Below are 57,671 nucleotides of genomic sequence, written 5' to 3'. Positions count from 1 at the left end.
AGCTAAAGGAGTTTATTTTGTTGAAATCGGATATCAGGATAAAACTTTCTCCAAACATAAGATCATAAAGGCTGGTAAATAAGCCTGCTCTGAAAAGAAAAAGCTGCTCACTTTTTGAATCAGCATTTTTATGCAATTTATTTTGTTTACTATTGATAAATGATTAGAATTGATAGAAAAGAGAAAAAAAATTATTAAATTATCATATTGACATTTCAACATATAAGAAAAAGTATTATCTTTGCACTCTTAAATATTTAACTGGGACGAGTTCCCATAAAATTCAAACATTATGTCAGTAAAAATCAGATTACAAAGACACGGTAAAAAAGGGAAACCTTTCTTCCACATCGTGGTTGCAGATTCTAGATCAAGAAGAGATGGTAGATTCATCGAAAAACTAGGAACTTACAACCCAATTACTAACCCTGCAACTATCGATTTGAACGTTGATTCTGCTGTAAAGTGGTTAAACAACGGTGCTCAACCAACTGATACTGCTAGAGCGATCCTTTCTTACAAAGGTGCACTTTACAAAAAACACTTACAAGGTGGTGTTGCTAAAGGAGCGTTTGATGAGGCTGAAGCTGAAAAAAGATTCAATGCTTGGTTAGAAGCTAAAGATGCAAAAGTACAAGGTAAAGTAGAAGGTTTAACTAAAGCTCAGGCTGATGCTAAAAAAGCTGCTTTAGAAGCTGAAATCAAAGTAAACGAAGCTAGATTAGCTGCTGCTGCACAAGCTGAAGCTGATGCTAAGGCTGCTGAAGAAGCTGCTAACGCACCTGCTGAGGAAGTTGTTGCTGAAGAAGCTACAGAAGGAGAAGCTCCTGCTGCTGAGACTGAAGAAAACACTGAAGCTTAAGAAAAACCCTGTATGCGTAAAGAAGATTGCTATTTATTAGGAAAAATCACACGCAGACATGGCCTTGCGGGAAATGTTATCCTGAAACTGGATACCGATCAACCCGAACTTTACAATAAACTGGAATCAATATTCGTTGAAATCAACGGATTATTGGTTCCTTTTTTTATTGAAAGATCATCATGGAGCAAATCTGATGCTCTGAATATTGCATTTAAAAACTCTTCTGAAGCACTGGTAGACCAATCATTGGGTAAAAATGTATACCTGCCGCTTGCTACCTTACCGAAACTTTCCGGAAAGCAGTTTTATTATCACGAAGTAATCGGGTTCAATATCCTTGATGAAAATGATAAGGATTGCGGAGTGATCAGATCTATCAACGATCAGACCGCTCAGAATTATTTTGTAACCAACTTAGACGGAAAAGAAGTGGTAATTCCTATCATCAAAGACTGGATTTTTGAGGTCAACAGAGAAGAAAGATTCATTAAAATGCAGCTGCCGGAAGGCCTTATCGATGTCTTTTTAGTTCCTTCTAAAAAAGACGAGTAAACGTATTACTGATCTCATCTCTTACCTTTTTACATTTCTTATTATTCATGATTAATTGCGGGCAGCAAATAGTCCTGGACAATCATATCAGCCTGTGAATGAGCGTACGGCTTATTATATGCTTTAGCTGTAATCACAATCACCAAAGGAAGTTCTGTAAATACAATAATTTTATTTCCGCCATTTCCGCTGGACTGGAAAACTTCAAATTTTTTATCTCCGACTCTATACACTTTTCGCCAGAATAAATATCCATATCCGTCAAAATCTTTGTTATCTGAAAAATAATTGGTAAATGACTTTCTGATCCAGTTTTGATCAATGATCCTTTTCCCGTTCCAGGTTCCGTTACTCTTGTACAGTTGCCCGAATTTTGCAAAATCAAGTGCTCTCATCCGTAAACCGCCGGCCATTGAAACTTTATGCTGTGGAGTGTATTGCCATTGATAATGACTGATTCCTAAGGGCTTAAAAAGCTTTTGACTGGCATAATTTTCCAGGCCTTTGGGAATCGATTTATCCAGAATATCTCCGGTCAGAACGACCCCTGCCGTAAAATATGCCCAGGTTTTTCCTGGTGTATTTTCTGTCATGGGTAAATCCAGTACAAATTTTATCCAGTTATCAGTAGGATACATATTTTCTTCATTTCCTGGAGAGTCGTAATTATCATCGTTCCCGTCAAACCCTGAACTCATGGTCAATAAGTTTTTTATGGTAACATTATCTTTATTTAATGAAGGATTTTTGAATGCTTTTAAATCATAGAATTCACTGATTTTCTGATCTTCATTTTTGAGGTAACCGTCTTGTATAGCCATTCCTGTAAGGGCTGAAGCAAATGATTTTTCGACAGAACGCGTATCCTGCAGGCTGTCTCTTCCGGATTGGCTGAAATATTCCTCCAATAGAAGTTTATTATTCTTAATGACTACAATACCGGTAATATCCCTGAATCTGTTTTCTGCAATTTTCCTATTTAATATTTTAATTTTTTCAGCATTTATTTTTTCATCCGAAACTTTCCATCCGCTGTTAGGTTGAATGGGCTGAACATTAACCTGCTGCTCGGAAACATTTTTTTCAGGAATGATCAAATTAATTTCACCTTTTGCAATAATGTTTCCGGTTTTTAAATCGGTTGTCTTCAGATAAGGGCGGATTTCAATCTTCATGATATGATTTCCGGGTTCCAAAGCATCAATTCCGTTATTACCCAGATAAAATCTCATCCACAGATATCTTCCCCATGAATCTTCATTTTTAGTACTGATCAAGGGAATTCTGAAAGTGGTTTTTAATTTTTTGCTTTCCGGAGAACCTGCTCCCGGATTCAGGTTTTCCTGATAGATTAATTTCCCGTCAACATAAAACGAAAACTGGTAATTTCCCTTTTTAACCAGTTCGTCAGCAGATAAAGCCGGATTAAGCTGATGAAGATAATTAACCAATGAATTATCCATGAAAACCCTGATATCAAAATCTTTATCTTCCTCCAAAGTCATCGTTGAGAGAAAATCATTTTCCTTTAAACTTTCCAGTGGGATTGACCGGTTGAGGAAAACAACAGTCTTCAGGTGATTTTTCTGAACCGGAAGTTCGATCTTATCCGGATCGGTGATATTTTGAGCTTGTCCGGAAGCAAAACCGGATATCGTAAGAAGAATAAATAAAAACAGGATTCTCATATCATTTTTTATCTGAACAAAAATAGAAAACGGTTTTCAGATAAAATAGAACAGAATTAACATCTGCTATCATTGCAATATCTTTTTATATTTCAAAGGAGTAAGTCCTGTATTATCTTTAAAACAACGGATAAAATGACTCTGGTCGGCAAAACCACATTCAAAGGCAATATCGGATAAGGATTCTGCTTTATGGAGAAGGGTTAAAGACTTTTTGATTTTCAGCTTTCTGATATATTCTCCCAGATTACAATGAAAATATTTCTGAAAATCCCTGCTGAGATGCATCGGATGAATATCTAAAGTTTTGGAAAGATCTGTTAAATTGAGTTTTTCAGTGAAGCTTTCATGTAATAGCTCATCAATACGACTGACCCAGGCGGGTTTCTTTTCAGCCTTATGTGTGTGCTGGCCGGATAAGTGGCTGAAAATATCCAATAAAAGCTGCTGAACAGATATCTCCAGGGTTTGTTCATTAATTTTTGTTTCTTTGAAAATCTGGTAAACCAATAGCTGTAATGTCGGATCTTTAAGGTTGAAACTTCCTTCAATACGATCTTTTGAAATCTGGTATTGCTCAAACCAGTCCTTTGAAACTTCAATATGAAATCCTCTGGTGAAACCATCAGGTTTAATATTGTAATGCGGATCTTCCCAGTGATGATAGAGTAAAGTTCCGGCAGAGCATTCGTAGGTTTCTTTTTTATTGGCTTCGATAACGTTTCCCTGTAAAAGAAAAGTGAAATAGGCATTTTCGTGATAATGCCAGTCTACATAAGAATGCGTGTATTCCGTATCCGTAATGGTAAGCCCGTCTAAATTGAGGGTCTTATTGGTCTGTCCGAAAAATTCACCATTACTGAGGGTATTCATGAGCGTTTTTGTTTTAAATTTTCAATCTGTTCGTACATTTTGTTGAAAAACATTTTTCTGTCCCGGTTTCCTGATTCGTTCAGTGACTTTGAGTTTTTGATCTGATGTTCAAAATAACTCAGTGAATCCTGACAGGTCGGCTCATCATTGGTCATCATATATCCGAACATGCTGAACGGAACAAAAAATGAACATTGCTGTTCGTTCTTAAACAAAATACTGTTGTTTAAAATTACTAAATCATTCACATAAATCTGAAAATTAGATTTCTGAAGAGTTTTATTTTCAAGATCTTCAAGAAGCTTTTTTAAATCATCCAGGATCAGATCTGCATCATTCCGTTTCAACAGCCCGATTTCAGAATAAAAGGAAACCTGTCGGAGAGCACTCATTATAGTAGTGTCATTCCAGATTTCCGTAACGTTTTGTTTATCATATAAATCTTTCAGCAGATCGTTTTTAGAAGAATGATATTCCATTTTAAACTCATGAAAAGGACTTAGAAACTTGTCCTGGTTCAATAAATTCATCCAGACATAAAACTTGAAACGCGATAAAATAGTATTTGATATCGTATAAAAAAACGGAATATCTTTCGCAGAATAAAATACCTGAGAATCGGTGATGTTGTGAAAAACATTCAGGATCTTAAGCGAGTTCTCAAAATAGTTTAATAAATCTTCGGTGGTTTTTACAGGTTGAGTTCTTTTGACAACCAGTTGGTTTTCCGTTCCTAAAAACTGATCAAGGGAAATCTGGTAATACTTTGCCAGTTCCAGAGCTTCCTCAAAACTGAATTTCGCCTTTAAAGATGTACGTCTGTGGGCTGCATCGTAGCTGATATTAAGAATGTTGGCAATCTCATCGTTCAAAGACCGGTCACCGATTTTTCTGCGTATTTCCTTGAGTAAAGCTTCCTGATGCATGGTTTTGCGATTTTCACAAATGTAATATTTTTTTTAATTCCTTTTCACATTGAGATTGGTGATTTCTGCAGATAATTTTGACTAAGAATTTTAAAATAATCAGTCATGAAAACAATGTTTTTTTTAATAGTAAGTCTTTTTACGGCGAATATATTATATGCTCAGGACAGTCTGAGAGTTTCGGATATGAAAACAAAATTAGTAGCATTCACTCCTTTAAAAAACAATATTAAAGAAGTTGATGGAATCGCCATCGGATTGGGAGATACTTTCGATACGGATAAAAACCATGCGCAAAAAATAAACGGAATTAATCTTGAGCCCAATCCGCTCGGGATTCTCATATGGATGTTTTTCGATCCCTCAAAGAAATCGGGTACAGAAAAAGAACCTCATCTAATTGTAAACGGCCTGTCTCTTTCCAGTGGCGGACACGGCACGGGTATCAGCCAGAACGGGATTAATGCTTCACTGTACAATTACGGACATACGATGAAAGGAATTTCGGTCGCAGGATTAACAACCTATATTAACAAAGGAAACGGAATAATGGTTTCAGGATTGGGAGTGTACGCAAAAGAATTAAATGGCCTGAGCATATCTGCTTTTAATGATGCTGATCAGTTGAAAGGCCTGCAGGTGGGTATTTACAATAAAACCGGGACTATGAAAGGTGTTCAGATCGGTTTATTAAACAGATCCGATAAAATGAAAGGTTTTCAAATCGGTTTCTGGAACAGGAATGGCAAGAGAAGCCTGCCTTTTATTAATTTTTAAACTTCCGGAATGAAAACCGGTCTCATTTGCCTGCTGATGTTTGTTAATATCACGGCACAGCAAAATATGGAAATTGCCGGAAAAGAAAAACGATCACTTATTGAAGCCGGGAGTTTTATCAATTTTTCATCATACAAGACCAGACAAAATCCCGGAATATATTTAGGCTACTGGCATCGTTATCCGATTGATGAAAATAAAGCTCATCTGGAATTAGGGCTAAATTTTTACTACAGCAACAGCATGTACGATTTTGAATATGGTAAAAACGGACAGTTTTACGATATTCACAACAAAGAATTTCTTCTGAACGCCGGAATAAGAATGGTAAAAGAATACTCTTTCCGGAATAACAGCCTGGAATGGGTCAGTGAACTGAGCCTGCATAATCTGTTTTTCAATGGTAAAGATATCCCGGATGATGAGCCAGAAAATACAGATGAAAACACCGTTTACATTCATACGGATACACAAAGTGTCAGCTCACTAAGAATAGGGCAGGGCATACGGTTCTGGAGAAATAATTTAGGCTGGGGAATCCAGGCTTCTTATATGCCTTTTACCCTTTGGTATAATCATACGGTTCCGGAAAAATTTAATTCTTTTTCGGTAGAAACCAGTATTAATTTTAGATTCTGAGTTAAATAATTGAGTAATGATTTTTTAAAGGCAGCGTAATCATCAAATTGCGCTGTTTTTTTGTAACTTTGCAAACATTAATTTTTATACGAAAATTTATAATCAACAAATGAAAAAGCAGACGATTAAAGAAATCCTACAGGATTACAAAAAGGTATTACATCATGACATTACGGTTTACGGTTGGGTAAGAACTTTCCGTGCAAATCGCTTTATAGCCCTTAATGATGGTTCTACAATTAATAATTTGCAGGTAGTTGTTGATTTCGAAAATTTTGATGAAGAGATCATTAATAAAATCAGTACCGCTTCTTCTCTTAAAGTAGTAGGAGAGGTGGTGGAAAGCCAGGGAGCAGGCCAGGCGGTGGAAATTATTGCTAAAAAAATTATTATTCTTGGTGATAACTTTACGGAAGAAAGAGATAAAACAATTCTTCAGCCTAAAAAGCATTCACTGGAAGTTTTAAGAGACCAGGCTCACTTAAGATTCAGAACGAATTTATTCGGTGCGGTTTTCAGAGTGCGCCATGCAGTAAGTTTTGCGATCCACTCATTCTTCAACCAAAACCAGTTCTTTTATATCAACACCCCGATTGTTACGGGTGCTGATGCGGAAGGAGCAGGTGAAATGTTCGGGGTAACCAACTTTGACCTGAACAATATTCCAAGAACGGAAGAGGGAGATATCGATTTTGCACAGGATTTCTTTGGAAAAAAGACCAACTTAACGGTTTCAGGACAGCTTGAAGGAGAAACAGCTGCAATGGGATTAGGAAGAATTTATACATTCGGCCCTACTTTCCGTGCAGAAAACTCCAATACGACCCGTCACCTTGCGGAATTCTGGATGATTGAGCCGGAAGTGGCTTTCAACAACCTTGAAGACAACATCGACCTTGCTGAAAACTTTCTGAAGTATGTCATTCAGTATGTGCTGGATCACTGTAAAGATGATCTTGAATTCCTTGATAAAAGATTTGAGGAAGAGCAGAAATCCAAACCGGAAAAAGAAAGAGCAAAAGAAGGCCTTATTGAAAAGCTTCAGAATGTGATTGCCAAACGTTTTATGCGTGTAAGTTATACGGAAGCTATTGAGATCTTACTCAACTCTAAAGAAAATAAAAAAGGGAAATTCCAGTATCCTGTTGAAAAATGGGGAACCGATCTTCAGTCTGAGCACGAAAGATTCCTGGTGGAAAAACACTTTGAAAGCCCGGTAGTTTTATTTGATTACCCAAAAGAGATCAAAGCATTCTATATGAAACTTAACGATGATAATAAAACCGTTGCCGCGATGGATGTTCTGTTCCCGGGTATCGGAGAAATCATCGGCGGTTCTGAAAGAGAAGCAAGGCTGGATGTATTGAAGCAGAAAATGGCAGATATGCATGTAGACGAGCACGAGCTTTGGTGGTATATGGATACAAGAAAATTCGGTTCGGTACCTCACGCAGGATTTGGATTAGGTTTGGAAAGACTTGTACTTTTCGTAACGGGAATGACTAACATCAGGGACGTGATTCCTTTTCCAAGAACCCCTAAGAATGCTGAATTCTAGATATAAAAAAGCCTTAAAAGTAATTTTTAAGGCTTTTTTTATTTTTCAATAGCTTATTATGTTAGTAAGTTACAGCAAAAATCATGCTAAATATAGTTTTATCGAATAAATTTTATTAAATTCGTAGAATATGTTTATGTTAAAACACAAAGAGGACTATGCTTAAACAACATTTACAACTCAAGTTAGGACAGAAATTAGCCCCTCAGCAAATTCAGTTGATGAAGTTGATCCAGCTTCATACATTAGAGTTTGAAGAGGAGTTGGAGAGAGAGTTAGAAGAAAACCCGGCACTGGAAATTGTAAAGGAAGAATCTAAAGAAGATGAATATTCTTCCCTGGAAGATAATTATGAAAGTGAAGGTACGGAAAGCATTGAAACTGATTTTGATGTGAATGAGTATATTTACGACGATGAGCCGAGCTATAAAACGGCATCAAGTAATTATTCAGCCGATGATGAAGAATTTGATAATGAAAGCCTTTTAACGGAGGGCCAGTCTTTATATGATTATCTGCTGGAGCAGATTCATCTTGCCAATATTGCTGAAGAAGATGTAAAGATCGCTGAATATATTATCGGGAATTTAGATACGGACGGATATTTAAGAAGGGAAATAAAATCGATCGTTGATGATCTTGCTTTTTCACAGGGGATTTATACCACAAAAGAAAAGGTAGATGATATCCTGGAAAACTATGTTCAGAAGCTGGATCCGCCCGGAGTGGGAGCGAGAGGCCTGCAGGAGTGTCTTTTATTACAGATTGAGAAAAAAGTAAGTTCGGATAAAGCCGTTTCTTTGGCCGCCAATATTTTAAGGCATCAGTTTGATGCTCTTACGAATAAGCATTATAATAAAATCATTCAGAAATATGATATTGATGAAGAAGATTTAAAAGATGCATTGGAAGAGATTTCAAAACTTTCTCCTAAAGTAGGAGGTAATTTCGACACCCAGACGATCACGATCAACCAGGAGATTATCCCGGATTTTGTGATCCAGGTGAAAGACGGGATAGTAATTCCTATGCTGAACAGTAAGAATGCCCCGACTTTAAGGGTTTCCGAAGAATATAAAGACATTCTGACCACTTATTCACATGATAAAAATTCATCTGAGCACAAGCAGGCAGCTTTGTTTATCAAACAAAAACTGGATGCGGCAAAATGGTATATTGATGCCATTAACCAACGTCAGAATACTTTATTACAGACCATTACGGCAATCGTTAAATTCCAGAAAGATTATTTCATTACCGGTGATGAGAAATCACTGAAACCGATGATCCTGAAAGACGTTGCGGACATTACAGGTTTTGATATTTCTACGATTTCAAGGGTGGTTAAAAGTAAATATGCAGATACTCCAAACGGGATTGTCTATCTTAAAGATTTATTTTCCGACAGCTTAACGAATGACGATGGTGAAGAGGTTTCAACGAAAGAAATTAAAACCCATCTTCAGGAAGTGATCAGCAAGGAGAATAAAAGGAAGCCGCTTACCGATGATGCATTGGTAGTGATCCTGAAAGAACAGGGCTACAATATTGCGAGGAGGACCATTGCAAAATACAGGGAACAGCTCAATATTCCTGTCGCAAGATTAAGAAAAGAACTTTAAAATAAAAAAAGCATTTCAACCTGAAATGCTTTTTGTTTTTATCGGCTTATCTGATATTATCCAGTCCCAATTCTTTCATGGAAATTTCACGCATTTCCACCTTTCTGATTTTTCCGGAAATGGTCATGGGAAATTCATCAACAAATTTCCAGTATTTCGGGATTTTATAATGGGCAATTCTCCCTTTACAGTAATTGAGAAGCTCCTCTTCCGTTATCTCAAAGCCTTTTCTTATTTTCACCCAGGCCATGACTTCTTCACCGAATTTTTCACTTGGTACACCGATGATCTGTACATCAAGAATATTGGGATAAGTATACAGGAAGTCTTCAATCTCTTTAGGTGAAATATTTTCTCCGCCACGGATGATCAGATCCTTGATCCTGCCGGAAATGGTAATATAGCCTTCATCATCCATCACAGCCATATCTCCGGTATGCATCCATCTTGCATCATCCAGCACTTTTCTGGTGTTTTCAGGATCGTTCCAGTATTTCAGCATGACGGAATAGCCTCTGGTACAAAGCTCCCCGTGCTCGCCGCGGTTTACTACCTTTCCGTTTTCCCCGATGATTTTTATTTCCAGATGATCCTGAACAGTTCCAACGGTACTTACCTGTTTTTCAAGAGAAGTCCCGATTAGAGTCTGAGTGGAAACCGGAGAAGTTTCCGTCATTCCGTAGCAGATACTCATTTCTTTAATATTCATCAGGCTCTCCACCTTTTTCATGATCTCCGGCGGGCATACAGAACCGGCCATCACACCGGTTCTCAGACTTGAAAAATCATAGGTGTTAAAATCTTTTACAGCTAATTCAGCAATAAACATGGTAGGAACGCCATACAAGGACGTACATTTTTCATCTGAAACAACTTTCAATGTAATATCCGGATCAAAACTGTCATTCGGGATCACAATGCAGGCACCGTGGGCTGTACAGCATATATTTCCGATCACCATTCCGAAGCAGTGATAAAACGGAACAGGAATGCAGACACGGTCTTTCTCAGTATAATGCAAACGTATTCCGATAAAATAGCCGTTATTCAGAATATTGTGGTGGGAAAGTGTAACGCCTTTTGGAAATCCGGTAGTTCCTGAAGTGTATTGGATGTTTACAGGGTCATCAAAATCAACTTTATCTTCAATGCTGTGCAGTAAGTCGTCAGGAATATTTTCACCGTTTTTCAGAAACTGATCCCAGTTGTCATCAAAGAAAATTTCTTCTTCAAGATCCGGGCAGACTTCTTTGGCATATTCTACCATTTCTTTATAATTACTGTTCTTAAAATATAAAGAGGAAAAGATATACCTGATACCTGATTGATTGAGAACATAGGTAAGTTCGTGGGTTTTGTAAGCCGGATTAATATTCACCAGGATAGTTCCGATCCTTGCCGTGGCATATTGCAGCAATACCCATTCATATCTGTTGGAAGACCAGATACCGATTCTGTCACCCGATTTCGCCCCTAAACGGATAAGGGCCCTGGCAACTGCTGTCGTCTGATTGTAAAATTCTCTGTAAGTGGCACGGTAATTCTGATGTACGGAAATCAGTGCTTCCTGATCGGGATATTTTTTGGCGGTTTCTTTTAAATTATTTCCTATTGTTTGTCCTAAGAGAGGAATATCCGAAGCTCCGGATACGTAAGATAAAGCCATGATTAAAGATTTGGTTAATTAAAATTAACAAATAAATCTCTAAAATAAAGGCAGTGGAACGTTAATTTTCCTGAGATTCTATGTCCTTCAGCTGCTTTAGGTTTTTATCTAATCTTTTCATGATAATCCCGTAAACCAATCTGTAATATATCCAGACTAAGAAAACACTCATGGATGTACTTACCACAATACCGATAATAAAACCGATAAGTGCGGAGCCTGTAACCTCAATATTCTGGGTGTTCAGAATATAAAATATAAAGACGGTGAAAATTGAAGTAAAAGCGATTAATAAAGCTATATTGATTAAGATAAAGGCATTCACCGTTTTTTTGAACTGAATGATTCTTATGATAAACTGTTTTAAATTCTCTTCAATTTTTATTTGCTTGTAATTCTGATAAAATTTATAAACAAAATAAGCGGTAACCGATAAGCTTAAAACTTTTAATGCCAGATAGATATTATCGAAAGAATTTTCAAGTTCAGGCGTTCTTCTTGCGCCCATTCTTTCCAGAATATTAAGAAAACTGTTGGATTCTTTACCCTGGATAATATAAAATAACCCTAGAATGGTAAAAAACAAAAATTCTGCGACGCTGATCCAGTAAATGTATTTCACATAATTACGTGATTTCTTATTCAGCATCTGAAGGATCTCGCTGTTGTCGTATTTTTGCTGAACAGGTTGTTCCTGCCATGTTTTCTTAAAGTTGTCTAAATCAAATTCAGGCATATTTTTCCATCTGTTCTTTAAGGGTTTTCTTTAATCTGTTCATCTTCACACGTGCATTTACTTCGGTGATCCCGAGGTTTTCTGCGATATCCTTATAAGGCAAATCATCCAGGTACATCATGACAATAGCTCTTTCTACATTCGGTAAAGTTTTGATTACGGTGTACAAAAGAGAAATCTGTTGCTGTTTATCATCATCTTCCTCCAGAAAATCCCTGTGATTAATATCCAGTTCGTTGGTAGGAAGGCTTTTGCTTTTTTTTCTGAAAAGGGTAATGGCTGTATTAAGGGCTACACGGTACATCCATGTAGAAATTTTTGAGTTTCCTTTAAAAGAATCGTAGCTTCTCCAAAGCTGTAAAACGATTTCCTGAAAAAGATCCTCTTCATCTTCCAGAGAATTGGTATATAAACGCGAAACCTTGATAATCAATCCCTGATTATCTTTAATGAGCTGCGCAAATTCTTTTTCTTTAGAAGCCAAAATAGATTTATAATGGCACGAAGATAATAATAATACGCTAATTGATGAATAGTTATGAATTATAAATTATAAGTTATGAATTTTAATCCCTGATTTTCTTTTCTTTTTCAAGATTGAACAGGCTGTAACTCATCATTTATAACTCATAACTAATTTGTATCTTTGCGCCCACGAGAAAATCGGCTTGTTGATCTCTGTTTCGGCAGAGGTAGGAAAGTCCGGACACCATAGAGCAGCAAAGCGGATAACATCCGTCACCCGTGAGGGTAGGACAAGTGCAACAGAAAGCAGGTACGGTTCGGCTGTAGTGAAACCAGGTAAACTCTTTGCGGTGCAATGGTAAGTATATCGGTTCTTTTCAGCAATGAAAATAGGAGCTGCTCGCTCTGAAAGCCGAGGGGTAATCAGCTAAAGTTTTGCAGTAATGTAAAACACAGATAAATAACAGGCACTTCTTTCAGGAGTACAAAATCCGGCTTATAGATTTTCTCGTGATTTTCTTGTGGCGAGTGCCGGTGAAAACTCTTTTATTCATTTTCCAGTGTTTTTTTAGCTTGCAGTAAACCTTGCTGATCTTTTTCAGAAAGCAGGGGATATTTCAGATTCATTTTTTCTAAAGTATCAATGATGATCTGTATGGCTGCTACTCTTGCAAACCATTTATCGTCTGCCGGCAGTACATACCAGGGTGCGTGCTCTTTTGAAGTTTCGTTGACAGCATCTTCGTAAGCCTGCATATACTGATCAAAAAGCGCTCTTTCAGGAAGGTCTCCTGTGGAAAACTTCCAGTTCTTATCCTGTTCATTAATCCGGTCGAGAAGTCTTTGTTTCTGTTCTTTTTTAGAAACATTTAAAAATATTTTTACAACGGTAGTCCCGTTTTGAGAAAGATGTTTTTCAAAATTACGGATGCTTTCATACCTGTTTTCCCAAAATGTACTATTGAAATCTTTTACGGAGTTCCATGTTTTTTCGCTCAGATTGTACTCCGGATGTACTTTACAAACCAGTACACTTTCATAGTGTGAACGGTTGAAGATACCGATCATGCCTTTTTGCGGCAGTGCCAGATAATGTCTCCATAAAAAATCGTGGGAATATTCTTTAGAGCTTGGCGTTTTAAAACTTGTCACATTACATCCCTGCGGATTTACTCCTCCGAAAACATGTTCAATTAAGCTGTCTTTTCCCGCGGCATCCATGGCCTGAAGAACAACGAGAAGAGACTGGCTTCCGTCTGCATATAGTTTTTCCTGAAGCTCACGAAGTTTCTCTTTCTCTGCAATTAATAGCTGGGTTCCTTCTTCTTTGGTAAGCTTACCATTGTATTCCGTTGAAGTTTTTTTTATTGAAAATTTTCCTTTTACCAGGAAATCATCTGAGAAATTGGTGTCCATAGATTTATTTGTAATTAAGATGATTAATTGTATTTCTGAATTAAACAGTAAGTCTCTGATATTTCACATAAATATAATAAAAAAACCGCCTCATTGAGACGGTTTCTTTATTTTTTTGAGTAAAGATTACTTCACAGCAGCTACTTTTTTAGCTTGTTTTGCAGCTTTCTTAGCAGCTTTTACTTCAGCTTTAGTTTCTACTTTTGGAGCAGCAGCTACTTCAGGAGCATTAGCGTCTACGTTACCTTTGATATAGATTACGCTTCTGCTGTTTGCAGGGTCGTTAGAGAATACTTCAATCATTTTGTTGAATCCTCCGTTAAGAGCTGTGTTGTATCCAACTTTGATTTTAGCAGATTTCCCAGGCATGATTGGGTCTGTGCTGAATTCAGGAGTTGTACATCCACAAGATGGTTTTACGTTTGAAATTACCAAAGGCTTATCACCAGTGTTAGTTACTGTAAAAAATCTGGTACCGTCTGAGCTGGGCTTAATCGTACCATAATCGAAAGTCGTCTTATCAAAAGTGATAGTTTGTGCAGATGCTAAAGCAAATGTCCCGAATAATGCAATTCCTGCAATTAATTTTTTCATATTCTTGAATGTTAATATGTTTGTTAGATAAATTTTGAGAAACAAAGTTAAAAATTATTTTAATTCATACTTAAAATTTTTTTTCTTTAGACTATTTTTGCAAATTGTAAGCCAAGAAATAGAATTTATGCAGATTTCAGAAAAATATAATCCACAGGAAACAGAACAAAAATGGTATAGCTACTGGTTGGAAAACAAGTATTTCCATTCGGAGCCTAATGACAAGCCTCCCTATACTGTGGTAATTCCGCCGCCAAATGTAACGGGGATTTTACACATGGGACATATGTTGAACAATACCCTTCAGGATGTTCTGGTCCGCCGTGCAAGAATGCAGGGCTTTAATGCCTGCTGGATCCCGGGAACAGACCACGCTTCAATTGCTACCGAAGCGAAAGTTGTTGCCAAACTGAAATCTGAAGGAATCAATAAATCAGATATTACCCGTGAGGAATTTTTAAAACATGCATGGGAATGGACAGACAAATATGGCGGAACGATCCTTGAGCAGCTAAAAAAACTGGGTTGCTCCTGCGATTGGGACAGAACCCGTTTTACGATGGAAGAAAAGCTTTCCCAACAGGTGATCAAAAGTTTTGTTGACCTTTATAATAAAGGCTTAATCTACAGAGGTTACAGAATGGTCAACTGGGATCCGGAAGCGAAAACCAATATTTCTGATGAAGAAGTAATATTTAAAGAGCAAAACGGAAAATTATATTTCCTTAAGTATAAAATTGAAGGTTCGGAAGAATTTCTTTCCGTAGCAACAACGCGTCCTGAAACTATTTTTGGAGATACTGCCGTTTGTATCAACCCGAATGATGAACGATATGCACATTTGAAAGGTAAAAATGTAATTGTACCTATTGTAGACAGAGTGATTCCTGTTATTGAAGATGAGTATGGGGATATTGAATTCGGGACGGGTGCGTTGAAAATTACGCCTGCCCATGACGTTAATGACTATGAAATCGGGCAGAAGCATCATTTGAAAATGATCGATGCATTAGATGATGACGGAAATCTCAACGAGCACGGATTACATTATGCAGGAAAAAACAGATTTGAAGTAAGAAAACAAATCGCAAAAGAACTGGAAGAAAAAGATCTTTTGCTGAAAGCAGAAGATTACGTGAATAAAGTAGGAACTTCTGAAAGAACAGGGGCTGTAATCGAGCCTAAAGTTTCGGTTCAGTGGTTCCTTAAAATGTCTGAAATTGCTAAACCTGCTTTAGATGTAGTAATGGATGATGAGGTAAAATTCTATCCTGAAAAGTTTAAGAATACCTATAAATACTGGATAGAAAACATCCGCGACTGGAACATCTCACGTCAGTTATGGTGGGGACAGCAAATTCCTGCGTTTTATTATGGTGACGGAGAAAATGATTTTGTCGTTGCAGAAACGAAAGAAGAAGCTTTAGTTTTAGCCAAACAGAAAACCAACAATGATCAACTCACAGCTGACAGTTTAAGACAAGATCAGGATGCTCTTGATACCTGGTTTTCATCATGGCTATGGCCGATGTCGGTATTCGACGGGTTGCTTGATCCTGAGAATAAAGATATTCAGTATTATTATCCTACTTCAGACCTGGTTACCGGTCCGGACATTATTTTCTTCTGGGTAGCCAGAATGATTATGGCAGGATTGGAATACAGAAAAGAAGTTCCGTTCAAAAACGTTTATTTTACAGGAATTGTAAGAGATAAGCAGAGAAGAAAGATGTCAAAATCTTTAGGAAATTCACCGGATCCGTTGGAGCTGATGGATAAATATGGAGCAGACGGAGTTCGGGTAGGTATTCTATTAAGCTCAGCGGCAGGGAATGACCTTTTATTTGATGAAGATTTAATGCTTCAGGGAAGAAACTTCATGACGAAGATCTGGAGCGCTTTCCGTTTGATCCAGGGATGGAATCACGAAGATAAATCTGCCAATGCTGCCGATCAGCAAGCTATTGAATGGTTTGAAAATAAACTGAACAAAACGATTCTGGAAATCGACCAGCAGTTTGAGAAATTCAGAATCTCAGATGCATTGCATTTGATTTATAAACTGATCTGGGATGACTTCTGTGGCTGGTATCTTGAAGCAATCAAACCGAATTACGGCGAAGGTATTTCTAAGGAAGTGTATGGCAGAACAATTGTTTTCTTTGAAGAGCTGATGAAACTTTTACATCCGTTTATGCCTTTCCAGTCGGAAGAAGTATGGCATCTGATCTCGGAAAGAAGTACAGATGAAGCATTGGTGATTGCCCAGCAAAAGAAAGCGGAAGCGTTTAACGAGATCATCATTAAAAACTTTGAAACGGCGGAAGAGGTTATTTCCGGAATTAGAAACTATCGTCAGACCAAAGGGATTTCGCCAAGAGAAATTGTGGAGGTATATACCAATGCCACTCAGTTTGAGAATGAAGAGGTCATTAAAAAATTAGCAAACGTTTCTGATATCCATTTTGGAGAAAAAACGGATAAGCCAAGCTTTACTTTCCTGGTTGGAGCTACTGAAGTTTCAATTCCGTTAAGTGAAAACCTGGATTTAGGGGAAGAAAAAGAAAAAACGGAAGAAGAACTGAAATACTTGAAAGGATTCTTAATCTCTGTTGAAAAGAAACTTTCCAATGAAAAGTTTGTAGCCAACGCCAAACCTGAAGTGGTAGAGGTTGAGCGCAAAAAGCAAAAAGATGCGCAGGATAAGATTGCCATTTTAGAAGACAAGCTGAAGAGTTTGTAAATCTGAGATAAATAAATTTGTCGGGGTATCAGGCTGAGCATATGCTCAGCCTGATACCAATAAATGAATATAATAACGAAATGACACACCTAGAAAATATAAAAAAACTATTCTCGAAAGACTTTGTTGAAAGCCCTTTGCTGGAGAGTTTTGAAGTTGGAAAAATTTATCTTTCCAGCGGAAAACTGGTTGCGTGCGATCCTTTGATCACAAATGACATGCAGCCTTTTTCTACCACATTTCCGAAAGGGGATTTTTCTGTTTTACTGCACAAAGAAAGAGAAAGTAATTGTGTAGCCTATGCGGAAATCATTTTTGGGAGTGCTGAGGTATCAAAATGGGAACTGGCTACTACACCCGGACAAACTATAAAAGACCTGGCGGAAGGAGAAGTTTTCGGTTATCCCGTAGAAAGCGGAATGGGATGTTTTATGGATGTTGATACACAGGAGCAGCTTAATGAGCTCGAGAAAAGATTATACCACAGTAAAGGGGTAGATTTTTTGGGAATTTATGAAGAATTTTTCCATGAATATTTCTTTGATGAAAATGGGGCCATAGATCAGTATGCATTTCTAAAACCTGCAGAACAGCATCCGGGAACCATCTTTGCATTTGAAACAGGATACGGTGAAGGTTTTTATGCAAGTTATATAGGATATGATAAGAATAATGCGCCTGTAAAAATAGTGACTGAATTTATTGAAATAAGTTAATTATTTTTTAATATTGTCTTTTCTCTTTTGCTATTTTTGTATAATTAATATAAAACACAATGAACTTTTCCTCAGAACAACCCAAAATTATTGTTGTAGGTAGCTCTTCAATCGATTTGGTCCTGGAAACCGAAAAACTTCCCGTGCCGAATGAAACCGTTATGGCTGTAAATTCTGACAGCTATTTTGGTGGAAAAGGAGCCAATCAGGCTGTAGGAACGGCCAGGTTGGGAGCTAGTGTGTATTTCATAGGCTGTGTAGGAATGGATCCGTTGGGGCAGCAGATCATGAGAAATCTGGTAAGTGAAAACGTTAACGTAGGATTTGTTGTTGAAACTGATCTGGAATCTACAGGAACGGCTTACGTGACTACTTCTGACGGAAATGCTGCAATTGTAGTAATTCCGGCAGCGAATAAGCTTTTAGGGATTCATCATATTGAAGATGCAGACCGGTATTTTCATACTTCAGACCTTGTTCTTGTACAGCTTGAAGTATCAATGGCGGTGGTAGATTATACCGTCAAGAAGGCTAAAAAATATGGAAAAAAAGTAGGGCTTTACGCTTCTCCGGCAGCAAGGGTAAGTGAAGAGATTTTAGAAAATGTAGATTTTGTAGTCGTTAAAAGCAGTGAATTATACATTGTTTTTGGCGAAGAGCAAAGGGAAGAAGTCCTGAGAAAATATTTCAACAAAGTTTTCGTAAGAGATGATACCAATTCCACCATTTATTTTGATGGAACTGAAATGAAATATTTCAGGAATGACAGCGATAACAAAACCGTTCATAAAATGGGAATGGGAGATGCATTTACATCAGGATTTGCAATTGCCTTATGTCACAAAAATTCTATCGAAGATTGTGTGAAGTTCGGGAATGAGGTTTCTCTGAAGGTTTCCAAAAAGCAGGGTTCGCAGACCGGATTACCGAAAGTTGAAGATTTCTTTTCCTAAAGCTATTTACTACATATCGAAAGTTGAAGAGTCAGCATTCTAATCATAGATAAAATTTCCACTTTTATAGTGGATTTTTTCTTTTATCATATGGAAAAACTTATTCTTACCACGAAAGATCATGTTTCTGTGACTGCACATCTTTTCTTACCCGAAAACAATCATCACAGGCTTTTGCTGATTAATTCCGCGACAGGGGTAAAACAGCAGGTTTATTTTTCTTTTGCCAGATACTTTTCTGAAAAAGGATTTACGGTGATCACTTATGATTACCGCGGAATCGGACTCTCAAAGCCGGACAATATGAAAGGTTTCAATGCTTCCATGAGGATCTGGGGTTCCGAAGATTACAAAGCCCTTACAAGCTATATAAGAACCCGTTTTTCGGGCTATGAAAAGTTTTGCCTGGGACATTCTGTAGGGGCGTTGATTCTTGGAATGAATGAAGATTCGGAGATCTTTAAGGAATTTATTTTTGTAGGAACCCAGAATGCATTTGTAGGAAACCTGAAATTTAAAACCAAAATAGAAGCTTATCTCGGTTTCGGGATTGCCCAGCCGCTCACCACGCAACTGCTGGGTTATTTTCCTGCCCATTGGTTCGGATTGGGAGAAAGTCTTCCAAAAAATTGTGCTTATGACTGGAGAACCTTAATTTTGAACAGGAAATCTACCAACGGTTTGTTGGAGAAAATAAATGATTATTCTAAAAGATTAAAACAGAAGGTTTTTGTGATCCGTGCGGAAGATGATGTCTGGTTAACGGAAAAAGGGGTTAAAAGTCTCCTCAATGATACCTATCCCAATCTTAAACCTACCTACAGGCTCGTAAAAACTTTCGAATCTGAAAAAGGAGAAATAGGGCATGTTAATTTCTTTAGAAGCTATAATCAGAAGCTTTGGGACATTATTTTAAATGAATTGATATAAATGAAAACTACGATTGGAAAGACAATAGAATTTGTAAAGGAAAAACTGGAAGGAGCAGAAGCAGGGCACGACTGGTTTCATATTGAAAGAGTATGGAAGCTTTCAAAAAAAATAGCTCAGGAAGAAAAGTGTGATCAGGAAGTTGTGGAACTTTCGGCTTTGCTTCATGATATTGCCGATCCTAAATTTTATGACGGTGATGAAACAATAGCATTAAAAGTTTCCAGTGAGTTTTTGGAAAGTCAGCAGGTTTCTGAAGAAGTGATTGAAAAAGTACTGTTTATCATTAAGAATATTTCATTTAAAAACAGAGGTGAAGCTCCAAAAGATCTCCCCATAGAGCTTAAAATTGTTCAGGATGCTGACAGGATTGATGCCATCGGGGCTATTGGTATTGCAAGAACATTTAATTTCGGCGGGTTTAAAAACAACCTGATGTATCATCCCGATATCGAACCCAAACTGAATATGTCTAAAGAAGAATATAAAAAATCTGACGGAACCACGATCAACCATTTTTACGAAAAGCTTCTGCTTTTAAAAGATCTGATGAATACGGAAAAAGGTAAAGAAATGGCTCAGGAAAGGCATAATTTTATGCTGACATTTCTGGATGAGTTTTATAAAGAATGGAATGTTGACTAATATTCTGCTCAAAACTTCTTAAATAAGTATATTTGCAATATGGGATTAATCGTCTTTGTTATCTTTTTATGTCTGCTTCTCTCTCTCTTTTTATCAAAGGTAAAATCGGGAAGAGCAGCTAAATGGGTCAAGTTATTCCGTATTGCAAGTCTTATCTTTTCAATATCTATTTTCACTTACTGGTTTATCAAGAAGAGTGCTGTGGGTATTGTCAGCAATTCTGTCGGGCTGCAGGTGATCAACAAGCTTCCACAAACCCTGGACTTCTATGTAGTCAACGTTAATAATCCGGATAAAAGCGGTGTTTTGGAAGCCAAGCACATCGGAAAAATCCGTCCGGAATATTACAGGATAGAATATCTTAAAATGGATAAATCTGATGAATACTGGATCGTCGGATATCTTGGGAAGAAAAATCTTGTGTATTTTTCCCAGCATTCGGTTCCCAATAAGAACATCGATCAGATTGTTGAAGTACGTAACTATATCAACCAGAGTGTGAGGCTTTCAGACCTGGCAAAAAAGCAGGTGGAAGCCTACAACTATGAAAATGTAAAGCTTGGAATCTGGGTTACTCTGGATCTTCTTCTTCTTTTCCTTAATCTCGTTCTCCTGCTCAGAATAAGAAGATAAAATCTTATTATTATTGATCTTCAAAAATTTCGGTCAATTAAGGATAATCCAGGATCTGCATAATTCGTTCCTTGAATTCTTCAGGACAGTTTTTAATCAGTTTGTCTTTATTGTGTTTACTTATTTGCTGAGGTTCCAGCCATTCGATGACATTTGTGGTAAGACTGTTGTGATCGCTCAGTCTTTTTATGGTATTATTTTCAAAAAAAGTATATTGATCGGCAAGCCAGTTTCCGGCAATGCTGATTGTACAAATTTCCTTTTCCATAATCATTATTTTAGAGGGTTTCAATATCGATTATTATACTCTCTAATATATTGATTTTTTCGTTGTGAATGGGGATTTTAACAATAAAAATATTTTTACACATAAGAGTGAGTTATCTGTAAAAATACAACATGTTTTAACAAATAATTATAAAATAATTAATGAAATTAATGAGAAGATTAAAGTTGTTAAAATAAAGTTCCGGTGCTTTCTGTCGCCATTACAGGGATTGGTAAGTCGGTTTTCCAGCTTTCATTTATTTTTTTGATGAAATATGCAGATAAGAGCGGAGATGCTTTTTCAATATTCTGGTGCACGAAAAAATAAAGATTCTGAAGACCTTCCTTTTTCCATTTCGTTAAATGTTTCAACCAGTCATCCAATCTTTCATAATCACTTTCTGCATTGGCTCCTACATACCGGATAAATGCGGTAGGCGTTGTAAGTCTCATATGAAGCATATCTCTTCTTCCTGCAGTATCTACGATGATATTGGTGATTTGGTGAGCTTCAAACAGGTCGCAGGTGGTATTGAAGACCTCTTCATCGGTAAACCAGTCTGTATTTCTAAGCTCAATAGCCAAAGGCACTTCTTTCGGCCATTCTTTAACGAATTTTTCCAGCCTGTCATAATCTTTCGGTTTAAAATTATCATGAAGCTGCAAAAATACCATTCCCAGTTTTTCATCGAAATTCATTACGGAAGTTGCAAATTGGGTCACTGGCTCGGTTACATCAATAAGCCTTCTGAAATGGGAAACGGTATTGGTGATTTTCGGGAAGAATTTAAAATTTTCCGGAGTTTTTTCTTTCCATGTCATGACCTGTTCGGCGGTTGGCATTCCGTAGAAGGTAGCATTTAACTCAATAGAATTGAATTGTGTGGCATAATAAGTCAATTCATCCTTTGTTCCCTTAGGATAAAATCCTTTAAGATCGGTTTTATTCCATTTTGCACAACCGATAGAAATATTTTCAAGCCCTTTTTTATTGTGGCTTAAAATTTCTTTCGTTCTGGAATGGTCTTTAGGCAACGTAAAATCTATTTTTGAAGGATCTTCTACTTGTCCGAATTTCATATCTGAAGTTTTTGAGAATTATACTGTCTAACAAATATAAAACAAAAACCATAGAAGATTTCCATGGTTTTGATTTAAAAATGTTTCTGTGTAAATTATTCTTTTATAATCTTTTTTGAGACCTCTGATTTATCGGTTGTAATTTTCATAACATATGCACCAACAAGGATCGTCGATAGATTAATAGTTGTTTGTTTCTGATTAAAATCCTGATTGAAAATCATTCTTTCCTGCGCGTTGAATATTTTTACATTTTTAATAATGTCGTCCGATTGTATTTGGATAAAATCTTTTGCGGGATTGGGAAAGACTTTAATTTCCTTATTTTTTTCCTGATTATTTTTTGACACAATACCACAATTCGTTGTAAATGTTATGTCGGGATAAGCTGCCTGTAAATCTGCCAGTTGGGCATCATCCACGCATATTGAGAGATTACTATTGTTAAGATAAAGATCAAAGCCTTCCAGAGATCCGTTTCTGCAATTTATAGAAACAAGGTCAGGCATATTCCATGCACCTAGCTCCTGAAAATTTGAATTGTTTGAAAAATTAAGTTGGGTAATCTGCGGACAATTATTGAAAAAAACACTTTTTAAATTAGTATTATTTGAAGTGTTTACCTGCGATAATAAAGGTAAACCACTTATTGATAAACCTTCAAGATTTATATTATTAGAAATATTTACAGAAGAAAGCAGTTGATTCTCTACAAGTCCCAGTGATTGTAAAGCAACACATTCAGAAATATCTAGAGTATTTATTTGGGTATTATGTAATTCAAGTTCTTTAAGCCCGGTGCATTGTTTTAAATTAATTGTATTTAATTCATTAAAAATACCATCTCTTTGTGCTGCGTAATAACCAATTGCGATTTTTTGTATAGCCGTACAATTTTGTATATCTAATTCTTTTAAATGATCGTTGCCTTTAAAAATAAAGTTTGTCAGTGCAGTACAGTTTTTAGCAATGATTTTTTGCAGATTGCTGGTTACATTAACTGAGGATTCTATTGTACTTGTTTGCAAAGTGCTCAGGTTTGCTAAATTACTTACATTTACAGTATTCATTGTGGCACAGGAATTCGTAATGTCAATATTTTCTAAAGCGGTGGCAACACTGAAATTAACATCATTTGTAATCTTCTGATTAAATGCTGTGAGAGTTTTCAGTTTCGGTAAGCCTGAAAGATTTAATGAAGTTACATCACCAAAATAAGAACCTGAGCTTGTATAATATCCATATCTGTTATAAAAAGAACAGTCGAGTTCTTCCAGGTTGATCAGCCCTGCAGCAGAAAAATCAATGGATGGAGCATTCAGGCCTTTTATTTTCTTCAGACTGGTGCACCCATCCACATTTATATTTCCGATATATAATCCTGTTGTGTTATAATGATCTGATTCTGTCGTAATTTCCTGTAGATTAACACAATTATTGGCAATAAGATTAATATTCTGGTTAAAATAAGAAGGGTTTGGAGTATCTGTTGTGGCATCCAGCTTAATATTTATTAAAGAACTCAGATTGGGTACGGATAATTTTTTTAAATTATAACATGATTTCAGGAGCAAAGATGTTATGTTATTGCAGTTTTCAATATAAAGTTCTTCTATCGCTTTTCCGGTTATGGTAATATTCCCATTGAGTTGAGAGCAATTCTTAAATCTTAATTTTGAAATAGGGACAAAATAATAAGAACTGATATTTAAATTACCGGCAAAATTATTAATATCTGAAACGGAAGAGCAGTTTTCGAATGAAAAGTCAATCGGTACACTCTGAACGGTTCCAGAATTATCTGTCCATACGCCGCTTCCGGTATAGAGCACTTTCTTAATCTTAGGGTTATCAACATAGCTGATTACGGCAGATTTTGAATCTTTTATATACAATTCTTCCACATTAGAAAAAAGCAGTGCATCAGTAATCGTATCTGGCAGGTTGGCATATGTAACTGTTCCGTTAACTTTTACCGTTAAAATCTTCACCTGTTGGGCTTCTGAAAGTTGGATTTCCCCGTCTCCGTTTGCATCTACGGCGATAGAATTCCCACTGAGATTCTTTGCAATATCATTGCTTGGGTTGGAGCTCAGAATCAAAGCCTTAAACTTTGAATCATTAAAATTTAAAGTCTGAGAATAAGCTATAGAAAAACAGCTTACACATAGGGCAAGTAAAATTTTGTTCATATTTATGTTTTTTGTTTTTTATCAAATTTCATACGAGGGATATAAAATTTGATTTTGCTAAAGTAATATTTTTTTCAATACCTTATTTTTTAATTTTCTTTATAATGATTTAATTGTTAATGCTTTAAAAGAAGTGTTTAACTTTTTTTATATAAACATAAATAATAAAACAGGAAGGAGTGAGTGAATTGCCAAATAATAAATATTTATGAATGGTAAATTTAAATTTTTATAAAATTTTAAAAACAAATAGAAAAGCACACTTAAAAAGTGTGCTTTGATTAATATGCAGTGTTTATTATTTGTGGCTTATGCTTCACAAGCAGAGCACGTTACAAAATTTACCATCATTTCTTTAGACACGGAAGAGCTTCTCTGGTAGTAAAGGGTTTTCACTCCTTTTTTCCATGCTTCAATATAAAGATAATTGACATCTTTTACAGGCATCGTAGACGGGATCTGTAGGTTCAGCGACTGAGCCTGGTCGATATACTGTTGTCTCTGGGCAGCCTGAGAGATGATTTCCATCGGAGAGATCTCTTTGAATGTTTTGAATACTGCTTTTTCTTCGTCAGTCAATTCCGTTAAATGTTGTACTGAACCGTGATTCAACATGATTGTTCTCCATGTTTCTTCATTGTCAAGCCCTTTTTCTTCTAACAATTTAGCCAGATATTTATTTTTACGCATAAAGTTTCCTTTAGCTAAACCTGCTTTGTAATAGTTGGAAGCGAAAGGCTCGATTCCCGGGGAAGTCTGTCCTAAAATGGCAGAACTTGAAGTGGTAGGAGCAATGGCCATTGTGGTGGTATTTCTCACTCCGTATCCTTTTAATAATTCAGGTTCTCCGTAAATATTGGCTAGTTCTTTTGAAGCCTGGTCAGCCTGTTCTTTAATATGTCTGAAAGCTCTTGCATTGAATTGGGTTGCTTCAAAACTTTCAAACGGAATCATATTCTTCTGTAAATAAGAATGGTATCCTAAAACCCCTAATCCAAGCGCTCTGTGACGCATTGCAAAATTTCTTGCTCCCTGTAAATAATAGTTTCCTTCGGTTTTTTCGATAAATTCTGATAAAACAGCGTCCAGGAAATAGATGGCTAATTTTACAGCATCCGTATCTTTCCATTCATCATATAATTCTAAATTCATGGAAGACAGACAGCAGATGAAAGATTCTTCCCTGGTAGAAGGAAGCATGATTTCAGAACAAAGGTTACTTGCATTTACCGTTAATCCCAAGTCTTTGTAAACCTGTGGCTTATTTCTGTTGACGTTGTCTGTAAAGAAGATATAAGGAAGACCTTTTTGCTGACGGCTTTCCAGTACTCTTGCCCAGATTTTACGTTTTTCCATATCACCATCGATCATATCCTGCATCCAGTAATCCGGAACACAGATTCCTGTAAACAGGTTCTGGATCGGACTTCCGATATCTTTGATAGATAAGAATTCTTCAATATCACCGTGGTCGATATCGAGATACGCAGCAAAAGCTCCTCTTCTTACACCCCCTTGAGATACTACATCCATCGCAGTATCAAAAAGTTTCATGAAAGAAACGGCTCCTGAAGATTTTCCGTTATCAGTTACAGCAGTTCCTCTGTTACGAAGTTCCCCGAAATATCCTGAAGTTCCCCCACCGATTTTAGTCTGCATGATGACTTCACCCATTTTGTGAGTGATCCCTTCAATGCTGTCCGGAATATGAACGTTGAAACAAGAAATAGGAAGACCTCTTTGTGTTCCCATGTTTGCCCAAACGGGAGATGAGAAGCTGATCCATCCTTTAGTGATCATTTCCTTGAAAGCAGGTTGTAGTTCGGGTTTATATAGTTTTTTGGCAGCTGCAGTTGTAATTCTGTCGATAGCCCCTTCTACGGTTTCTCCTTTTAACAGATAACCTCTGTTAAGCATTTGCTCAGACTCTTCATTGAGCCACCATATATTTGTAGTTTGTTCTTCCATAGTTGTTATATTTTCGAATTCCCGACAGTTTAATACCCAGGAATTTTGCTTCTTATATTGATTGTAAAATTTCTACCTTGTGGGAACCGTTCAGTCCGCTTTCATCTCTTAATCTCTGAAATTCTTTAAAAGACGGAACATTCAAAACCTCATATTGAGCCTCTTCATTGATGTAATTGGAGTAATGAACAAAAGTAATACCGTCTTCTTTTACAAACACCTTATATTCAAATGTTTCCTGATCTAAATTTTTAAAATCATTCAGGAAGTTCTGAATATTGGCTTTGTTTTCTGAAACAAAATCAGGATTTACGGTGTAAGATACGATTACGTTGATCATTATTTATGTTTTGGTTTGTGCCGATTATTGTCATTTGAAAACGAAGGATCTTGTTTAGATACTTTGTTTCCGTAAATGACATTGGAAATATTAACTGCTTTGACGCTCGCTTCGCTCGCGCCCATCTGTTTAAAACAAATCGTTTGCAGTAATACTCTTATCGTGTTTCGTATAATCTACAGGTCTTTTGGCGAAGAAATCATCCATAGAATTAGCGAAAACTTCCTCTTCAAACCATTTCATCGGACGGTATTGTTCCGGAGAAACATTGTAACGGGTATTCATGTTAATTTTCTTTAAGCTGTCATCAACACGGTATTTCATGAAGTTGAGCAGGTCTTCTTTTGAGAAAACGCTTAATTCTCCCAATTCGAAAATCCAGTTAAGGATTTCACTTTCCAATTCTACCGATTGGTCTACCAGAGTATAGATGTCTTCGATATCGGAATCCGTTAGTAATTCAGGCTGTTCCTCACGGATTTTATTGATTAAATAAATTCCTGCATTAGCGTGGATTTGTTCATCAACTGAAGTCCATGCAATGATATTGGAAACATTTTTCATGTATCCTTTAAATCTTGTGAAAGAAAGGATAATGGCAAACTGTGAAAAAAGGGATACGTTTTCGATCAGGATGCTGAATAACAACAGTGAAGAAACGTATTCTTTCGGTGTAGCAGAATTGGCATGTTTAAGAACGTTTGACAGGAAGTCAATTCTCTTTTTCACGGCAGGAATTTCAATAACGTGGGTAAATTCTTCGTTATATCCCAAGACTTCCAGCAAACGGGAATAAGCTTCGGAATGACGGAATTCACATTCTGCAAAAGTAGCGCCCAACCCGTTAAATTCAGGCTTTGGAAGGTGATTGTATAGGTTTCCCCAGAATGTCTTTACAGACACCTCGATCTGTGCAATAGCCAAAAGTGCATTTTTCACAGCATGTTTTTCGTGTGGCTCTAACTGCGAATGAAAATCCTGAACATCTGCAGTAAAGTCCACTTCAGAATGCACCCAGAACGATTTATTGATCGCCTCTACAAATTGAAGAACCTCAGGGTATTCAAATGGCTTATAGCTTATTCTTTTATCAAAAATTCCCATATTAAAATGTCTTTAAAATTAAAATAATTAGATCACTGTGGATAAAATGCAAGAAATATTTAACGTTCTGATTGTTTGAAACTTATATTTAAAAGTTATTCACTTACATGAAGTATTTATTTCTTGTTACGTGCGAAGCACAAAGTTCGAAAAAAAGAACTGATTTTAAAAGGGGTAAATACTAATTGGCTGAGTTTTAACCGTAAAAGTTTTCCACATTTACATGAAAGGTGCACGGATATGGGCTTACATACAATTATCAGTGAAAAATGAATAAAATTGTGAAGTTACAATTAAACAGATTCTTGTAAATGCTTATAAATAAGGATAAAATTAATTAAACACTAATTTATTTGAATAAATTTTAATTCTTGTAACAAATTAAAAATAACTTCTACTTATTAGGAATAAAAACAAACATCACTTAATGTTAGTAATTCATAATTTACATAAATCATACGATACGGGTAAAAGTAAATTGCACGTTCTCAAGGGAATCAATCTTAATATTTCCGAGGGCGAGTTTGTTTCTATCATGGGAAGCTCCGGTTCCGGAAAATCTACACTCCTTAATATTATAGGAATTCTGGATGAAAAAGATTCAGGAACTTATGAGTTAGACGGAGTACCGATTGAGCATTTGTCTGAAGTAAAAGCCGCCGAATACAGAAGTAAATTTCTGGGGTTCATTTTCCAGTCTTTCAACCTGATTGGCTATAAAACAGCTTTGGATAATGTTGCCCTTCCTTTATATTATCAGAATATACCAAGGAAAGAACGTAATCAGAAAGCCATGGAATACCTGGAGAAAGTGGGACTGGCGCAATGGGCCAATCATCTTCCCAACGAACTTTCCGGAGGGCAGAAACAGAGGGTTGCAATTGCGAGAGCTTTAATCACCAATCCTAAAGTGGTTTTGGCGGATGAGCCTACAGGAGCATTGGATTCCAAAACGACCCATGATATTATGAAGCTTCTTCAGGACATTAATAACGAAGGAAAAACCATCATCGTTGTAACCCACGAACCGGACGTTGCAGCACAGACGAAAAGAAACGTTATTTTGAAAGACGGAATCATTGAAAGTGATGAGTTTATAAAGCAGATTGTACTATAGGTGAAATTGTGAATGGTAAATTTTGCGTTGCAAGTGAATTTTTAAATCATTGTGAATAATGAATCATCATTTTAAATTTTTAGAAGATAATTATTAAAAAATACACACAAATGAATTCGAAAAAAAATAAAAATGTTTTTAAATCTGAACCATTATAAACTTGATGTTTATCAATCGGCAAGAGAATTAAGAATTGAATGCTATAGGATTTTATCCAGAATTCCGAATAGTGAAAGATTTAATCTGATCGATCAGATTCGCAGAGCTTCAACTTCAGTTGTACTGAATATAACTGAGGGTTGTTCCAGAAAATCGGAAATTGAAAGAAAAAGATATTTTGAAATAGCAAGAGGCTCAGTTATAGAATTGGATTCTTGTTTTGATATAATTATCGACAGTGATTATATTAAAAAGGAAGAATTAATGAAAATTGAAAAATTAATCAAAACAACATTTATCTTATTAAGTGGAATGTTGAAAAAAGGATAAAAAAAATTGTGAATTGTCAATAGTGAATTTAAAATTAAGATTGACAACGAAGTTGATTCACTTCAAAGAAAATTCACAACGCAGTTAATTGACTTTTTACAAGGTAAAAAATAAAAACTATGTTTGACCTAGATCGTTGGCAGGAAATATTCAGTTCTATCCGCAGTAATGTATTGCGGACGGTACTTTCGGGGTTTACGGTGGCTTTGGGATTGTTTATTTTTATTGTTCTTTTCGGGATTGGAAAGGGGCTACAGAATGCCTTTACGGAGGGATTTGCAAGAGATGCACAGAACCTTATCACGATCTATACAGGTAAAACCACGATGGCTTATAAAGGACTTCAGTCTGATAGAACAGTCACGATGGATAATGACGATTATGATTTTCTGATCAATACTGATAAAGAAAAAGTAGGTGATGCCAGTCCAAGATACAGCACCAACCTGATGGTAAAATACGGGAAAGAAAGCGGGACTTACCAGATCAACGGGGCAAAACCGGGAGAACAGGTTATTGAGAACAGAAAAATGCTGGACGGGCGCTATCTTTCACCTATGGATCTTGAAAAAAAGCAGAATGTGGCGGTGATCGGAAGAATGGTGCAGCGTGACCTGATCAAGAATGGAAGTCCGGTAGGAAAAGACCTGAATATCAACGGAACCATGTTCAGAGTGGTGGGTGTGTTTTCTGACGATGGCGGAGACCGGGATGAAAGACATATTACAGTTCCTATTACCACGCTTCAGCAAATGAAGAAAGGATCAGATACGGTAAATACCATATATATTGCCTATAATGAAAAGCTGATGCCTCAGGAAGCCATAAAATATGGTGATGAACTTAAAGATAAACTGAAGGCAAGAAAAAATGTCGCTCCTGATGATTCGAACGGAGTAGGTGTCTGGAACAATGCCCAGAATATGGAAGGAACCTTCCAGTTCATGTTTGTGCTTACGATCATTGTAGGATTTATAGGAATGGGAACGCTGTTGGCAGGAATTATCGGTATCAGTAATATCATGGTGTATATCGTAAAGGAAAGAACCAAAGAGATCGGGGTGCGTAAGGCCATCGGAGCAAAACCAAGAAGTATCGTAGCGCTGATTGTACAGGAAAGTGTCGTGATAACGGTAGTTTCAGGGATTGTCGGAGTGGCTGTGGGTGTACTTGCTCTGAGTTTAATAGGAGACAGTCTTGAAGAATTTTTCATCAAAAATCCGGGTGTAGGATGGGGAACCATCTTTATGGCATTTATAGCTTTGGTGTTTTCCGGGCTTATTGCAGGATTCGTTCCTGCATACAGGGCTTCCAGGATCAAACCGATAGAAGCGTTGAGAACAGAATAATATTGGTAAAAAAGCAAAAAGGCAAAAAAGTGAATTTACTGATAAAGAAAGGATATTTAGTCAATCTTGCTGTTCGCAGTTCTGCCTTTTGACTATTAACATATAACAAATAACTCAAAGAAGTGAACATTTTATTTAAAAAAGATACTTGGCAGGAAATTTATTATTCACTGAGGAATAATAAGCTTCGGACGTTCCTTACCATGATTGGTGTGGGCTGGGGAATGTTTTTATATGTGAGCCTTCTTGGAGCGGCAAAAGGGATGGAAAACGGTTTTGATAAATTGTTTTCAGGATTTGCAACCAACTCCATTTTCTTGTTTGCACAGGCAACTTCCATTCCGTATGACGGATTTCCTAAAGGTAGAGAAGTTCACCTGAAGCTGTCCGATATGGATATGCTGAAACAGAGAATTAATGCGATAGATTATATTTCGCCACAGAATTCCAGAGGAAGCTTTACCGGAACGCCGGGAGAAACCATGTCAAGAAACGGTAAAAAGGGGACTTATGGCCTTACGGGAGATTATCCTGTGGGAAATAAAATTTCAGAGAAGAAGCTTATTTTCGGGCGTTATATCAATGATGCCGATGTAATGGGCAATAAGAATGTGGCGGTAATCGGAGAAGAGATATATAAAAACTTTTTTGATGCCAAGAAAAATGAAAATCCGATCGGGAAATCGATCAATGTAAAAGGAATCTTCTTTAATGTCATCGGGGTATTCCGGGTGAAAAAAGGTGGAGGTTTTGAAAGTGACCAGTCGGCATTTATTCCGCTTTCTACCTTTACAAAGATGTACAATGCCGGAGATCAGATTGATATGTTTGCGATTGTAGGTAAGCCTACTGCAGATCTGAGCATAGTAGAGGAAGATGTAAAGCAGGTGCTGAAAGCTGAAAATAAAGTGTCTCCGGAAGATACCAATGCTTTTGTAAGTTTCAATATAGGAAAGGAATTTAAAAAACTGACAGGTTTCCTTACCGGGATGCAGCTTCTGACGATTATCGTAGGAACCTTAACAATTCTTGCCGGAGTTATTGCGATCTCCAACATACTTCTGATCACCGTAAAGGAAAGGACGAAAGAAATTGGGATACGAAGAGCTTTGGGGGCAAAGCCCGCTGAAGTAAGAAACCAGATTCTGCTGGAAAGTGTTGTGATTACATTGTCTTCGGGATTACTGGGATTCATGTCCGGAATTTTTGTTCTGATTATTCTTAATATGGTTACCCAGAACCAGGATAAGTTCCCATTTTATAACCCGACCGTTAATTATGGAAACGTATTCGGAGCTATGGCAGTAATGGTAATCCTAGGTTTGATCATCGGAATGATTCCGGCGCAGCGTGCAGTGAAAATACGCCCGATTGAAGCACTGAGATCAGAATAATGATGAAAAGTTTTTGAATGATTAAATTCTTCAATCTTTAAATCATTTAAATTAATAGTAAAAATAAACTAGATATATGAAAAAGAAATTCACTTGGAAAAAAGCCATTTATATTGTACTGGGGCTTTTATTTGCAGTGGCATTATTCTCCGGGATCGGGTATCTCGTAAAATCAAATTCTAAACAGAGTGAAGCTTTCCTGACCAGAAAACCAAGCTACCAGAACATGGAAGACAAAGTGATGGCTACCGGAAAAATTGTTCCGAAAGAAGAGATTGAGATCAAACCGAACATTGCAGGAATCATTGATAAAATTCTGGTAGATGAAGGTGACAAAGTAGTGGCGGGGCAATTGATTGCAACAGTAAGAATTATCCCTAATGTGGCAGAAGTAAACAATGCCCAGCAGGACGTAGTGAATTCCCAGCTGCAGATCAGTAATGCTAAAATGAATGTGGATAATATGCAGAAGCAGTTTTCTATGCAGGAAAAGCTGTATAAACAGGGTGTGATTTCCAAGCAGGAATATTTAAACTCACAGCAACAACTGTTTTCACAGCAGCAGGCCCTTAAAAATGCGAATCAGCAACTGGCTACCGCTCAGAAAAGATTGCAGATTGTAAAAACAGGTGCTACCCCGGAACTGCAAGGTCTGGCAACAACCCAGATCCGTTCCAAAGCAGCAGGTACCGTTCTTGAAGTTCCTGTAAAAGTGGGAAGCCAGGTAATTGAAGCCAACTCATTCAACGCGGGTACAACGATCTGTTCTATTGCAGACCTTAATTCACTGATCTTCCAGGGAGAAATAGATGAAGCCCAGGCCGGAAAACTGAAACAGGGAATGGACATGAAAATCGTGATCGGTGCCCTTCAGAATAAAACATTCCCGGGAAAGCTGACGATGATTGCTCCTAAAGGAAAAGACAACCTTGGAACCATAAAATTCCCTGTAGAAGGGGATGTAAATAATCCTAATAATGAATACATCAGAGCCGGATTCTCTGCAAATGGAGAAATTGTCCTGAAATCTGAAAAAAACGCATTACTGTTGGATGAATCACTGATCCAGTACGAAAAGAAAAACGGTAAAGACATTCCTTTTGTAGAAGTGAAGCAGCCAGACGGAAAGTTCAAAAAAGTTTATGTAAAACTGGGAGCCAGCGACGGGATCAATGTACAGATCCTTTCAGGAATCACCAAAGACTCCGAAGTAAAAGTATGGAACCCTTCTGATAAAGATAAGGAAGAGCTTAAAGAAAAGAAAAAATAATAAACTAACCAGATATTTATCTGCGATCCCGGGAATTTTTTCCGGGATTTTTTGTGGCTTAAAGCACCCATAAGATTGTCATGTAGATTGTGGGCTCAATACCAATACATTCGCGAGAGAGCGCGGCACAACCATTTTTAGTTTTAAAAAAGCAAAAGTGGATATCAATCAAAAAATAAAAAAAGAAATTGAGCATGAGAAAAGTGAGTATTAAATTATATTTTTGTTTAAAAGAAGTTTATTTATGAAGCCATTATCCAAAATCCTGTTTTTATTTTTCACGATGATTATCTTTAGCTGTCAGCCCCAAAAAACATCTTCTGACAAGAATAAGATTGTTTATCAGTCTGAAAACTTGATCATCACCCGGCTTTCAAAAAATATCTATCAGCATATTTCATTTTTGAATACAGACTCTTTCGGAAAAGTTTCATGTAACGGGATGATTGTGGAAGACGGGAATGAAGCGGTAATTCTGGATACTCCTACCAATGATAAAAGCTCTGAAGAACTGATTTCCTGGATTAAAAATAAACTTCATTCAAAAGTAAATGCTGTTGTGGCAACCCATTTTCACAATGACTGTGTAGGCGGACTGAAAGAATTTGATAAAAATAATATTCCGTCTTATGCGAGCAATAAAACCATTGAACTTGCCGGAAACAGTAATGCTAATGTGCCCGATCACGGATTTAATGATGCAATAACACTGAATGGCGGAAAACAAAAAATTGTCGTCAAATACTTTGGTGAAGGGCATACAAAAGACAATGTTGTAGCCTATGTTCCGGATCAGAGAGCAATGTTCGGTGGTTGTCTGATCAAAGAAAAAGATGCTGAAAAAGGCTATCTTGGAGATGCCAATGTTCATGCCTGGTCAGAAACCGTTGAAAAAGTGAAAAAAGCCTATCCGGAAGCAAAGATCATCATTCCCGGTCATGGAGACACCGGAGGCCAGGAATTATTGGATTATACCATTCAATTATTTAAAGAAAACTAACTCGAACAACTGGAGCAATAGCCCGAAATAAATCCGTTGAAATTAACGGATCGGTACCCCTTTGGCAGCGGAACTTTCATCTCATTAGGAAGGCATTCGATCTTTTCGCATTGCAGGCACCTGAAATGAAAATGATTATGCTGATGTGCCTTTTCTGAACAATTGATACAAAAGGCAAAATAATATTTTCCGTCATCGCTCAGAATTTTGTGAACAATTCCGTCATCACAGAAACTGTTGAGTACCCTGTAAATTGTTGCCCTGTCTATCTCTGCACCCAATTCTTTCTGTAAAATATCCTGACTAACCGCCGATTGGGAATTCTTTAAAGAATCTAAAATCAGCTGTTTTGCTTTTGTATTTCTCTTAGCCATATGCAAATATAAAATTATTATTGCGATTTTGTCGCATTAATTAAAATTTATTTTACCTTTGCAAAGAGTTGATGATTTAAAGCTGGCAATTGAAAGACATTCCAACAATCCGTCCCAACTCAAAACTCATAATTTATAACTCATAACTAAAAACACCTCTCATGGACAACCGGTTTTTTGACGTAATCATAATAGGCGGAAGTTATTCAGGACTTTCAGCCGGAATGGCTTTAGGAAGATCTTTAAGAAATATTTTAATTATCGACAGCGGAAAGCCCTGCAATGAGCAAACCCCACATTCCCATAATTTTCTGACGCAGGATGGAAAAACTCCGAAAGAAATAAGCACAACAGCAAAAGAGCAGGTGAAGAAATATGATACGGTACAATTTCACGACGGATTAGTGGTGAAAACTGTTAAAACTTCTGAAGGCTTTGAAATTGAAACCGCTGCAGGAGAGAAATTAAGCTCTAAAAAGCTGATTGTTGCCACAGGAATTAAAGATATTAAACCGGATATTCCCGGATTTAACGAATGTTGGGGAATTTCTGTTATTCATTGCCCGTATTGCCATGGATATGAAGTGAGAAATGAAACGACCGGAATTCTTGCCAACGGAGATATTGCGTATGAATTTTCCAAAATGATTGCCCACTGGACCAAAGACCTTACTTTATTTACCAATGGAAAGGCTACTTTCACTCCCGAACAGTTTGAGAAATTAAATGAGCACCATATTATTGTAAATGAAGATGAAATCAAAGAAATCATACATAATAATGGGCATATTCAGAAAGTGCTCTTCCACAACGGAAAAGAAGTTTCATTAAAAGCTTTATATGCTAAAATACCTTTTGAACAAAACCTGAATGTTGCTGAAGACCTGGGCTGCGAATTAAATGAACACGGATTGATCAAAACAGATCATTTTCAAAAAACAAATGTAAGCGGCTTATATGCTTGTGGAGACAATGTAAGCATGATGCGTTCCGTAGCCCATGCCGTAGCTCAGGGAAACCTTACGGGAGCTATGGTAAATAAAGAACTGATTGACGAAAAGTTTTAACTTTATTATAAAATGTTTTTGGAGTCCTTGCTGTTTATCGGCAAGGTTTTTTTATGAAATTTAGAGAAAGAGTTGGTTGGAATTATTTATTATCGTAATATTGCGATATAAACTATTGTAAAATGGGTGCTACAAAAACAGATTTTTTTACTGAGAAGCAAAACAGGATAGCGATGATTGCAAAAGCTTTGGGACATCCTGCAAGGGTAGCTATTGTAGAATATTTGCTTAAAGTGAACGAATGCATTTGTGGTGATATCGTGAATGAATTACCCCTTGCTCAGCCAACCATTTCCCAGCACCTGAAAGAACTTAAGAATGCAGGGCTTATCAAAGGAAGTATTGAAGGAAATACGATTTGCTATTGTATCGATGAAAAAGCTTTTGAAGTTTTGAATATTTGGTTTTCTGACATTATTTCTGCTGTTAAGAAGAGAGATTGTTGCTGAAATTTTTTTATTCATCATTATCGTAATATTGCATTATAACAATTAAAAATTTAAAAATGAAATTATCTGAAATTAAAAACATTTTGCCATCATTAGAGAATGTAGAGTTTCAATTGGAAGACGGGACATTTGTACCGGAACATTTTCATGTGACAGAGATAGGAATGGTCAATAAAAATTTTATAGATTGTGGCGCAACCATCAGAAAAGAAGAAAAAGTTAATTTCCAACTCTGGAATGCTGATGATTATGAACATCGCTTAAAACCCGGTAAGCTTTTACACATTATCAATCTGTCTGAAGAGAAACTGGGCATCGGAGATTTTGAAATTGAAGTGGAGTATCAGGATAATACGATTGGGAAATATGATCTTGACTTTAATGGTGAAAATTTCATCCTGAAAAATAAAGTAACCGCATGTCTCGCTAAAGATGCCTGTGGAATCCCTCAGGAGAAACAAAAATTAAATCTTAATGAATTAAAAGGTAATACGGAATCACGCTGTACATCAAATTCCGGTTGCTGCTAATCATGAAAGCTAAATTAATTCAATATAAAAAACCGATCATAATAACAGGTTCTGTTGTTGTATTACAGCTCATTTTCGGATTTGATCCTAAGTTCTGTATTATCAACTTAATCTGGTTATGTGTTTAAAACTATGAAAAAGAAACTATTGGTACTTTGTACGGGAAACAGCTGCAGAAGTCAGATTGCAGAAGGATATTTAAGATATTTTACTGAAGGAAAAACAGATGTTTACAGTGCAGGAATTGAAATCCACGGCGTAAATCCTAAAGCTGTAAAAACAATGGCTGAGGATGGAATTGATATATCAGATCACACCTCAAATCAGATTGATGAATACAAGGATATTGATTTTGATTTTGTGATTACCGTTTGTGATCATGCTAAAGAAAACTGTCCGTATTTTCCGACTAAAGCTCAAAAGTTCCATTATAACTTTCCCGATCCGGTAAAGGCTACGGGTACGGAAGATGAAATTAATCAGCAGTTTAGGAGGGTTCGGGATCAGATAAAAGCGTATTGTCAACGATTTACAATTGAAAATTTATCGTGAAAGCATAAGATTTGTGTGAAATGTTAATTGCAAAAATCATATTTCCGGGTGTTGAAATCTAGTGGGAAATTCCGTACATTTGGGGGTGAAAATCTAAAAAACTAAAAGTAAATGGATATTATTTTCGACCTGATTGAAAAAGAAAGACAAAGACAATCCCATGGATTAGAGCTGATTGCATCAGAAAACTTTGTTTCTGATAATGTAATGAAAGCTATGGGAAGCGTATTGACTAACAAATATGCGGAAGGGTACCCCGGAAAAAGATATTACGGTGGTTGTGAAGTAGTAGATGAGGTTGAAACTTTAGCGATCAACAGAGCAAAAGAGCTTTTCGGTGTAGACTATGTAAACGTTCAGCCGCACTCAGGATCTCAGGCGAATGCAGCTATTTATCTTGCAGTTTTAAAACCCGGAGATAAAATCATGGGAATGGATCTTTCAATGGGGGGGCACCTTACCCACGGTTCTGCAGTAAATTTCTCAGGAATCCAGTATAATGTGGTTTCTTACGGAGTGCAGCAGGAAACCGGTTTGATCGATTATGATCAGATGAGAGAAGTGGCTTTAAGAGAAAGACCGAAAATGCTTATTGCAGGTTTCTCTGCCTATTCAAGAGATCTGGATTATGCTAAATTCAGAGAAGTTGCCGATGAGATCGGAGCTACACTTTGGGCAGATATCGCTCACCCTGCAGGTCTGGTAGCAAAAGGATTATTAAATTCTCCGTTTGAGCACTGTCACGTTGTAACGACGACGACTCACAAGACTTTGAGAGGTCCGAGAGGAGGGATGATCATGATGGGTAAAGATTTCGAAAATACATACGGACATAAAACTCCAAAAGGAGAAATTAAAATGATGAGCCAGGTATTGGATGGAGCTGTTTTCCCTGGAATTCAGGGTGGTCCGCTGGAGCACGTCATTGCCGGAAAAGCAGTAGCTTTTGGTGAAGCTTTGGATACTCAGTTTGAAACCTATGCAAAACAGGTGAAATCTAATGCACAGGCTTTGGCAAAAGCAATGATCAGCAGAGGATTTGATATTGTAAGCGGCGGTACAGATAATCACCTGATGCTGGTAGACCTTAGAAATAAAGGGGTAAACGGGAAAGAAACTGAAAAAGCTTTGGTACTGGCAGATATTACCTGTAACAAAAACATGGTTCCGTTTGATGATAAATCACCATTCACAACTTCCGGAATCAGATTGGGAACTGCTGCAATTACAACAAGAGGATTGAAAGAAAATGATATGGAAACAATTTCTGAGCTAATCTCTGAAGTAGTTGACAATATCAAAAATGAAGAAGTTCTTGCTTCGGTTAGAAAAAAAGTTAATGAATTAATGGAAGGTAAGGCATTATTTAATTATTAATATTTACCGGAATTAAAAATATAAAGAATGGGCCTGTGCTCATTCTTTTTTTATACTGTCTATGGAAAAGAAGTCTTTTACTTTTGACGAAATAAAACTAAAACTGGTCAATTATTGTGTTTATCAGGACCGTTGCCATGCTGAAGTAGAGCAGAAGATGAGAGAATTTCTATTAATTGATGAAGCCAAAGAAGAAATCATGCTTTATCTCCTGAGAGAAAATTACTTAAATGAAGAAAGATTCACCCGAAGTTATATCAGAGGGAAATTTTATATAAAACACTGGGGCCGGAATAAAATCAGGATCAATTTAAAGCAGAAACAGGTTCCCGAAAAGCTGATCAATAAATCTTTTGATGAGATTGACGAAACTGATTATGAAAAAACCATCAGGAAGATTTTTGAAGATTATTATGAGAAACAGAAAGGGTTAAAAGAATACCAGAGAAAAGCCAAAACCATAAAATATTTGATCAGCAAGGGTTTTGAATATGATGTAATACTTAATATTATGGAAACTTAACACAACCATAACTTTCCCGAAAAATAGATGAGGTCAAAATAAAATAGTTTTGCGTAAAAATTATTTTAAACCTTATGAAACGACATTTATCCTATGTTAGAAAAACGACATTGGCGTTTTTCCTGACCTTTTTTTCGGTCTGGGGTTGGGGACAAATTACTGAAAGTTTTGAGTCCGGCCTACCTTCAAGTTATAACTCAACATTATCATCCGCAACTTTGAGCAGTGGCTCATGGCAGATTAAAGATGTAATCACAGGAACTACCGGTGCAACTGCCGGAACAAAATCTGCACAGATAAGAAGTGCTACCGCAGCTCAGATCATTACTCCTACTTTAACCGGTGGAGTAGGTACGGTAAGCTTTACAGTAGTGGCTTCTACAGCTTCGGGTGGCTATCAGGTGAATGTTTCTGAAGACAATGGACAGACATGGACACCAGCTCCCGGATCTCCATTTACAGCGGGAACCACATCTTCTACAAGAACGATTGCGATCAACAGCGCTACAGTTAATAAAATTCAGGTTTACAGAACCGGAGCTACACTGTATGTAGACAATTTTACAACTACGGTAGCGAGTGTATCTTCACCGAGTCTCTCTACAACAGGTACATTTACTTCATTCTCTTATGTGGAAAATAATGGACCGTCAGCAAACCAGTCTATTTCTGCATCAGGTTCCAATTTAGACGGATCAGATGTTACAATTTCAGCACCTGCTAATTTTGAAGTATCTCTGACAGGCGGAAATGATTTTGCAGCTACAAAAGCGATTACAGGGTATTCAAACGGTGCATTTGCAAATCAGAATGTGTATGTACGTTTAAAAAGCGGCCTGACTGTTGGTTCTTATTCCGGAAATCTTACAATTTCAGGAGGAGGTTTGGCATCAGCAACAAGCATTTCATTAGGAGGAAGCGTGGTAGCAGTTCCAACAGTAACGGCATCTTCATTTACAGGAACAGTAGGAACAGCCTTCTCTCAGAATATTGCTGCAACGCAAAACCCGATTTCTTATGCATTGGTTTCCGGTAATACATTGCCTGACGGACTTTCATTAAATACATCTACAGGAGCAATTTCCGGAACACCTGTTACAGCAGGAACTTTTACAGCAGACGTAACTGCAACCAATAATGCAGGAACTTCAGCTGCGGCAACAATTACTTTCACCATCGGAAAAGGAACTCAGACTCTGACAGGTTTTTCAGATCTTACTAAATATCTGAGCAGTCCTGCTTTCAGCTTCCCGGCTAATACAGATGCAGCCAATTTACAGGTAATTTATAACAGCTCTAATACAGCGGTTGCAACAATATCCGGAAACACGGTAACAATAGCAGGCGTTGGGACAACTACAATTACTGCTACACAGGCAGGAAACAATAACTGGAACGCATTCAGCCAGCAGATCACTCTGACAGTTGCCAATGATCCGGTTGTATACAACGGAATCGGTAGATTTGAAAAAATTACTTCTGCAGCAGATTTATCAGACGGATATTATGTTATTACCAATGAAACGGATGAGTTTTTAATGACTAACGGAAGAACAGGAACTGCAACAACAGGATATTTCGTAAGTGACAACTCAAACGTTACAGGAAACATTATCCTTAATCCTGTACAAAACAATGTATGGTTGATTAAAGCTGATGGTACCGGTACAAAAACAATTTATAACGAAGTTATAGGTAAATATGTAGGATGGTCATCAGGTAATTCTGCTTCTATTGAAGATGCTCCTGCTAATACCAACAGATGGACATTTACTTACGGAAGCAGTAAGTTTACGGTAAATAACCTGGCAACTCCTGTAAGACAACTTTCATATAACAATGGGAGCCCGCGTTTTGCAGCTTATGGAAACAATGCACAACAGGAATTACAGCTGTTCAAATTAGTGGAATCTACCATCTGGAACGGAACGACATGGTCTAACGGAAATCCCGATAATAAAGATGTAATCATCACCGGTGCTTACTCTACCAATACAAACCCGGCTTTCACTGCTAAAAATATTACCATTAAAAATGGAGGTGTTCTGGAAATTACTTCCGGTAATACAGTGAGTGCTCTTGATATTACTGTGGAAAACGGAGGAAACCTTGTTCAGAAAGACGGTTCCGCATTGAATTATACAGGTGCATTTAAAGTATTGAAAAACGGAATCAGCGCTTTGGATAAATATGCATTCTGGTCTTCACCGGTAGCTGATCAGGATCTGTTAACAGTTTACGGAACAGGAGTTACACCTGCATTCATTACACAATATAACACAGCTACTGATTATTTTGTAAATGCTGCTTCAACAATTGCAGCAACAGGTACAGGGTATTCTGTTAAAACTCCGGTAGCGAATGCTTCTCTTGCATTTGAAGGTACACCAAACAACGGAACATATACAAAAGTACTTTCAACAGCTGGAAATGGGTTCAACCTTGTAGGAAATCCATACCCTTCAAACCTGGATCTGAACGCATTCTATACAGCTAACACAGCAAGAATTTCAAATACATTTTATTTCTGGGATAATACAAGTAACTCAGTAACAACACAGGGAGGTGCTACCACCGTTAATGTTGGATATGCAACGTATAACCCTGCTACACAGGTTTGGGTTCCTGCACCTAATATCGTAACAGTACCAACAGGTAATACAGCGAATGTAGGGCAAGGCTTCTTTGTAAAAGCCAATAATGCTGCTGATACTTCTTTAAGTTTCACCAACAATATGAGAATTGGTAATAACGGTACATTCTTTAATAAAAATGTAAATACACTTACAGAAGGTAAATTCTGGTTAAGATTGAATTCTTCTTACAACACCAGCAATACTTTTGCAGTAGCCTATCTTTCACAGGCATCAGATGCTTATGACATTTATGATTCTAAAGCGATGGCTATAGGTTCTGATGCATTCTATACATTGGCCGGAACACAAAAATTAGTTATTCAGGGTAAAGCAGGATTTGATATAGATGATGTGGTTCCGGTGGGTGCCAAACATTTTGAAGCAGGAAACTTTACCATTTCATTGACTAAAAAAGAAGGCATATTTGATAACGGACAAGCCATTTATATTCATGATAAAGAATTAGGTACATACACCAATTTACAAAGCGGGAATTATACTTTCTCTGCTAATGCCGGTGATATGTCAACCAGATTCGAAATTGTGTACAAAAAACTTGTCGTACTTGCTACAGATGAAGTTGAAAACTCTGCATTTGAGGTATACAGAGATGGGGAAGAATTTGTAGTGAAAAATAATAAAAACATTGAGAAAATAGAAATCTTTGATGCTTCAGGAAGAAAAGTTAAACAACTTGATGCAAATGCAAAATCAGTTAGATTGAGACTTGATGCAAAAGGATTATATATTTTGAAAGCGATCTCTGAAGGGAAAGCTTACACTAAAAAATTAATTAAATAAAAAAAAGAACATGAATAAAATAATAATAGCTTGTCTTATCATTTTTTCAAGCTTTGCATATGCACAGGAATCATCAGAGAATGATAACCCATTTATGAGAGAAGAATCTTCAAGAGCCAGCAGCGTTGAGGAAGAAGAAACCATGGTTGAAGAGGATATTTTCCCTGGAAATCCGGGTGATCCTCAAGCCGCACCGGTAGATCAATATATTCCGGTACTTATTTTGGTGGCTCTTGGAATTATAGTGGCACATGTAAAAAGAAATAAAATTGCAGAATAATAATAGCTAAATATCGTTATTAGCTCCTAAAGCATTAAGTTTTAGGAGTTTTTTATTATATATCATTTCTCTTCTTTTAATTATTTTTTAATAATACATGAAAGAATATGTTTTGAATTAATAATGGCACGAATAATGCATTGTGATTTTACAAATATTAAAAAAATATTAAAATATTTTATCCGTTGAGATGAGCTGTGAAAAAAATAAAATGAAGTACCACATTTTTAAAGTGAATAATATCCATTATCTTTGCACAACTAATAAAAAATCACTTAAGTTTTGATGAAAAGGCTGTATGACGCTTTTAGTGCTCTGTATAACGGAGATAATATTGTGAAAATCACAGAATTGAGATATGTACCCAGATGGCTGGTTATTATTATTGATATTCTGATTGTTTTATTTTCTTTATTTCTTTCGCGTATATTCCTGGATAATCTGGCTGTAAGGGTCAATTTTCCAGAATACCGTATGGAAAAAAGATTCCTTGTTATATTCGTCAATATCCTGTTTATGTATGTTTTTAAAACATATGCAGGTATTATAAGACATTCTACTTTCTTTGATTTTTTTAAGATCATATTATCTTCGGGAAGTACACTTATCACTCTATTATTACTTAATTATATAAGTGAATTGATGCTGGGCAGTTCATTGTACCTGTATCCCAACCTTTTTCTGTATTTCCTTATTTCTGTTTCTATAATGTTCTTTTTCAGAATGATTACGAAACAGTTCTTCAATGCCTTGATAGATATCAAAGGAGCTTCGTCCAAAGTAAGAGTGGCAGTAGTAGGAGTAGGTGAAGTATCTGTGGCATTAGCCAGGGCTATTATGCATAATCCTAATTACCCTTATCGTTTAGCAGGATTTCTTACGAACAGATCAGATTCCCGCAGAGCTATATTACTGGGGCATAAAATCTATACCAAAAATCAATTCTTTAGCAATGAGAAACTGATAAAACAATTTGATGCGGTTTTATTGATTAAAGAAATCATGACCAAACAGGAGATCGAAGAATGGATGACGCTGGGACTGGATAGCGGATTGAGGGTATTAAAAGCTCCTACACTCAGCAAAATGAGAGATTCGGATTTAGTAGGAGGAATCAGCCAGCTTCAGATAGAAGATTTACTGAACCGTAAGCCTATTAAAATAGAAAGTGAGGATGTAAGAAAAAGGCATTTTGAAAAAACAGTTTTAGTAACCGGAGGAGCAGGATCTATCGGGAGTGAAATCGTAAGGCAGGTTTCACAATTCAATCCTTCATTAATTGTAGTGCTTGACCAGGCAGAATCGCCTTTGTATGAACTGGAATTAGAATTATATGAAAAATTCCCGGATCAGAAATTCAAATTTGTTCTGGCGGACATTTCAAATAGCTACAGACTGGAGAAATTATTTAAAACGTACCAGTTTTCTATGGTATATCATGCTGCCGCTTATAAGCATGTGCCTCTTATAGAAGATAACCCGCATGAAGCTATCTTCGTCAATATATTAGGAACTAAAAACTTAGCTTTACTATCTAAAAAATACAGAGTAAACCGTTTTGTGATGGTTTCTACGGATAAGGCAGTGAACCCTACTAACGTAATGGGGGCTTCAAAAAGAGCAGCAGAATTATTCGTTCAGTCGCTTCAAAATTCACCGGGGAATGTCACTAAATTTATTACGACCCGTTTTGGAAATGTTTTAGGATCAAATGGCTCGGTAATTCCTCATTTCAGAAAGCAGATTGAAAAAGGAGGACCTGTAACGATTACACATCCGGATATCATCCGTTATTTTATGACTATTCCGGAGGCTTGTGAACTGGTATTACAAGCAGGAACTATGGGGAATGGTGGTGAGATCTATGTTTTTGATATGGGTGAACCTGTGAAAATTTTAGATTTAGCCAAAAGAATGATCAAACTATCAGGTTATACACCGGATGTTGATATCAAAATTACATTTATTGGTTTAAGACCTGGCGAAAAGTTATATGAAGAACTTTTAAGTAATAACACAACTACGATTCCTACCCACCACGAGAAGATCATGATTTCAAGAGATCCGCTGATGGAATTTGAAGAAGTTGAGGTTCTTTTTAAACAAATTATCATGTCTGCGATCAAAAGAGATAAGTTGCAGGTTGTTAGCCTACTGAAAACAATTGTTCCTGAATTTATAAGCAATAATTCAGAATTTGAAGTGCTGGACAAAAAAACAATTGTAGATGAAAATTTGTAAAATAATTAATAATGCTATTTTTGTGAAAAAAATATCAAGAATGAGTTTTAAATATTTTATGTACGGTGGTGCTTTAGGCCTGATTTTATTTTCCTGTACAGCAAAACAGGAAATCAATTATATGAAGGATATTGATAGTGTTGCACTTGAAAATTCCATTAAAAATAGTAGAAGTACTTTACAGCCTGGAGACCAGTTGGTGATTACAATATCTGCAAAAGATATGGATGTAGTAAAACCATTCAATCAGAATTATTCTTCTACTACTACAGTTGCTCAGTATAGTATCCCAAGTTCGAATAATCTGCAACAGCAAATTCCTGTTTCAGGGCCCACTTACCTTGTGGACACGGATGGAAATATTATTTTTCCTCAGATTGGAGAAATAAGTACTAAAGATGAAAATGTTGAAACTCTTAAAGTAAAATTAGCAGATCGTATTAAAGAATATGTGAAAAATCCTATTGTTGATGTTAAGCTTACTAATTTTAAAGTCTCTGTTCTGGGAGAAGTTACCAAGCCGGGAACCTATGTAATCCCTGACGGAAGCACAACTTTATTGGGAGCTTTGGGATTAGCCGGAGATCTTACACCTTTTGGAGTTAGAAACAATGTATTGGTCGTTAGAAACATAGACGGGCAGATCAGCAAAGAGAGAATAGATCTTACAAGTGCGAATTTTATCAATTCACCTTACTATTATTTAAAACAAAATGATGTGATCTATGTCCAGCCAAATGCCAACAGAGAAAAATCTGCAAGATTGGATCCCAATACAGGATTATATATTTCTGTAGCATCAGTAATAGCTTCAATTGCAATAGGGATTTTAGCTTTAACCAGAAATTAATATTAAAAAAACTTATTATTCTTGGAATTTTAGGTTGATACTTATTCACAAATTAAATAAAAATAAATATAAAAGGTTTTGGACACAAAACTTCTAGTATAGATTTAAATAAAAATATGAAAAAAACAATTATTACATATTTTGTATTGCTTACAGTGATTTTAACATCATGTAAACCAAAGCAACATATGGTGTATATGTCAGAACATAATATGGAACAGGAGATTTCTCAGGCGAAATTTCAAGGCTTACATATTCAGGAAGGAGATGTTCTTTTAATTCTTGTTTCTGCTCTTGATGAGGCAGCTGTAAAACCTTTTAACCTTAATACCACAAACCGTGTGGGAAGTGAAGCTCCCAATGGAGTAAATCAATATGTGCAGCCTAGTGAGTATTTAGTAAATGCAGAAGGAAATATTAATTTTCCGGTATTAGGTGATGTATATGTTAAAGGAATGACCCAGGTACAATTAAAGCAGGATCTTGAATCCCGTTTAAAAAGATATCTTACTGATCCTTTGGTAACCATTAATCTCAAAAATTTCAATGTAAGTATTTTAGGTGAAGTTAAAGTTCCGGGACAAAAAGAAAGTGCTTCACAGAAGCTTAATATTTTTCAGGCATTGAGTCTTGCAGGAGATATGACTGATTTTGGAGACCGTAAAAACGTAAAGCTTATCCGCACCGGAGATGATGGTGCTGAGCAGGTAATCAATCTGGATATGTCCAGATCGGATATTGTAAATTCGCCATATTATTATATGAAACAGAATGATGTACTCTATGTACAACCTGATAGAAATAAACAGGTGCAAGCAAATTCTAACCCCAACAGAGCTCTTACTTTTCAGATCATTGCTTCAGCATTAGGAGTAGCGACTCTTATTATTTCTTTAACCCGATAAATTAAAATATGCAGCAGATAGAATTTCAGGAAAAGGAAGAAAAGCTTGATATAAAAAAAATTATTGGACAATATTTACGTAAATGGCCGTGGTTTGTTGTATCCGTTTTTATATTTTTATTAGGTGCATATATTTATCTTAGATATGCTGTACCTAAATATCAATCGGAAACAACACTTAAGTTTGATAAAAAGGAAACAGATATTTCATCTGCTTTAGCCGATTTAGATAATTTAGGGATAGGATTAAATGGTGCTGATGAACTAAAAAGTGAAGTTGCTGTGGTAACCTCAAGACCTATTCTTGCACAGGTTGTTAAAAATCTTAATCTGAATGTAGAATATTACAGTGAAGGAGAAATAAAAGACTCGGAAATATTTACTAATTTACCGGTAACAGGTAAAATATTAGTGTATAATGATAATAAAAAATTTAAATCTTCGGAATTTACAGTTAAAGAAGTAGGAAATAATCAGTTTACTTTAACAAATGAGAAGAAAAAAAATAATGGGACTTTTGATAAACCGTTACAACTTGATTTTGGAACAGTAATTTTACATAAAAACGGAGAAATTCCTAAAAATTCTAAATATAAAGTCGTTTTTTTAAATCCTTTAGAAAAAGTTAAAAGATTAGAAAAGCAAATACAGGTAGATTTACCGGATCAAAAAGCCCTATTGATGGAGATCAGTATAATAGGTACAGTTCCTGAAAAGTCTGAAGCTATTTTGAATGAAGTAGCTAAGCAATATAATCAAGACGGTTTAAGAGATAAGAATCTACAGGCCCAAAACACTCAGGAGTTTATAGATAAGAGGTTAGAAGTAATTACCAGAGACCTTTCAGGTGTTGAAAATCAGAAAGAAGATTTTCAAAACCGCAATCGTATTGTTGATCTAGAGGCTCAGGCACAGCTAGCTCTACAGAATACAAGTGATAATACAAAAGCTCTTCTCCAACAGCAAACACAATTAGATTTGTTAAACTCTCTTGGTGCGGAAGCTTCTAAAGGAGGAAATAACCAGCTTATGCCTTCTAATCTTGGGCTTAATCCATCGTTGGAACAGGCTATTTCTCAATATAATACACTCCTTATCAGTAGAAATAAAACTTTAAAACAGGCTACAAATGAAAACCCTGCTGTAGTGGAAATGAATAAGGAGATTTCTGCATTGAAAGAAATTGTACGTGATAATATTAGCCAACAAAAAGCAACAGTACAAGCTGCTATCAGTCAATTGAACGGACAAATATCTTCAAATAACGGACTTATAGAGAAAGTTCCGGGACAATCAAAGATTTATCGTGGCATAGAACGTCAACAAAATCTTAAAGAACAACTTTTTCTTTTCCTTTTACAGAAAAGAGAAGAAAATGCCATTAACCTCTCTGTAAATGTTCCAAAAGCGAAAATTGTAAATCCTGCCTTTACACAAGATATTCCCGTATCTCCTAAGAAAAATGTTGTTTTTCTTGGAGCAATTATTTTGGGACTATTATTTCCTTTTATTACATTTTATTTATTCTTTATGTGGGATGATAAAATCTATAATAGAGCAGATATTAAAGAACGTTCTTTTATGGGAGTACTTGCAGACATACCTACTCTTAAGGATAAAGAAAATCATCTGGTTCAGAAAAATGATTTTTCAGAACTGGCAGAAGCATTCAGAGTGTTGGTGTCCAATCTTAAGTTTGTATTACCAACTAAAGACACAGCCAAAATAATTATAGTAACATCTTCAATAAAAGGAGAAGGAAAAACCCTTGTATCTGTTAATTTAGCACTTACATTAGCCAATAAAAATGGAAGATCTCTTCTTATAGGATCAGATATTCGAAACCCACAGATTCAACGATATGATAGCGAGCCTATGAAAAGAAAAGGATTAACGGAATATCTATATGATGAATCGATTAATGTTGAAGAGCTAATACATACATCAGATACAAACCCTTACTGTGATGTAATTTATGCAGGAAGCATTCCTCCTAATCCTCAGGAGCTTCTTTCTAATGGTAGATATCAGAAACTTGTTCATGAAATGACTTCTCAATATGCATATATTATTATAGATTCAGCTCCATTAATGTTAGTTTCAGATACTCTTAGCATTGCGGATGTAGCTGATGCCACATTATATGTTGTAAGATCTGGAGTTTCAAAAAATATCTTGATCGATTTTGCCAACGATTTAGTCAGAGATTCGAAATTATTAAATACTTCATTTGTAATTAATGATGTTTCCAAACAAGTAGGAGGTTATGGCTCAAATTATGGCTATGGCTATGGATACACAAATGACAAGCAAGAAACATGGTGGCAAAAAATATTTAAGAAATAATATTTATATACCACGTTGTAAAATGCTATTGGCTTACATGAAAGAAAATATTATATGAAAACACAAATTAAAATTGCTATAATAGGATTAGGATATGTAGGTCTGCCCTTAGCACGTTTATTTGCTACAAAATATTCTGTAGTAGGGTTTGATATAAATCAAAACAGGGTTATAGAATTGAATAAAGGTATAGATTCTACACTTGAAGTTGAAGATGATGTACTTCAGTCTGTTTTGGTTAAAAAAAATCCATTTTTTTATTCTAACGATGAAAATAAAGGTTTGTATTGTTCTTCTGATTTAAATGAAATTAAAGAAGCAAATATCTATATTGTTACGGTTCCTACCCCGGTAGATAAACATAACCGTCCCGACTTAACTCCATTATTCAAGGCATCAGAAACAGTTGGAAAGGTATTGAAAAAGGGAGATATAGTGATTTTTGAATCCACAGTATACCCTGGTGTTACAGAAGAAGAATGTATACCTGTATTAGAAAGGATATCAGGCTTAACCTTTAATCAGGATTTTTTCGCGGGATATTCACCGGAAAGAATTAATCCTGGAGATAAAGAACATACTGTAGACAAGATTTTAAAAGTAACTTCAGGCTCAACACCTGAAATTGGTAAAAGAGTTGATGAATTATATAAATCAGTTATTACTGCAGGAACACATCTAGCTCCTACTATTAAAGTGGCTGAAGCATCAAAGGTTATTGAAAACTCACAACGTGATATTAATATTGCCTTTGTTAATGAATTAGCTAAAATATTTAATTTATTAGACATTGATACCCATGCTGTTCTTGAAGCAGCCGGTACTAAGTGGAATTTTTTACCTTTTAAACCGGGCCTTGTGGGCGGACACTGTATAGGTGTTGACCCTTTTTATTTAGCACAGAAAGCTCAGGATGTAGGATATTATTCTGAATTAATATTAACAGCAAGAAGATTAAATGATTCTATGGGGGCATTTGTGGCTTCTCAGGTTGTAAAAACGATGATTAAGAAAGGGATATCTGTAAACGGAGCTAAAGTACTGAATCTGGGTATTACTTTTAAAGAAAACTGCCCTGATGTAAGAAATACTAAAGCCGCTGATGTCATTAAAAGTTTAAAAGAGTATTCGTTAGATGTGTTGACTTATGATCCATGGGCAAGCCCGGCGGAAGTTATGCATGAATATGGAATTCAATCTGTAGATTCATTAAGTGAAATAAATGAGAAATTTGATGCAGTTATCCTTACTGTTTCACATAAAGAATTTATAAGTTTAAACTTATCTCAGTATTTAAAAAAGAATAATGTGATATATGATGTAAAAGGAATTTTAAAAGAATTTGATGCCAGATTATAAGTTTAATATTATATATAAATTATGAAAACAAAACATCTTATCGTTTTTGGAACTCGTCCCGAAGCAATAAAAATGGCTCCGTTGGTTAAAGAATTTTTAAAACATGATGATTTTGACACAAAAGTGTGTGTAACAGCACAGCATAGAGAAATGCTAGATCAGGTTTTGGATTTTTTCGACATACAGCCTGATTATGACCTGGATTTAATGAGACCAAACCAAAATTTGTACTCTTTGACTGCAGATATTATTACCCAGCTGAAACCTGTTTTAGAAGATTTTAAACCGGATTTTGTTTATGTACACGGGGATACTACTACAACGATGGCTGCAAGTATTGCTTCTTTTTATTCAGGAGCAAAAGTTTGTCACGTTGAAGCTGGGCTGAGAACCCACAACAAACGTTCTCCGTTTCCGGAAGAAATCAACCGCCAGGTAGCCGGACGAATTGCAGATTATCATTTTGCACCTACAGTTAATTCCAGAGATAATTTATTACAGGAAAATGTAAAGGAGAATAGCATTCTGGTTACCGGGAATACGGTAATCGATGCTCTTTTAGACAGTTCTGTTCGTATAAACACAATCGAAAATCAGGAAATTGAATATTTAAAAACAATTGTTGATCCAGATAAAAAGCTAATATTAGTAACCGGACACAGGAGAGAAAATCATGGTCAGGGATTTATTAATATCTGTGAAGCTTTAAAAGAAATAGGTGTAAACAATCCGGATGTACAAATCATTTATCCTGTACATTTAAATCCGAATGTGAAAGTTCCGGTTTATGAAATTCTTTCGGGAATCGATAATATACAACTCATCGATCCTTTGGCATATCCTGCATTTGTATGGCTGATGAATCAGTCATATATGATTATTACAGATTCAGGAGGAGTACAGGAAGAGGCACCCAGCCTTGGAAAACCTGTTTTGGTGATGAGAGATACCACAGAACGGCCGGAAGCTGTAGATGCCGGGACAGTAATCCTGGTAGGAACAGATAAAAATAAAATTGTATCAGAAACACAAAATCTATTAGATGATAAAAATCGTTATCAATCGATGAGCGAGTTACACAATCCTTATGGTGATGGAAAAGCTTGCGCACGTATAGCAGAATTTATCAAAACAAAATAATTGAATAGAAAATAATATGAATCCAAAAGTAGTCACAATAGGGTTGGGATATATAGGGTTACCAACTTCTGCATTAATTGCAAATAATAAGATACCCGTTCATGGAGTAGACATATCACAACATGTTGTTGATATCATTAATGCTGGTAAGATCCATATTGTGGAACCTGAACTGGATCAGGCTGTCGCAAAAGCAGTAGCAGATGGTTTTCTTAGAGCAGATACCAAACCGGTAACTGCCGAAACTTATTTAGTGGTGGTTCCAACACCTTTTAAAGGAAATCATGAACCGGATATCTCTTATGTAAAATCAGCTACTACAGCCATTATTCCTCTGTTAAAAGAAGGAGACTTATACATCATAGAATCTACCTCACCTGTGGGAACTACAGAAAAAATGATGGAATACATTTTTGCAGAGAGACCAGAGCTAGAAAATAAAATTTATTTAGCATACTGCCCGGAGAGAGTTTTACCTGGAAACGTAATGTATGAGTTGGTAAATAACGATCGTGTAATAGGTGGGGTAAATGAAGAATCCACACAAAAAGCATTGGCATTTTACAGACAATTTGTACAGGGAGAATTACATTCTACCAATTCACGTACTGCAGAGATGTGTAAATTAACTGAAAATTCATCTCGTGATGTACAGATTGCCTTTGCAAACGAATTATCTTTGATTTGTGATAAAGCAGGAATTAATGTATGGGAATTAATTGCACTGGCAAATAAACATCCTCGTGTTAATATTTTACAACCGGGTTGTGGTGTAGGAGGACATTGTATCGCCGTTGATCCTTACTTTATTGTAGCGGAATTCCCGATGGAGTCCAGAATTATTGCACAGGCACGAGAAACAAATAATTATAAATCGTTCTGGTGTGCAGAGAAAATTAAAAATACGCGTTTAGAATTTGAATTGAAAAATGGTCGTGAGCCGTCAATCGCTATTATGGGATTAGCTTTTAAACCCAATATTGATGATTTACGTGAATCTCCTGCTATTCAGATTACAGAACGTGTTTTACAGGATTCTGGTGATGCAGATCTATTCATTGTAGAACCTAATGTACATGAGCATAAAGTATTTAAACTGACAGATTATCAGATTGCTGCGGAAAAAGCTGATATCGTTGTTTTACTTGTGGCACATAATGAATTTAAAAATTTATCGTTCAAAGAAAATCAGGTTGTGTTGGATTTTTGTGGAATTGTAAAATAAAAACATGAATATACTTAATCTTATAGGTAGATCTAAAGAATTATTTTCTAATGATATACAAAATCATGAAGCTGAATTGAAATCAATTGTTTCGTCCTCGAAATTTTTGGTAATCGGAGGTGCCGGATCAATAGGTTCTGCAACAACTAAAGAGATTTTTAAACGGAATCCTAAAAAGCTTCATGTTGTTGATATCAGTGAAAACAATATGGTTGAGCTGGTTCGTGATATCAGAAGTTTATTTGGGTATATCGACGGTGATTTCCAAACTTTTGCATTGGATATCGGTTCCATTGAGTATGATGCTTTCTGGGAAGCCAATGGGGATTATGACTATGTTCTAAACCTTTCAGCATTAAAGCATGTAAGAAGTGAAAAAGATCCTTATACTCTGATGCGAATGATTGATGTAAATGTTTTTAATACAGATAAAACTTTACAGCAGTCTATTGAAAAAGGAGTGAAGAAGTATTTTTGTGTTTCCACAGATAAAGCAGCTAACCCTGTAAATATGATGGGGGCTTCTAAACGCATAATGGAAATGTTTTTAATGCGCAGAAGCAAAGATATCGCAATTTCTACAGCACGTTTTGCAAACGTAGCATTCTCAGACGGCTCTTTGTTATATGGATTTAATAAACGTATAGAAAAGAAACAGCCTATTGTAGCACCTAATGATATCAAAAGATATTTTGTTATTCCAAAAGAATCCGGTGAATTATGTCTGATGTCTTGTATTTTTGGAGAAAACAGAGATATCTTCTTTCCAAAGCTAAGTGAAAATCTTCATTTAATAACCTTTGCGGAAATAGCTGAAAAATATTTAAAAGAAATTGGCTATGAGCCTTATTTATGTAAAGACGAAAATGAAGCCAGAGAATTGGTTCATACTTTGCCGCAACAAGGTAAATGGCCATGCTTATTCACCGGAAGTGATACTACAGGTGAAAAAGATTTTGAAGAGTTCTTTACAGATAAGGAAGTTTTAGATATGGATCGTTTTGAAAACCTTGGAGTTATTAAAAATGAGCTGAATATTGAAGAAGATAAATTGAATTTATTTGAAGAAAATATTAATTCAATGAAAACTGCCCGTAAATGGGAAAAAGAAAAAATTGTAGATCTGTTTTTTGCTATGATTCCAGACTTTGGACATAAAGAAACAGGGAAATATTTAGATTCCAAAATGTAATGATGGAGCATATTCAACAAATGGTCTCGTTTATCAGAGATCAATATAAAACTGATCAGTTTATTCCGTTACACGAACCTCGTTTTCGTGGGAATGAAAAAAAATATTTGAATGATACGATTGATTCCACTTTTGTATCATCAGTAGGAGCTTATGTAGATCAATTTGAAAATATGATGGAGGACATCACAGGAGCTGCAAAAGCAGTGGCTGTTGTTAATGGTACTTCTTCATTACAGGTTGCCTTAAGGCTTACCGGAGTACAACCGGGAGATGAAGTAATCACACAGGCATTATCATTTATTGCTACGGCCAACGCAATTGCATATAATAATGCTACCCCTATTTTCTTAGATGTTGACCTTGATACGATGGGATTGTCTCCAAAAGCAGTTGAAGCTTTCCTGGAAGGGTTTGGCGAAATAAGGGATAATGGGTGTTTCAACAAATCTACAGGTAAAAGAATAGCCGCTTGTATGCCTATGCATACGTTTGGTTTTCCGGTGCATATGGATGAATTATTAGAAATATGCTCTAAATGGAATATACCGCTAGTAGAAGATTCAGCAGAATCCTTAGGCAGTTATTATAAAGGAAAACATACCGGGACTTTAGGTTTATTGGGAGGTTTTTCCTTTAATGGAAATAAAACAGTAACCTGTGGTGGTGGTGGATCAATTGTTACAAATGATATTGAACTTGCCAAGCATGCAAAATATCTTACAACAACTGCCAAAAGACCTCACCCTTATGAGTTTTTCCATGATGAGCTGGGGTACAATTTCAGAATGCCTAATCTGAATGCAGCATTGGCATGTGCACAGTTAGAGCAGCTTAATACTTTTATTGAAGATAAAAGATCTTTGGCATTGGCTTATTCAGAACTATTTAAAGGTTTAGGAATCAGATTTCGTCAGGAAACACCTGATACGAAAGCGAATTATTGGTTAATGTGCGTTGAATTGGAAAACAAAACAGAAAGAGATAATTTCTTAAAATTGACAAATGAACAGGGGATTATGACCCGTCCTATCTGGACACTTACCTATCGTTTGCCAATGTATGAACATTGTCAGCGTGATGCACAAACCAATGCAGAGTTTTTAGAAGAAAGAATAGTAAATATTCCAAGTAGCGTCAGATAAAATATAGATATTATGCTAAAAAGTAAATACTACACAGAAAAAGATTTATTAGATTTTGGGTTTAAATCAATAGGTACAAATGTATTGATTTCATCAGATGCTAGAATCTATGGACAAGAAAATATATCAATAGGAAATAATGTTAGAATTGATGATTTTGTCACCATTTCTGCTACAAATGGATTTATTGAGATACATAATAATGTTTTTATAGCAAGAGGCTGTCATTTAAGTGGTTTTTTTGGAATTATTCTTAATAATTTTTCCAGTATGGCTGCAAATACAATCCTTTACAGTGCATCAGATGATTATTCAGGAGAATATCTTACTGCTCAAGCAATTCCTCAGGAATACACCTCACATATCGGAGGATTAATAAATATTGGTAAACATGTTATTATTGGAGCAAATACTGTAATAATAGGTAAATGTAATGTTGGAGAAGGGTGCAGTATTGGTTCAAATTCTTTGGTTGTGAAAGATTTGGAAGATTGGAATGTATACGCGGGAACTCCAGCAAGAATTATAAAAGAAAGAAGTAAAAAGCTACTTGAGCTTGAAAAAAAATTAGTACAAGACAGACCAGAATTTGGATAATATGCAAACCGTAGTTATAATCGCTGAAGCAGGTGTTAATCATAATGGTAGTTTAGAAAATGCTTTTAAATTAATTGACGCTGCTGTTGATGCAGGTGTTGATTATGTGAAATTCCAAACTTTTAAAGCAGATAAGTTAGTCTCTAAGTCTGCTAAAAAAGCAGAATACCAAATTGCTAACACAGGAAATGATAACGATTCTCAGTTGACAATGCTGAAACAGTTGGAATTATCACATTCTGATCATGAAAAGATAATTGCGTATTGTAAAGAACAAGGAATTCAATTTTTTTCTACAGCTTTTGATCTGGAATCATTACAATATTTAAAAGAAATAGGATTAGATTTAGTAAAAATACCTTCCGGAGAGATTACTAATCTGCCTTATTTAAGAAAAGCAGCTCAATTATTTTCTAAAGTAATTTTGTCTACAGGAATGTCATCCATGGATGATATAAAGGCAGCTGTTGATGTTTTTAAAAAAGAAGGCATCAAAGATATTTCTATTTTACATTGTAATACAGAGTATCCGACACCTATGAATGATGTTAATTTAAAAGCAATGTTAACGATAAAAGATATGTTTGGAACTCCTGTAGGTTATTCAGATCATACTTTAGGCATTGAAGTACCTATTGCAGCTGTTGCTTTGGGAGCAAACATTATTGAAAAACATTTTACACTAGATAAAACAATGGAAGGCCCGGACCATGCTGCTTCACTGGAACCGGAAGAGCTAAAGAACATGGTTGCCGCCATTAGAAATATAGAAGATGCAATTTCGGGAACAGGCCTGAAAGAACCAAGTCCTTCTGAAATGAAAAATATAAAGATTGCGAGAAAAAGTATTATTGCTGCAAAAGAAATAAAAAAAGGAGAAATATTTTCAGAAGAAAATCTTACGGTTAAGAGACCGGGAGACGGGATTTCTCCGATGCAGTGGGATGATGTAATCGGAAAGCAGGCCAATAAAGATTTTTACGAAGATGATTTAATAGAATTGTAGATGAGAAAACTTTGTGTTGTAACTGCTACAAGAGCAGAATATGGTCTATTAAAACCATTAATGAATGCCATTAATGCTAATCAGGAATTTAAACTGCAATTATTGGTAACCGGAGCTCATTTATCTCCTGAATTTGGAAGTACATATGCTCTTATCGAACAAGAAGGATTTTATATCAACGAAAAAGTAGAAATGCTTTTATCTGCTGATACCGGTAGTTCTATTGTAAAGTCTATGGGATTGGGAATGATTGGGTATGCAGATGCTTTTTCCCGTTTGAATCCTGATGCAATTATTATTCTTGGTGACCGTTATGAAATGTTAGCCGTTGCTTCTTCAGCTTCGACAATGAAAATTCCGATTATTCATTTACATGGAGGAGAGATAACTGAGGGAGCTTATGACGATTCTTTCCGTCATGCTATAACAAAACTTAGTCATTTGCATTTTGCGTCAACGGAAAGCCATCGTGAAAGGATTATCCAATTAGGAGAACAACCACAAAATGTG

Annotated in this window: 54 protein-coding genes and 1 other RNA gene (2 of these 55 running past the window's edge); 40 read left to right on the top strand and 15 right to left on the bottom strand. The window is 36.1% G+C overall.

The features are described 5' to 3' along the window. The 3 genes from AB8P06_RS09385 to rimM form a co-directional block, all read left to right on the top strand. Nucleotides 1-82 carry the 3' end of a T9SS type A sorting domain-containing protein gene (locus AB8P06_RS09385; RefSeq protein WP_369840773.1) on the top strand. 815 nt of this gene lie to the left of the window's left edge, so 82 of the gene's 897 nt are visible here — the last part of the coding sequence; its start codon lies beyond the left edge, outside the window; its stop codon occupies nt 80-82. Nucleotides 83-292: 210 nt separating this feature from the next. Continuing rightward, on the top strand, nt 293-862 hold the full coding sequence (locus AB8P06_RS09380; RefSeq protein ID WP_369840771.1) for a 30S ribosomal protein S16: 570 nt from the start codon (nt 293-295) through the stop codon (nt 860-862). Between the two features lie 12 nt (nt 863-874). Further along, nucleotides 875-1,417 carry a ribosome maturation factor RimM gene (gene rimM, locus AB8P06_RS09375; protein WP_369840769.1) on the top strand — a complete coding sequence of 181 codons (543 nt, stop codon included), beginning with the start codon at nt 875-877 and terminating at the stop codon, nt 1,415-1,417. Between the two features lie 41 nt (nt 1,418-1,458). Here rimM and AB8P06_RS09370 read toward each other — a convergent pair whose 3' ends face one another. The 3 genes from AB8P06_RS09370 to AB8P06_RS09360 form a co-directional block, all read right to left on the bottom strand. Next, nucleotides 1,459-3,105 carry a serine hydrolase domain-containing protein gene (locus AB8P06_RS09370; protein WP_369840767.1) on the bottom strand — a complete coding sequence of 549 codons (1,647 nt, stop codon included), beginning with the start codon at nt 3,103-3,105 and terminating at the stop codon, nt 1,459-1,461. 69 nt (nt 3,106-3,174) lie between these two features. Next, entirely contained in the window at nt 3,175-3,978 is an 804-nt protein-coding gene (locus AB8P06_RS09365; protein WP_369840765.1) for a helix-turn-helix domain-containing protein, read from the bottom strand. Continuing rightward, a complete protein-coding gene (locus AB8P06_RS09360) occupies nt 3,975-4,904 on the bottom strand; it encodes a helix-turn-helix domain-containing protein (RefSeq protein WP_369840763.1) in 930 nt (309 codons plus the stop codon). Before AB8P06_RS09360 ends, AB8P06_RS09365 begins: the two co-directional genes overlap by 4 nt. Before the next feature lie 105 nt (nt 4,905-5,009). On the opposite strand from AB8P06_RS09360, the gene AB8P06_RS09355 reads away from it, so the two are divergent. The 4 genes from AB8P06_RS09355 (at nt 5,010) to rpoN (ending at nt 9,500) form a co-directional block, all read left to right on the top strand. Beyond that, nucleotides 5,010-5,681, top strand: coding sequence for an LA_2272 family surface repeat-containing protein (locus tag AB8P06_RS09355; RefSeq protein WP_369840761.1), 672 nt, complete (start codon nt 5,010-5,012; stop codon nt 5,679-5,681). A gap of 9 nt (nt 5,682-5,690) precedes the next feature. Next, nucleotides 5,691-6,320, top strand: coding sequence for a hypothetical protein (locus AB8P06_RS09350; protein ID WP_369840760.1), 630 nt, complete (start codon nt 5,691-5,693; stop codon nt 6,318-6,320). Nucleotides 6,321-6,429: 109 nt separating this feature from the next. Then, the gene (gene asnS / locus AB8P06_RS09345) at nt 6,430-7,878 is read left to right on the top strand and encodes an asparagine--tRNA ligase (protein ID WP_369840758.1); all 1,449 of its coding nucleotides are present in this window, start codon (nt 6,430-6,432) and stop codon (nt 7,876-7,878) included. Between the two features lie 158 nt (nt 7,879-8,036). Next, the gene (gene rpoN / locus AB8P06_RS09340) at nt 8,037-9,500 is read left to right on the top strand and encodes an RNA polymerase factor sigma-54 (RefSeq protein ID WP_369840756.1); all 1,464 of its coding nucleotides are present in this window, start codon (nt 8,037-8,039) and stop codon (nt 9,498-9,500) included. A 46-nt stretch (nt 9,501-9,546) separates the two neighbouring features. Here the strand turns inward: rpoN and AB8P06_RS09335 are convergent, their stop codons facing one another. From AB8P06_RS09335 to AB8P06_RS09325, 3 genes are all read right to left on the bottom strand, one after another. Next, complete coding sequence (locus AB8P06_RS09335) at nt 9,547-11,166, bottom strand: AMP-binding protein (protein ID WP_369840755.1); 1,620 nt, start codon at nt 11,164-11,166, stop codon at nt 9,547-9,549. A 61-nt stretch (nt 11,167-11,227) separates the two neighbouring features. Next, on the bottom strand, nt 11,228-11,902 hold the full coding sequence (locus tag AB8P06_RS09330; RefSeq protein ID WP_369840753.1) for a DUF8845 family protein: 675 nt from the start codon (nt 11,900-11,902) through the stop codon (nt 11,228-11,230). Further along, nucleotides 11,895-12,386: an RNA polymerase sigma factor gene (locus AB8P06_RS09325; protein WP_007840804.1), complete on the bottom strand. Its 492-nt coding sequence runs from the start codon at nt 12,384-12,386 to the stop codon at nt 11,895-11,897. Before AB8P06_RS09325 ends, AB8P06_RS09330 begins: the two co-directional genes overlap by 8 nt. A 171-nt stretch (nt 12,387-12,557) precedes the next feature. Between AB8P06_RS09325 and rnpB the strand changes: the two genes are divergently transcribed. Continuing rightward, an RNA gene (gene rnpB, locus AB8P06_RS09320) (RNase P RNA component class A) lies at nt 12,558-12,882 on the top strand. A 31-nt stretch (nt 12,883-12,913) separates the two neighbouring features. Here rnpB and AB8P06_RS09315 read toward each other — a convergent pair. Beyond that, the gene (locus AB8P06_RS09315) at nt 12,914-13,783 is read right to left on the bottom strand and encodes a polyphosphate kinase 2 family protein (RefSeq protein WP_369840752.1); all 870 of its coding nucleotides are present in this window, start codon (nt 13,781-13,783) and stop codon (nt 12,914-12,916) included. Nucleotides 13,784-13,909: 126 nt separating this feature from the next. After that, nucleotides 13,910-14,377 (bottom strand): DUF1573 domain-containing protein, encoded by a 468-nt coding sequence (locus AB8P06_RS09310; RefSeq protein ID WP_369840750.1) that lies wholly within the window; start codon nt 14,375-14,377, stop codon nt 13,910-13,912. 127 nt (nt 14,378-14,504) lie between these two features. Between AB8P06_RS09310 and AB8P06_RS09305 the strand changes: the two genes are divergently transcribed. The 6 genes from AB8P06_RS09305 to AB8P06_RS09280 all read left to right on the top strand — a co-directional run bounded on the left by AB8P06_RS09305 (nt 14,505) and on the right by AB8P06_RS09280 (nt 20,997). Next, on the top strand, nt 14,505-17,120 hold the full coding sequence (locus AB8P06_RS09305; RefSeq protein WP_369840748.1) for a valine--tRNA ligase: 2,616 nt from the start codon (nt 14,505-14,507) through the stop codon (nt 17,118-17,120). Between the two features lie 80 nt (nt 17,121-17,200). Continuing rightward, a complete protein-coding gene (locus tag AB8P06_RS09300; protein WP_369840746.1) occupies nt 17,201-17,836 on the top strand; it encodes a DUF4241 domain-containing protein in 636 nt (211 codons plus the stop codon). A 59-nt stretch (nt 17,837-17,895) separates the two neighbouring features. Then, nucleotides 17,896-18,789 carry a PfkB family carbohydrate kinase gene (locus tag AB8P06_RS09295; RefSeq protein ID WP_369840745.1) on the top strand — a complete coding sequence of 298 codons (894 nt, stop codon included), beginning with the start codon at nt 17,896-17,898 and terminating at the stop codon, nt 18,787-18,789. Between the two features lie 90 nt (nt 18,790-18,879). After that, on the top strand, nt 18,880-19,719 hold the full coding sequence (locus tag AB8P06_RS09290; protein WP_369840743.1) for an alpha/beta hydrolase family protein: 840 nt from the start codon (nt 18,880-18,882) through the stop codon (nt 19,717-19,719). Continuing rightward, nucleotides 19,720-20,364 carry an HD domain-containing protein gene (locus AB8P06_RS09285; protein ID WP_369840741.1) on the top strand — a complete coding sequence of 215 codons (645 nt, stop codon included), beginning with the start codon at nt 19,720-19,722 and terminating at the stop codon, nt 20,362-20,364. It abuts the gene before it with no gap. A 39-nt stretch (nt 20,365-20,403) separates the two neighbouring features. Further along, complete coding sequence (locus AB8P06_RS09280; RefSeq protein WP_369840739.1) at nt 20,404-20,997, top strand: hypothetical protein; 594 nt, start codon at nt 20,404-20,406, stop codon at nt 20,995-20,997. A 37-nt stretch (nt 20,998-21,034) separates the two neighbouring features. Here AB8P06_RS09280 and AB8P06_RS09275 read toward each other — a convergent pair whose 3' ends face one another. The 6 genes from AB8P06_RS09275 to AB8P06_RS09250 all read right to left on the bottom strand — a co-directional run bounded on the left by AB8P06_RS09275 (nt 21,035) and on the right by AB8P06_RS09250 (nt 27,948). Then, complete coding sequence (locus tag AB8P06_RS09275) at nt 21,035-21,265, bottom strand: hypothetical protein (RefSeq protein WP_369840737.1); 231 nt, start codon at nt 21,263-21,265, stop codon at nt 21,035-21,037. Nucleotides 21,266-21,453: 188 nt separating this feature from the next. After that, entirely contained in the window at nt 21,454-22,344 is an 891-nt protein-coding gene (locus AB8P06_RS09270) for a DUF72 domain-containing protein (protein ID WP_369840735.1), read from the bottom strand. A gap of 95 nt (nt 22,345-22,439) precedes the next feature. After that, nucleotides 22,440-24,536, bottom strand: a complete 2,097-nt coding sequence (locus AB8P06_RS09265) for a T9SS type A sorting domain-containing protein (RefSeq protein ID WP_369840733.1) — start codon at nt 24,534-24,536, stop codon at nt 22,440-22,442. A gap of 309 nt (nt 24,537-24,845) precedes the next feature. Continuing rightward, entirely contained in the window at nt 24,846-26,513 is a 1,668-nt protein-coding gene (locus AB8P06_RS09260) for a ribonucleoside-diphosphate reductase subunit alpha (protein WP_262483284.1), read from the bottom strand. Between the two features lie 43 nt (nt 26,514-26,556). Further along, nucleotides 26,557-26,844, bottom strand: a complete 288-nt coding sequence (locus tag AB8P06_RS09255; protein WP_369840731.1) for a hypothetical protein — start codon at nt 26,842-26,844, stop codon at nt 26,557-26,559. A 129-nt stretch (nt 26,845-26,973) separates the two neighbouring features. Beyond that, a complete protein-coding gene (locus AB8P06_RS09250; RefSeq protein ID WP_369840729.1) occupies nt 26,974-27,948 on the bottom strand; it encodes a ribonucleotide-diphosphate reductase subunit beta in 975 nt (324 codons plus the stop codon). Between the two features lie 427 nt (nt 27,949-28,375). Here AB8P06_RS09250 and AB8P06_RS09245 point away from each other — a divergent pair, with 427 nt between their 5' ends. From AB8P06_RS09245 to bla, 6 genes are all read left to right on the top strand, one after another. Then, nucleotides 28,376-29,065 (top strand): ABC transporter ATP-binding protein, encoded by a 690-nt coding sequence (locus tag AB8P06_RS09245; protein ID WP_369840727.1) that lies wholly within the window; start codon nt 28,376-28,378, stop codon nt 29,063-29,065. 132 nt (nt 29,066-29,197) lie between these two features. Beyond that, complete coding sequence (locus tag AB8P06_RS09240; protein WP_369840725.1) at nt 29,198-29,554, top strand: four helix bundle protein; 357 nt, start codon at nt 29,198-29,200, stop codon at nt 29,552-29,554. Nucleotides 29,555-29,673: 119 nt separating this feature from the next. Next, complete coding sequence (locus AB8P06_RS09235) at nt 29,674-30,903, top strand: ABC transporter permease (protein WP_369840723.1); 1,230 nt, start codon at nt 29,674-29,676, stop codon at nt 30,901-30,903. A gap of 122 nt (nt 30,904-31,025) precedes the next feature. Further along, nucleotides 31,026-32,297 (top strand): ABC transporter permease, encoded by a 1,272-nt coding sequence (locus tag AB8P06_RS09230; protein WP_369840721.1) that lies wholly within the window; start codon nt 31,026-31,028, stop codon nt 32,295-32,297. A gap of 76 nt (nt 32,298-32,373) precedes the next feature. Further along, on the top strand, nt 32,374-33,567 hold the full coding sequence (locus AB8P06_RS09225) for an efflux RND transporter periplasmic adaptor subunit (protein ID WP_369840719.1): 1,194 nt from the start codon (nt 32,374-32,376) through the stop codon (nt 33,565-33,567). Between the two features lie 244 nt (nt 33,568-33,811). After that, nucleotides 33,812-34,567 (top strand): subclass B1 metallo-beta-lactamase, encoded by a 756-nt coding sequence (gene bla / locus AB8P06_RS09220; RefSeq protein WP_369840717.1) that lies wholly within the window; start codon nt 33,812-33,814, stop codon nt 34,565-34,567. On the opposite strand, the gene AB8P06_RS09215 is transcribed toward bla, so the two are convergent. Further along, nucleotides 34,564-34,941, bottom strand: coding sequence for a Fur family transcriptional regulator (locus AB8P06_RS09215; protein ID WP_369840715.1), 378 nt, complete (start codon nt 34,939-34,941; stop codon nt 34,564-34,566). The genes bla and AB8P06_RS09215 overlap by 4 nt on opposite strands. A 161-nt stretch (nt 34,942-35,102) precedes the next feature. On the opposite strand from AB8P06_RS09215, the gene AB8P06_RS09210 reads away from it, so the two are divergent. The 20 genes from AB8P06_RS09210 to neuC form a co-directional block, all read left to right on the top strand. After that, complete coding sequence (locus AB8P06_RS09210) at nt 35,103-36,008, top strand: NAD(P)/FAD-dependent oxidoreductase (protein ID WP_369840712.1); 906 nt, start codon at nt 35,103-35,105, stop codon at nt 36,006-36,008. 122 nt (nt 36,009-36,130) lie between these two features. Further along, on the top strand, nt 36,131-36,457 hold the full coding sequence (locus AB8P06_RS09205; RefSeq protein ID WP_369840710.1) for an ArsR/SmtB family transcription factor: 327 nt from the start codon (nt 36,131-36,133) through the stop codon (nt 36,455-36,457). A gap of 56 nt (nt 36,458-36,513) precedes the next feature. After that, nucleotides 36,514-36,987: a DUF6428 family protein gene (locus tag AB8P06_RS09200; RefSeq protein ID WP_369840709.1), complete on the top strand. Its 474-nt coding sequence runs from the start codon at nt 36,514-36,516 to the stop codon at nt 36,985-36,987. Between the two features lie 132 nt (nt 36,988-37,119). Beyond that, the gene (locus tag AB8P06_RS09195) at nt 37,120-37,539 is read left to right on the top strand and encodes an arsenate reductase ArsC (RefSeq protein ID WP_369840707.1); all 420 of its coding nucleotides are present in this window, start codon (nt 37,120-37,122) and stop codon (nt 37,537-37,539) included. A 111-nt stretch (nt 37,540-37,650) separates the two neighbouring features. After that, nucleotides 37,651-38,916: a serine hydroxymethyltransferase gene (glyA, locus tag AB8P06_RS09190; RefSeq protein ID WP_369840705.1), complete on the top strand. Its 1,266-nt coding sequence runs from the start codon at nt 37,651-37,653 to the stop codon at nt 38,914-38,916. A 55-nt stretch (nt 38,917-38,971) separates the two neighbouring features. Next, nucleotides 38,972-39,439 carry a regulatory protein RecX gene (locus tag AB8P06_RS09185; protein ID WP_369840976.1) on the top strand — a complete coding sequence of 156 codons (468 nt, stop codon included), beginning with the start codon at nt 38,972-38,974 and terminating at the stop codon, nt 39,437-39,439. A gap of 74 nt (nt 39,440-39,513) precedes the next feature. Next, nucleotides 39,514-42,876 (top strand): RemA C-terminal-like gliding motility protein, encoded by a 3,363-nt coding sequence (locus AB8P06_RS09180; RefSeq protein WP_369840703.1) that lies wholly within the window; start codon nt 39,514-39,516, stop codon nt 42,874-42,876. Nucleotides 42,877-42,886: 10 nt separating this feature from the next. Continuing rightward, complete coding sequence (locus AB8P06_RS09175; protein WP_369840701.1) at nt 42,887-43,156, top strand: hypothetical protein; 270 nt, start codon at nt 42,887-42,889, stop codon at nt 43,154-43,156. A 285-nt stretch (nt 43,157-43,441) separates the two neighbouring features. Next, nucleotides 43,442-45,397, top strand: coding sequence for a polysaccharide biosynthesis protein (locus AB8P06_RS09170; RefSeq protein WP_369840700.1), 1,956 nt, complete (start codon nt 43,442-43,444; stop codon nt 45,395-45,397). 40 nt (nt 45,398-45,437) lie between these two features. Then, a complete protein-coding gene (locus AB8P06_RS09165) occupies nt 45,438-46,247 on the top strand; it encodes a polysaccharide biosynthesis/export family protein (RefSeq protein ID WP_369840699.1) in 810 nt (269 codons plus the stop codon). 116 nt (nt 46,248-46,363) lie between these two features. Beyond that, on the top strand, nt 46,364-47,152 hold the full coding sequence (locus AB8P06_RS09160; protein ID WP_369840697.1) for a polysaccharide biosynthesis/export family protein: 789 nt from the start codon (nt 46,364-46,366) through the stop codon (nt 47,150-47,152). A gap of 8 nt (nt 47,153-47,160) precedes the next feature. Then, the gene (locus AB8P06_RS09155; RefSeq protein WP_369840696.1) at nt 47,161-49,497 is read left to right on the top strand and encodes a GumC family protein; all 2,337 of its coding nucleotides are present in this window, start codon (nt 47,161-47,163) and stop codon (nt 49,495-49,497) included. A gap of 54 nt (nt 49,498-49,551) precedes the next feature. After that, nucleotides 49,552-50,856, top strand: a complete 1,305-nt coding sequence (locus AB8P06_RS09150; RefSeq protein ID WP_369840695.1) for a nucleotide sugar dehydrogenase — start codon at nt 49,552-49,554, stop codon at nt 50,854-50,856. A 21-nt stretch (nt 50,857-50,877) separates the two neighbouring features. Further along, complete coding sequence (gene wecB / locus AB8P06_RS09145) at nt 50,878-51,996, top strand: non-hydrolyzing UDP-N-acetylglucosamine 2-epimerase (RefSeq protein WP_369840694.1); 1,119 nt, start codon at nt 50,878-50,880, stop codon at nt 51,994-51,996. Nucleotides 51,997-52,012: 16 nt separating this feature from the next. Further along, entirely contained in the window at nt 52,013-53,221 is a 1,209-nt protein-coding gene (wecC, locus tag AB8P06_RS09140; RefSeq protein WP_369840692.1) for a UDP-N-acetyl-D-mannosamine dehydrogenase, read from the top strand. A gap of 4 nt (nt 53,222-53,225) precedes the next feature. Then, complete coding sequence (locus AB8P06_RS09135) at nt 53,226-54,413, top strand: UDP-N-acetylglucosamine 4,6-dehydratase (protein WP_369840691.1); 1,188 nt, start codon at nt 53,226-53,228, stop codon at nt 54,411-54,413. Nucleotides 54,414-54,415: 2 nt separating this feature from the next. Continuing rightward, the gene (locus AB8P06_RS09130) at nt 54,416-55,558 is read left to right on the top strand and encodes a LegC family aminotransferase (RefSeq protein ID WP_369840974.1); all 1,143 of its coding nucleotides are present in this window, start codon (nt 54,416-54,418) and stop codon (nt 55,556-55,558) included. 12 nt (nt 55,559-55,570) lie between these two features. After that, nucleotides 55,571-56,155, top strand: coding sequence for an acyltransferase (locus AB8P06_RS09125; RefSeq protein WP_369840689.1), 585 nt, complete (start codon nt 55,571-55,573; stop codon nt 56,153-56,155). Between the two features lies 1 nt (nt 56,156). After that, nucleotides 56,157-57,161 (top strand): N-acetylneuraminate synthase, encoded by a 1,005-nt coding sequence (neuB, locus tag AB8P06_RS09120; RefSeq protein ID WP_369840688.1) that lies wholly within the window; start codon nt 56,157-56,159, stop codon nt 57,159-57,161. Then, on the top strand, nt 57,162-57,671 hold the start of the coding sequence (neuC, locus tag AB8P06_RS09115) for a UDP-N-acetylglucosamine 2-epimerase (RefSeq protein ID WP_369840687.1). Its footprint extends 645 nt past the window's final position; 510 of the gene's 1,155 nt are visible here — the first part of the coding sequence; its start codon is at nt 57,162-57,164; the stop codon falls past the right edge of the window.

This window comes from Chryseobacterium tongliaonense, assembly GCF_041224435.1.
Lineage (GTDB): Bacteria > Bacteroidota > Bacteroidia > Flavobacteriales > Weeksellaceae > Chryseobacterium > Chryseobacterium tongliaoense.
This window is presented reverse-complemented; position numbering and strand designations above follow the sequence as displayed.

Coding starts and splice junctions, on each gene's coding strand:
- AB8P06_RS09380 (WP_369840771.1), top strand. CDS start 293: ATGTCAGTAAAAATCAGATTACAAAGACACGGTAAAAAAGGGAAACCT.
- rimM (WP_369840769.1), top strand. CDS start 875: ATGCGTAAAGAAGATTGCTATTTATTAGGAAAAATCACACGCAGACAT.
- AB8P06_RS09370 (WP_369840767.1), bottom strand. CDS start 3,105: ATGAGAATCCTGTTTTTATTTATTCTTCTTACGATATCCGGTTTTGCT.
- AB8P06_RS09365 (WP_369840765.1), bottom strand. CDS start 3,978: ATGAATACCCTCAGTAATGGTGAATTTTTCGGACAGACCAATAAGACC.
- AB8P06_RS09360 (WP_369840763.1), bottom strand. CDS start 4,904: ATGCATCAGGAAGCTTTACTCAAGGAAATACGCAGAAAAATCGGTGAC.
- AB8P06_RS09355 (WP_369840761.1), top strand. CDS start 5,010: ATGAAAACAATGTTTTTTTTAATAGTAAGTCTTTTTACGGCGAATATA.
- AB8P06_RS09350 (WP_369840760.1), top strand. CDS start 5,691: ATGAAAACCGGTCTCATTTGCCTGCTGATGTTTGTTAATATCACGGCA.
- asnS (WP_369840758.1), top strand. CDS start 6,430: ATGAAAAAGCAGACGATTAAAGAAATCCTACAGGATTACAAAAAGGTA.
- rpoN (WP_369840756.1), top strand. CDS start 8,037: ATGCTTAAACAACATTTACAACTCAAGTTAGGACAGAAATTAGCCCCT.
- AB8P06_RS09335 (WP_369840755.1), bottom strand. CDS start 11,166: ATGGCTTTATCTTACGTATCCGGAGCTTCGGATATTCCTCTCTTAGGA.
- AB8P06_RS09330 (WP_369840753.1), bottom strand. CDS start 11,902: ATGCCTGAATTTGATTTAGACAACTTTAAGAAAACATGGCAGGAACAA.
- AB8P06_RS09315 (WP_369840752.1), bottom strand. CDS start 13,783: ATGGACACCAATTTCTCAGATGATTTCCTGGTAAAAGGAAAATTTTCA.
- AB8P06_RS09310 (WP_369840750.1), bottom strand. CDS start 14,377: ATGAAAAAATTAATTGCAGGAATTGCATTATTCGGGACATTTGCTTTA.
- AB8P06_RS09305 (WP_369840748.1), top strand. CDS start 14,505: ATGCAGATTTCAGAAAAATATAATCCACAGGAAACAGAACAAAAATGG.
- AB8P06_RS09300 (WP_369840746.1), top strand. CDS start 17,201: ATGACACACCTAGAAAATATAAAAAAACTATTCTCGAAAGACTTTGTT.
- AB8P06_RS09295 (WP_369840745.1), top strand. CDS start 17,896: ATGAACTTTTCCTCAGAACAACCCAAAATTATTGTTGTAGGTAGCTCT.
- AB8P06_RS09290 (WP_369840743.1), top strand. CDS start 18,880: ATGGAAAAACTTATTCTTACCACGAAAGATCATGTTTCTGTGACTGCA.
- AB8P06_RS09285 (WP_369840741.1), top strand. CDS start 19,720: ATGAAAACTACGATTGGAAAGACAATAGAATTTGTAAAGGAAAAACTG.
- AB8P06_RS09280 (WP_369840739.1), top strand. CDS start 20,404: ATGGGATTAATCGTCTTTGTTATCTTTTTATGTCTGCTTCTCTCTCTC.
- AB8P06_RS09275 (WP_369840737.1), bottom strand. CDS start 21,265: ATGGAAAAGGAAATTTGTACAATCAGCATTGCCGGAAACTGGCTTGCC.
- AB8P06_RS09270 (WP_369840735.1), bottom strand. CDS start 22,344: ATGAAATTCGGACAAGTAGAAGATCCTTCAAAAATAGATTTTACGTTG.
- AB8P06_RS09265 (WP_369840733.1), bottom strand. CDS start 24,536: ATGAACAAAATTTTACTTGCCCTATGTGTAAGCTGTTTTTCTATAGCT.
- AB8P06_RS09255 (WP_369840731.1), bottom strand. CDS start 26,844: ATGATCAACGTAATCGTATCTTACACCGTAAATCCTGATTTTGTTTCA.
- AB8P06_RS09250 (WP_369840729.1), bottom strand. CDS start 27,948: ATGGGAATTTTTGATAAAAGAATAAGCTATAAGCCATTTGAATACCCT.
- AB8P06_RS09245 (WP_369840727.1), top strand. CDS start 28,376: ATGTTAGTAATTCATAATTTACATAAATCATACGATACGGGTAAAAGT.
- AB8P06_RS09240 (WP_369840725.1), top strand. CDS start 29,198: ATGTTTTTAAATCTGAACCATTATAAACTTGATGTTTATCAATCGGCA.
- AB8P06_RS09235 (WP_369840723.1), top strand. CDS start 29,674: ATGTTTGACCTAGATCGTTGGCAGGAAATATTCAGTTCTATCCGCAGT.
- AB8P06_RS09225 (WP_369840719.1), top strand. CDS start 32,374: ATGAAAAAGAAATTCACTTGGAAAAAAGCCATTTATATTGTACTGGGG.
- bla (WP_369840717.1), top strand. CDS start 33,812: ATGAAGCCATTATCCAAAATCCTGTTTTTATTTTTCACGATGATTATC.
- AB8P06_RS09215 (WP_369840715.1), bottom strand. CDS start 34,941: ATGGCTAAGAGAAATACAAAAGCAAAACAGCTGATTTTAGATTCTTTA.
- AB8P06_RS09210 (WP_369840712.1), top strand. CDS start 35,103: ATGGACAACCGGTTTTTTGACGTAATCATAATAGGCGGAAGTTATTCA.
- AB8P06_RS09205 (WP_369840710.1), top strand. CDS start 36,131: ATGGGTGCTACAAAAACAGATTTTTTTACTGAGAAGCAAAACAGGATA.
- AB8P06_RS09200 (WP_369840709.1), top strand. CDS start 36,514: ATGAAATTATCTGAAATTAAAAACATTTTGCCATCATTAGAGAATGTA.
- AB8P06_RS09195 (WP_369840707.1), top strand. CDS start 37,120: ATGAAAAAGAAACTATTGGTACTTTGTACGGGAAACAGCTGCAGAAGT.
- glyA (WP_369840705.1), top strand. CDS start 37,651: ATGGATATTATTTTCGACCTGATTGAAAAAGAAAGACAAAGACAATCC.
- AB8P06_RS09180 (WP_369840703.1), top strand. CDS start 39,514: ATGAAACGACATTTATCCTATGTTAGAAAAACGACATTGGCGTTTTTC.
- AB8P06_RS09175 (WP_369840701.1), top strand. CDS start 42,887: ATGAATAAAATAATAATAGCTTGTCTTATCATTTTTTCAAGCTTTGCA.
- AB8P06_RS09170 (WP_369840700.1), top strand. CDS start 43,442: ATGAAAAGGCTGTATGACGCTTTTAGTGCTCTGTATAACGGAGATAAT.
- AB8P06_RS09165 (WP_369840699.1), top strand. CDS start 45,438: ATGAGTTTTAAATATTTTATGTACGGTGGTGCTTTAGGCCTGATTTTA.
- AB8P06_RS09160 (WP_369840697.1), top strand. CDS start 46,364: ATGAAAAAAACAATTATTACATATTTTGTATTGCTTACAGTGATTTTA.
- AB8P06_RS09155 (WP_369840696.1), top strand. CDS start 47,161: ATGCAGCAGATAGAATTTCAGGAAAAGGAAGAAAAGCTTGATATAAAA.
- AB8P06_RS09150 (WP_369840695.1), top strand. CDS start 49,552: ATGAAAACACAAATTAAAATTGCTATAATAGGATTAGGATATGTAGGT.
- wecB (WP_369840694.1), top strand. CDS start 50,878: ATGAAAACAAAACATCTTATCGTTTTTGGAACTCGTCCCGAAGCAATA.
- wecC (WP_369840692.1), top strand. CDS start 52,013: ATGAATCCAAAAGTAGTCACAATAGGGTTGGGATATATAGGGTTACCA.
- AB8P06_RS09135 (WP_369840691.1), top strand. CDS start 53,226: ATGAATATACTTAATCTTATAGGTAGATCTAAAGAATTATTTTCTAAT.
- AB8P06_RS09130 (WP_369840974.1), top strand. CDS start 54,416: ATGGAGCATATTCAACAAATGGTCTCGTTTATCAGAGATCAATATAAA.
- AB8P06_RS09125 (WP_369840689.1), top strand. CDS start 55,571: ATGCTAAAAAGTAAATACTACACAGAAAAAGATTTATTAGATTTTGGG.
- neuB (WP_369840688.1), top strand. CDS start 56,157: ATGCAAACCGTAGTTATAATCGCTGAAGCAGGTGTTAATCATAATGGT.